59 protein-coding genes (2 of these 59 running past the window's edge) are annotated in these 56,351 nt (G+C 63.4%); 3 read left to right on the top strand and 56 right to left on the bottom strand.

Going from position 1 to position 56,351, the window contains the following annotated elements:
* From LJX93_RS18750 to ccmA, 15 genes are all read right to left on the bottom strand, one after another.
* Positions 1-243, bottom strand: partial view of a D-amino acid dehydrogenase gene (locus LJX93_RS18750; RefSeq protein WP_095063715.1) — the start only. It extends 948 nt beyond the left edge of the window; the window shows 243 of its 1,191 coding nt (coding positions 1-243); it begins with the start codon at positions 241-243; its stop codon lies beyond the left edge, outside the window.
* Between the two features lie 48 nt (positions 244-291).
* On the bottom strand, positions 292-954 hold the full coding sequence (locus LJX93_RS18755; protein WP_033699417.1) for a hypothetical protein: 663 nt from the start codon (positions 952-954) through the stop codon (positions 292-294).
* A gap of 275 nt (positions 955-1,229) precedes the next feature.
* A complete protein-coding gene (locus LJX93_RS18760) occupies positions 1,230-1,568 on the bottom strand; it encodes an FKBP-type peptidyl-prolyl cis-trans isomerase (protein ID WP_033699418.1) in 339 nt (112 codons plus the stop codon).
* Positions 1,569-2,017: 449 nt separating this feature from the next.
* Positions 2,018-2,806, bottom strand: a complete 789-nt coding sequence (locus tag LJX93_RS18765; protein WP_047583654.1) for a PhzF family phenazine biosynthesis protein — start codon at positions 2,804-2,806, stop codon at positions 2,018-2,020.
* A 51-nt stretch (positions 2,807-2,857) separates the two neighbouring features.
* On the bottom strand, positions 2,858-3,796 hold the full coding sequence (locus LJX93_RS18770) for a 2-hydroxyacid dehydrogenase (RefSeq protein ID WP_033699420.1): 939 nt from the start codon (positions 3,794-3,796) through the stop codon (positions 2,858-2,860).
* A 108-nt stretch (positions 3,797-3,904) separates the two neighbouring features.
* Positions 3,905-4,324: a hypothetical protein gene (locus LJX93_RS18775; RefSeq protein WP_033699422.1), complete on the bottom strand. Its 420-nt coding sequence runs from the start codon at positions 4,322-4,324 to the stop codon at positions 3,905-3,907.
* A 12-nt stretch (positions 4,325-4,336) separates the two neighbouring features.
* Positions 4,337-5,527 carry a c-type cytochrome biogenesis protein CcmI gene (gene ccmI, locus LJX93_RS18780; RefSeq protein WP_047583655.1) on the bottom strand — a complete coding sequence of 397 codons (1,191 nt, stop codon included), beginning with the start codon at positions 5,525-5,527 and terminating at the stop codon, positions 4,337-4,339.
* Positions 5,520-6,008, bottom strand: a complete 489-nt coding sequence (locus tag LJX93_RS18785; RefSeq protein WP_033699425.1) for a cytochrome c-type biogenesis protein — start codon at positions 6,006-6,008, stop codon at positions 5,520-5,522. Before LJX93_RS18785 ends, ccmI begins: the two co-directional genes overlap by 8 nt.
* On the bottom strand, positions 6,005-6,541 hold the full coding sequence (locus LJX93_RS18790) for a DsbE family thiol:disulfide interchange protein (protein WP_095063717.1): 537 nt from the start codon (positions 6,539-6,541) through the stop codon (positions 6,005-6,007). Before LJX93_RS18790 ends, LJX93_RS18785 begins: the two co-directional genes overlap by 4 nt.
* Positions 6,538-8,511: a heme lyase CcmF/NrfE family subunit gene (locus LJX93_RS18795; RefSeq protein WP_177326510.1), complete on the bottom strand. Its 1,974-nt coding sequence runs from the start codon at positions 8,509-8,511 to the stop codon at positions 6,538-6,540. Before LJX93_RS18795 ends, LJX93_RS18790 begins: the two co-directional genes overlap by 4 nt.
* Before the next feature lie 11 nt (positions 8,512-8,522).
* The gene (gene ccmE, locus LJX93_RS18800) at positions 8,523-8,978 is read right to left on the bottom strand and encodes a cytochrome c maturation protein CcmE (RefSeq protein ID WP_047583656.1); all 456 of its coding nucleotides are present in this window, start codon (positions 8,976-8,978) and stop codon (positions 8,523-8,525) included.
* Positions 8,975-9,151 (bottom strand): heme exporter protein CcmD, encoded by a 177-nt coding sequence (gene ccmD, locus LJX93_RS18805; RefSeq protein ID WP_033699430.1) that lies wholly within the window; start codon positions 9,149-9,151, stop codon positions 8,975-8,977. The genes ccmE and ccmD overlap by 4 nt, the downstream gene beginning before the upstream one ends.
* Positions 9,148-9,915, bottom strand: a complete 768-nt coding sequence (locus LJX93_RS18810; RefSeq protein ID WP_033699432.1) for a heme ABC transporter permease — start codon at positions 9,913-9,915, stop codon at positions 9,148-9,150. The genes ccmD and LJX93_RS18810 overlap by 4 nt, the downstream gene beginning before the upstream one ends.
* Before the next feature lie 46 nt (positions 9,916-9,961).
* A complete protein-coding gene (ccmB, locus tag LJX93_RS18815; RefSeq protein WP_027592998.1) occupies positions 9,962-10,630 on the bottom strand; it encodes a heme exporter protein CcmB in 669 nt (222 codons plus the stop codon).
* The gene (ccmA, locus tag LJX93_RS18820; RefSeq protein ID WP_033699433.1) at positions 10,627-11,259 is read right to left on the bottom strand and encodes a cytochrome c biogenesis heme-transporting ATPase CcmA; all 633 of its coding nucleotides are present in this window, start codon (positions 11,257-11,259) and stop codon (positions 10,627-10,629) included. Before ccmA ends, ccmB begins: the two co-directional genes overlap by 4 nt.
* A 132-nt stretch (positions 11,260-11,391) precedes the next feature.
* On the opposite strand from ccmA, the gene LJX93_RS18825 reads away from it, so the two are divergent.
* The 3 genes from LJX93_RS18825 (at position 11,392) to LJX93_RS18835 (ending at position 16,149) form a co-directional block, all read left to right on the top strand.
* A complete protein-coding gene (locus LJX93_RS18825; protein ID WP_095063718.1) occupies positions 11,392-12,948 on the top strand; it encodes a flagellar hook-length control protein FliK in 1,557 nt (518 codons plus the stop codon).
* Entirely contained in the window at positions 12,945-13,289 is a 345-nt protein-coding gene (locus tag LJX93_RS18830) for an EscU/YscU/HrcU family type III secretion system export apparatus switch protein (protein ID WP_033699435.1), read from the top strand. Before LJX93_RS18825 ends, LJX93_RS18830 begins: the two co-directional genes overlap by 4 nt.
* Before the next feature lie 127 nt (positions 13,290-13,416).
* Positions 13,417-16,149: a dermonecrotic toxin domain-containing protein gene (locus LJX93_RS18835; RefSeq protein WP_227696284.1), complete on the top strand. Its 2,733-nt coding sequence runs from the start codon at positions 13,417-13,419 to the stop codon at positions 16,147-16,149.
* A gap of 33 nt (positions 16,150-16,182) precedes the next feature.
* On the opposite strand, the gene LJX93_RS18840 is transcribed toward LJX93_RS18835, so the two are convergent.
* The 41 genes from LJX93_RS18840 to LJX93_RS19040 form a co-directional block, all read right to left on the bottom strand.
* Positions 16,183-16,578 carry a DUF2802 domain-containing protein gene (locus LJX93_RS18840; protein ID WP_033699438.1) on the bottom strand — a complete coding sequence of 132 codons (396 nt, stop codon included), beginning with the start codon at positions 16,576-16,578 and terminating at the stop codon, positions 16,183-16,185.
* Position 16,579: 1 nt separating this feature from the next.
* A complete protein-coding gene (locus LJX93_RS18845) occupies positions 16,580-17,059 on the bottom strand; it encodes a chemotaxis protein CheW (protein ID WP_003254393.1) in 480 nt (159 codons plus the stop codon).
* 42 nt (positions 17,060-17,101) lie between these two features.
* Complete coding sequence (locus LJX93_RS18850; protein ID WP_186664004.1) at positions 17,102-17,968, bottom strand: CheW domain-containing protein; 867 nt, start codon at positions 17,966-17,968, stop codon at positions 17,102-17,104.
* Positions 17,968-18,756, bottom strand: coding sequence for a ParA family protein (locus LJX93_RS18855; RefSeq protein WP_033699440.1), 789 nt, complete (start codon positions 18,754-18,756; stop codon positions 17,968-17,970). The genes LJX93_RS18850 and LJX93_RS18855 overlap by 1 nt, the downstream gene beginning before the upstream one ends.
* A 77-nt stretch (positions 18,757-18,833) precedes the next feature.
* Positions 18,834-19,691 carry a flagellar motor protein MotD gene (gene motD / locus LJX93_RS18860; protein ID WP_033699441.1) on the bottom strand — a complete coding sequence of 286 codons (858 nt, stop codon included), beginning with the start codon at positions 19,689-19,691 and terminating at the stop codon, positions 18,834-18,836.
* Positions 19,692-19,694: 3 nt separating this feature from the next.
* On the bottom strand, positions 19,695-20,435 hold the full coding sequence (locus LJX93_RS18865; protein ID WP_033699443.1) for a flagellar motor protein: 741 nt from the start codon (positions 20,433-20,435) through the stop codon (positions 19,695-19,697).
* The gene (locus LJX93_RS18870; protein WP_033699445.1) at positions 20,435-21,556 is read right to left on the bottom strand and encodes a protein-glutamate methylesterase/protein-glutamine glutaminase; all 1,122 of its coding nucleotides are present in this window, start codon (positions 21,554-21,556) and stop codon (positions 20,435-20,437) included. The genes LJX93_RS18865 and LJX93_RS18870 overlap by 1 nt, the downstream gene beginning before the upstream one ends.
* Before the next feature lie 46 nt (positions 21,557-21,602).
* Entirely contained in the window at positions 21,603-23,798 is a 2,196-nt protein-coding gene (locus LJX93_RS18875) for a chemotaxis protein CheA (protein WP_186656340.1), read from the bottom strand.
* Positions 23,799-23,810: 12 nt separating this feature from the next.
* Positions 23,811-24,599 (bottom strand): protein phosphatase CheZ, encoded by a 789-nt coding sequence (locus LJX93_RS18880; RefSeq protein WP_033699448.1) that lies wholly within the window; start codon positions 24,597-24,599, stop codon positions 23,811-23,813.
* Between the two features lie 20 nt (positions 24,600-24,619).
* A complete protein-coding gene (locus tag LJX93_RS18885; protein WP_077068541.1) occupies positions 24,620-24,994 on the bottom strand; it encodes a chemotaxis response regulator CheY in 375 nt (124 codons plus the stop codon).
* Between the two features lie 119 nt (positions 24,995-25,113).
* Entirely contained in the window at positions 25,114-25,854 is a 741-nt protein-coding gene (gene fliA, locus LJX93_RS18890; protein WP_033699449.1) for an RNA polymerase sigma factor FliA, read from the bottom strand.
* Positions 25,851-26,684 (bottom strand): flagellar synthesis regulator FleN, encoded by an 834-nt coding sequence (gene fleN, locus LJX93_RS18895; RefSeq protein ID WP_027593013.1) that lies wholly within the window; start codon positions 26,682-26,684, stop codon positions 25,851-25,853. Before fleN ends, fliA begins: the two co-directional genes overlap by 4 nt.
* Before the next feature lie 93 nt (positions 26,685-26,777).
* Entirely contained in the window at positions 26,778-28,085 is a 1,308-nt protein-coding gene (flhF, locus tag LJX93_RS18900) for a flagellar biosynthesis protein FlhF (protein WP_033699450.1), read from the bottom strand.
* Positions 28,086-28,096: 11 nt separating this feature from the next.
* Positions 28,097-30,226, bottom strand: a complete 2,130-nt coding sequence (flhA, locus tag LJX93_RS18905; protein WP_227696285.1) for a flagellar biosynthesis protein FlhA — start codon at positions 30,224-30,226, stop codon at positions 28,097-28,099.
* A gap of 391 nt (positions 30,227-30,617) precedes the next feature.
* Complete coding sequence (gene flhB, locus LJX93_RS18910; protein ID WP_033699452.1) at positions 30,618-31,760, bottom strand: flagellar biosynthesis protein FlhB; 1,143 nt, start codon at positions 31,758-31,760, stop codon at positions 30,618-30,620.
* A gap of 2 nt (positions 31,761-31,762) precedes the next feature.
* Positions 31,763-32,539, bottom strand: a complete 777-nt coding sequence (gene fliR, locus LJX93_RS18915) for a flagellar biosynthetic protein FliR (RefSeq protein ID WP_033699454.1) — start codon at positions 32,537-32,539, stop codon at positions 31,763-31,765.
* A gap of 7 nt (positions 32,540-32,546) precedes the next feature.
* Positions 32,547-32,816: a flagellar biosynthesis protein FliQ gene (fliQ, locus tag LJX93_RS18920; protein WP_033699456.1), complete on the bottom strand. Its 270-nt coding sequence runs from the start codon at positions 32,814-32,816 to the stop codon at positions 32,547-32,549.
* Between the two features lie 21 nt (positions 32,817-32,837).
* On the bottom strand, positions 32,838-33,593 hold the full coding sequence (gene fliP, locus LJX93_RS18925; protein ID WP_077068491.1) for a flagellar type III secretion system pore protein FliP: 756 nt from the start codon (positions 33,591-33,593) through the stop codon (positions 32,838-32,840).
* The gene (gene fliO, locus LJX93_RS18930; protein ID WP_047583666.1) at positions 33,593-34,027 is read right to left on the bottom strand and encodes a flagellar biosynthetic protein FliO; all 435 of its coding nucleotides are present in this window, start codon (positions 34,025-34,027) and stop codon (positions 33,593-33,595) included. Before fliO ends, fliP begins: the two co-directional genes overlap by 1 nt.
* Before the next feature lie 12 nt (positions 34,028-34,039).
* Positions 34,040-34,504, bottom strand: a complete 465-nt coding sequence (gene fliN, locus LJX93_RS18935; protein ID WP_027593021.1) for a flagellar motor switch protein FliN — start codon at positions 34,502-34,504, stop codon at positions 34,040-34,042.
* Between the two features lie 47 nt (positions 34,505-34,551).
* Positions 34,552-35,520 (bottom strand): flagellar motor switch protein FliM, encoded by a 969-nt coding sequence (gene fliM / locus LJX93_RS18940; protein WP_027593022.1) that lies wholly within the window; start codon positions 35,518-35,520, stop codon positions 34,552-34,554.
* A gap of 9 nt (positions 35,521-35,529) precedes the next feature.
* Complete coding sequence (fliL, locus tag LJX93_RS18945) at positions 35,530-36,027, bottom strand: flagellar basal body-associated protein FliL (RefSeq protein WP_033699458.1); 498 nt, start codon at positions 36,025-36,027, stop codon at positions 35,530-35,532.
* 417 nt (positions 36,028-36,444) lie between these two features.
* Entirely contained in the window at positions 36,445-37,695 is a 1,251-nt protein-coding gene (locus tag LJX93_RS18950; RefSeq protein WP_227696286.1) for a flagellar hook-length control protein FliK, read from the bottom strand.
* Positions 37,696-37,766: 71 nt separating this feature from the next.
* Positions 37,767-38,114 carry an Hpt domain-containing protein gene (locus LJX93_RS18955; RefSeq protein WP_033699462.1) on the bottom strand — a complete coding sequence of 116 codons (348 nt, stop codon included), beginning with the start codon at positions 38,112-38,114 and terminating at the stop codon, positions 37,767-37,769.
* A gap of 76 nt (positions 38,115-38,190) precedes the next feature.
* A complete protein-coding gene (locus LJX93_RS18960) occupies positions 38,191-39,882 on the bottom strand; it encodes a fused response regulator/phosphatase (protein ID WP_156311008.1) in 1,692 nt (563 codons plus the stop codon).
* Positions 39,883-39,890: 8 nt separating this feature from the next.
* Complete coding sequence (locus tag LJX93_RS18965) at positions 39,891-40,196, bottom strand: STAS domain-containing protein (protein ID WP_047583663.1); 306 nt, start codon at positions 40,194-40,196, stop codon at positions 39,891-39,893.
* Between the two features lie 108 nt (positions 40,197-40,304).
* Complete coding sequence (fliJ, locus tag LJX93_RS18970) at positions 40,305-40,757, bottom strand: flagellar export protein FliJ (RefSeq protein ID WP_095063721.1); 453 nt, start codon at positions 40,755-40,757, stop codon at positions 40,305-40,307.
* Between the two features lie 6 nt (positions 40,758-40,763).
* Positions 40,764-42,122, bottom strand: coding sequence for a flagellar protein export ATPase FliI (fliI, locus tag LJX93_RS18975; protein ID WP_033699466.1), 1,359 nt, complete (start codon positions 42,120-42,122; stop codon positions 40,764-40,766).
* Positions 42,112-42,882 carry a flagellar assembly protein FliH gene (fliH, locus tag LJX93_RS18980; protein ID WP_047583665.1) on the bottom strand — a complete coding sequence of 257 codons (771 nt, stop codon included), beginning with the start codon at positions 42,880-42,882 and terminating at the stop codon, positions 42,112-42,114. The genes fliI and fliH overlap by 11 nt, the downstream gene beginning before the upstream one ends.
* Positions 42,883-43,052: 170 nt before the next feature.
* The gene (gene fliG, locus LJX93_RS18985; protein WP_027593031.1) at positions 43,053-44,072 is read right to left on the bottom strand and encodes a flagellar motor switch protein FliG; all 1,020 of its coding nucleotides are present in this window, start codon (positions 44,070-44,072) and stop codon (positions 43,053-43,055) included.
* Positions 44,065-45,843 (bottom strand): flagellar basal-body MS-ring/collar protein FliF, encoded by a 1,779-nt coding sequence (gene fliF, locus LJX93_RS18990; RefSeq protein WP_033699468.1) that lies wholly within the window; start codon positions 45,841-45,843, stop codon positions 44,065-44,067. The genes fliG and fliF overlap by 8 nt, the downstream gene beginning before the upstream one ends.
* 15 nt (positions 45,844-45,858) lie before the next feature.
* Positions 45,859-46,191 (bottom strand): flagellar hook-basal body complex protein FliE, encoded by a 333-nt coding sequence (fliE, locus tag LJX93_RS18995; protein WP_033699469.1) that lies wholly within the window; start codon positions 46,189-46,191, stop codon positions 45,859-45,861.
* Positions 46,192-46,449: 258 nt separating this feature from the next.
* Complete coding sequence (locus LJX93_RS19000; RefSeq protein WP_033699471.1) at positions 46,450-47,814, bottom strand: sigma-54-dependent transcriptional regulator; 1,365 nt, start codon at positions 47,812-47,814, stop codon at positions 46,450-46,452.
* Positions 47,811-49,031, bottom strand: a complete 1,221-nt coding sequence (locus LJX93_RS19005) for a sensor histidine kinase (protein WP_227696287.1) — start codon at positions 49,029-49,031, stop codon at positions 47,811-47,813. Before LJX93_RS19005 ends, LJX93_RS19000 begins: the two co-directional genes overlap by 4 nt.
* 242 nt (positions 49,032-49,273) lie before the next feature.
* Positions 49,274-50,749, bottom strand: coding sequence for a transcriptional regulator FleQ (fleQ, locus tag LJX93_RS19010; protein WP_047583427.1), 1,476 nt, complete (start codon positions 50,747-50,749; stop codon positions 49,274-49,276).
* A gap of 168 nt (positions 50,750-50,917) precedes the next feature.
* Entirely contained in the window at positions 50,918-51,211 is a 294-nt protein-coding gene (locus LJX93_RS19015) for a hypothetical protein (RefSeq protein ID WP_047583428.1), read from the bottom strand.
* Between the two features lie 16 nt (positions 51,212-51,227).
* The gene (fliS, locus tag LJX93_RS19020; RefSeq protein WP_047583429.1) at positions 51,228-51,623 is read right to left on the bottom strand and encodes a flagellar export chaperone FliS; all 396 of its coding nucleotides are present in this window, start codon (positions 51,621-51,623) and stop codon (positions 51,228-51,230) included.
* Between the two features lie 78 nt (positions 51,624-51,701).
* Complete coding sequence (gene fliD / locus LJX93_RS19025) at positions 51,702-53,057, bottom strand: flagellar filament capping protein FliD (protein ID WP_047583430.1); 1,356 nt, start codon at positions 53,055-53,057, stop codon at positions 51,702-51,704.
* Positions 53,058-53,137: 80 nt separating this feature from the next.
* Positions 53,138-53,488 carry a flagellar protein FlaG gene (locus LJX93_RS19030; RefSeq protein WP_047583431.1) on the bottom strand — a complete coding sequence of 117 codons (351 nt, stop codon included), beginning with the start codon at positions 53,486-53,488 and terminating at the stop codon, positions 53,138-53,140.
* A 76-nt stretch (positions 53,489-53,564) separates the two neighbouring features.
* The gene (locus tag LJX93_RS19035) at positions 53,565-55,256 is read right to left on the bottom strand and encodes a flagellin (RefSeq protein ID WP_047583432.1); all 1,692 of its coding nucleotides are present in this window, start codon (positions 55,254-55,256) and stop codon (positions 53,565-53,567) included.
* Between the two features lie 448 nt (positions 55,257-55,704).
* A protein-coding gene (locus LJX93_RS19040) for a ketoacyl-ACP synthase III (RefSeq protein WP_047583433.1) crosses the window boundary here: on the bottom strand, positions 55,705-56,351 show its 3' portion. 283 nt of this gene lie beyond the right edge of the window; the window shows 647 of its 930 coding nt (coding positions 284-930); the start codon falls outside the window, past its right edge — the gene reads right to left on this strand; it ends in the stop codon at positions 55,705-55,707.

A 56,351-nucleotide genomic window follows, 5' to 3' on the forward strand; every position in this document is an offset into this window, starting at 1 on the left:
GCGCAACCGCAAGCGCAGCGGCGAGTCCCCCTGCAGCATCCAGCCCAACGCCTGCCAGAGCACACCGGCGTCGGCCAATGGCGCCACATAGCGGTAAGACAGCTGCCCGCCGTTGGCGAAACTGGTGGCAAACGCCAGGCGGTCCCGCGCCTCGATCAGGTCCACAGCCAGCCCCTCGCGCACCAGCGCATAGGCTGTCGCCAGGCCAATCACCCCGCCGCCAATGATCGTGACTTTTTGCATCTTGCAGTGCCCCTGCTTCGGCTTCCCTGCCAAGACAGTAACAGCGGATCAGGTCGGGCAGCTATGCGCGCCGTCGTTGAGGCCTTGGCGCACGTTGCGGCTGAGCAGGCTGGCCTTGCCGTCGTGCCAGGTCAGGGTCAGCACGTACAGCGTGTCGAAATCATCGCCGTTCCAGTCCTCGGTGATCACCCGCTCTTCACCCAGGGCCTTGCCGGCCACGGTATTGATGAGTTCGGGGAGGTAGCCGTGGGACCAGGCCGTGTAGACCGTCGCGTTGCGGTATTTGTCGCTCAGCAGTTCTTCGGCCAGCTCGTCGGTATCGTTGGCGCCGTAGTCGATGTTCACCGGCAGGCCCAGGCGGATGGCGCTGGGGGTGATGGTCATCAATGGGCGGATATAACTGTAGCTCTCGTCCTTGCTGCCTTCCTCGACATGCCGCGACGGGTTGGCGGCGAATACGTAGTCGGCATTGCCGAAACGCTCCGGCAGCAACGTGGCCAGGTCCAGTGCACGGTTGAGGCCTTGGCAGTTCAGTTGCCCCAGCCCTTCGCCGGGTTTCTCGGCATGGCGCAGAAACACCAGGGTCTGCGTGCCATCAGCCGGCTGGGCGCGGCTTTCGACAGCTTCCAACGCCAGCGGTATGGCTACAGCTGTGAGCACTAGGCTTAGCAGCAGGTGGCGACGACGGCGGAGAAACGTTGGCAACTTCATCAAGGCAGGCTCATGTGGCAGAGAGAATCGAGTTGACCCGCCACCTTGCCCGGCGCCGCAGCCGCGAGGCGTCCTTGTAGTGAGTGCCATCCTTGGCAACGAGTGAGAGTCAGAGTGCCTTCAACCCGTTTGGTTCCTCCCTGGCGTGTGATTGCCGATCCTTGAGCAAGGCTTAGGTTAGGGGATGGGTGTTGCTGAAATATGTATTCCTTGCGCAATTTTCGGGGGTGGTGTGCATGCCTTGAGGTTTGCACACCGAAAACCACATCAATCACTCAATCATCCCGCGTCAGCACTTCCAGCAGTTCGATCTCAAACGTCAGGTCCGAATGCGGCGGAATCGCCCCCACACTGCGCTCGCCATAGCCCAACTGCGCAGGCACCTGCAATTTGCGCTTGCCGCCAACGCGCATGCCCATCAGGCCTTGGTCCCACCCTTTGATCACCCGACCGGTACCGATCACGCACTGGAAGGGCTTGCCGCGCGACCAGGACGAATCGAACTCGCTGCCGTCGGCCAACCAGCCGGTGTACTGAGTGGTGATCAGGGCGCCTTTGACGGCGGCCTTGCCGTCGCCGTCGACGAGGTCGATGATCTGCAGTTCGCTGCTCATGGCATGCTCCAACGCTGAAAAATCAAAGCCGCCCTTTTCTCAGGAATGCACAGGTTTGGCAAGCGCAGTCGGTGTTTCATGCTGGCGCATTGACCGCAGATTCGCCCGAGAGACAATGACTGGGGATGGCTTTGGGGTTTATAGGTGCATGTCTGGGGTTTTGCAGCGCCTATGAAATCGAGCGCCGCCCGCGCGGCGCATCGCGACGCAAGGCCGCTCCTACATCTGTTTCGGGCCAGTGAGGCCTGTGCCATTGGCGCGCGACCGCCTTGTTTGTACGACGCGATATCGAGGTGGGCACCAAGAGGCCGCGCGCCATTACCCCAGGAATAACTGGCCCGAAACACATGTAGGAGCGGCCTTGCGTCGCGATGCGCCGCGCGGGCGGCGCTCGATTTCATAGGCGCTGCAAACCCCAAGGCCTACACCTTTAAACCCACACACCCAACTCAGATAAACACACTCCCCCGCAGGTACAACGCCCCCCGCCCGCTAATGATCACCCGGCCATTGCCCGGCACTTCGCAACGCAGCTGCCCCTTGCGCGCCCCACCCTGCTCACAGCTCAAAACACCCTTGCCCAACCGTTCGGCCCACAACGGCGCCAGCGAGGTATGCGCCGACCCCGTGACCGGGTCCTCATTCACACCAACCCGCGGACCAAACCAACGGGTGACAAAATCATACCCGCGGCCCGGCGCAGTCACGGCGATACCGCGCACAGCAAAAGCCGACAGCGCAACGAAGTCCGGCTTCAGCGGGTCAAGCAGCGAGGCGTCATCGATCACCACCACATAGTCGTCGGACTGGTACACCGCCCGCGCACCGCTCAAGCCCAGCGCCTCCAGCAAGCCTGCCGGCACCTCCACCGCCACCGGCTGCTTGGCCGGAAAATCCATCGCCAAAAGCCCATCAACACCTCGGCTGACGCGCAATTCGCCACTGCGGGTATTGAAACGCAGCACTGGCGCCTGTTCACCCAACTGCTCGAACAGCACATACGCCGAGGCCAGGGTGGCATGGCCACACAGGTCGACTTCGACCGTCGGGGTGAACCAACGCAGGTCGTAACCCTCGCCGTTGCGCACGAAATAGGCGGTTTCGGACAAGTTGTTCTCTTCGGCGATACGTTGCAGCACATCGTCTGGCAACCAGCTTTCCAGCGGGATCACCGCCGCCGGGTTGCCACCGAAGGGTTCAGCGGAAAACGCATCGACCTGGAAGATCTCGAGTTGCATGCACACACTCCTTGTTGGCCGGGCCGCTGCCGGGCACCTGAATGAAAAGGGTCAGTCGCGTACCGGGGTCAGCACCGGCTCGCCGGCGAAGAACGCCTGCAGATTGCCCAGCACCAACATCACCGTGTCCCGCGCAGCCTCTGGCGACTGGCCAGCCACGTGCGGGGTCAATACGGTGTTGCCGAGGGCCTTGAGGGCATCGGGCACCTCGGGTTCGTCATCGAACACGTCCAGCGCAGCGCCGGCAAGCTGCCCGCCCGCCAGCGCCACCACCAGGGCCTGGGTGTCCACCACGCTGGCACGGGCGATATTCACCAGGTAACCCTCGGCACCCAGGGCTTCAAGCACCGCAGCATCGACCAGATGACGAGTAGTGGCGCCGCCAGGCGTGGCCACCACCAGGATGTCGACGGCATCGGCCAGGTGCAGCGGGCTGTCGTACCAGGTGTAAGGCACGCTCTGACGAGGGGTGCGGCTGTGGTAGCTGATGCTCATGTCGAAGCCGAGGTTGGCACGTTTGGCGATCGCCAGCCCCACTGCGCCCAGGCCGAGAATGCCCAGGCGCTTGCCGCTCACCGAAGGGCTGATTACCCGGTTCCACTCGCCGCGGCGGGTACTGGCGTCGGCACGGGGAATGTCGCGCAGCAGCGCCAGCAGCATGGCCAGGGTATGGTCGGCGACTGCGCTGGCATTGGCCCCGGCGCCGTTGGTGACGGTAATACCACGGGCGGCGGCGGCGGCCAGGTCGACCTGCTCGTAGCCGGCCCCGATCACGCAGATGATCTGCAATGCGGGCAGCGCATCGATCTCTGCGGCAGTCAGGCCCAGCGGGCCACGGGTGAGCACAGCATCGATTTCATGGGCGTGGCGCTGGATGGCATCGGCACGCAGTTGCGGCGAGGGGGCGCGAATCAGCCGATAACCCGCCTGTTCCAGCAAGGGCAGGTAATCGTCGACGGTTTCTACCAACACCAGGACTGTCTTGCTCATGCCACCTCCGCGTCTGATCGAAGGGGCATTATGCGGAGTCAGCGGTCGGTACAGTCAATCGGTAATTGAGCAGGCAACTGTACTGTACCGGGAGGGCATCTCTGATGCCTATTGGGCGAAGGCACGCCCGAGGCCACCTGGCACACCGCTGCTGTCGGTGCCCTGCCATGGGCCATCCGGGCTCAGCGACCAGCTCCAGCCGCCGTCGTAGCGGTAATAGGTGCGCTGGCGATAGAAGGTGTTGGGCTTTTTCTCCAGCACGTATACGCCCAGTTTCGGGTCCCAGTGGCTGGCACCCCCTGGCGGCGGGGCGAAGCTGGCAGAGGTGCGTGGCATCGGCTTGGGGGTGGCCGCAGGTTTGCTTGGCGAGGTCGAAGGCTGCCCGCCCGGCAGCGGCTTGACCACCGGCCCCTGGTGCGGCGGCACCCGCTCGATCGGCGGCGCCGGCTGCTCGTAAGGCTCATGCACCGTACACGCGGACAAACCCAGGGCAAGGGTGATCAGGGTCAGGCGGACGGTGCTGTGCATGGCAATGCTCTCTTACGGGTCAGGGCTGTCGATGGTGAGGTGCTGCGTGGCCTGGGTGGCAGTGGCCAATGGCGAACCCTGGCCGATCCACTCGCCGTGGGTCGGTTGGCCGGCACGCGAGACACGGGCAACCAGTTGGACTTCGGTAAAGTCCGACAGTTTCATCTGCGGCATCATCGCGTCGGCATCGGACAACTCCACCTCGATCGGCAACTGCGCCACGGTCACCCGCTTGGCCGCCAGCGGCATCGGCGGGCCGTTACTGGCACGGGCGAAGATGAACACCGTGTCGTCAGGCTTGACCTTGTCCTTGAGCGCCGCAGCCAGCTCCACCCGCACCGTCAGGCGAGCAACCACCGGCGCCACGGCCGGGCCAGGCTCACTTCCCAGGCGCTCGGCAGCACGGTCGATACCCCCCTGCAAGGCGGCACGCGATGCATCGCCTTCGGGCAGTTGCGCCAGCAGGCGCTTCCAGTAGTCGATGGCTTCCTGGTAGCGCTCCCCCTCGAACGCGGCAATACCGCGCAGCCCCAGGCTGGTCACTTCGTTGGGGTCGGCCTTGAGGGCTTCGTCGGTCAGTGCCTGCAGCTGCGGGTTCCATTGCTTGTCGGCAGCGAAGTACTGCGCCTGGGCCCACTGCCCGAGCAACTCGGGCTGGCGCCCGGCCAAGGCCACCGCACGCTCGAACGTACGCGCCGCATCGGCGGGACGCTGCTCAGCCATGTACGCACGGCCCAGGAAATACAGGGCCTCGGCCGAATCTGGCTGGGCCTTCACGACCCGTTCAAGGCGTGTGGTCATCTCCTCCATGGTCTTCGGCGCCTGGGCAAACTCCTGGGTCAGCTCAACCTTGTCGGCCGCGCCAAAATGCAGGTACAGCCCCAATGCCATCAGTGGCACCAGCACCGCCGCCAACAGCGGCAGGGTTTTGCCCAGATGGCCCTGGCGTGGGGGCTCGCTGCCTTCGGTGTCGGCCAGCAGCTCGCGGGCCGCCTCGTCACGGCCCTTGGCCAGTTGCGCCTCGTCGAGCACGCCAGCGGCCTGCTGGGCCGCCAGTTCGGCAACGCGTTCCTGGTACAGGGCAACGTTCAGGGCGGTGCGGTCTTCCTCTTGCTGACGGCGACGGCCACGCAGGATCGGGATCAGCAGAAAGCTGAGGGCAGCGAGCAGCAGGAGGCCCGCGCTAAGCCAGAATTCAATCATGGGTCTGTTCTTTTTCCAGCAGTTTGGCGAGACGCTCGCGTTCTTCGACGGACAGCTCATTGGCACCGTGGGCCACCGTGGCGCGGCGGCGACGCACAATCACCGCCAGCACCACGAAGCCGCCGGCCAGCAAGACCCCCGGGCCGAACCACAACAGCCAGGTACGCGCGCTGAGCGCCGGCTTGTACCGCACGAAATCGCCGTAGCGGTCGACCATGAAGTCGACGATCTGCGCGTTGTTCTTGCCTTCGCCCAGCATGCGGAAGATCTCGCGGCGCAGGTCGGCGGCAATAGGCGCGTTGGAATCGGCAATGTCCTGGTTCTGGCACTTGGGGCAGCGCAGTTCCTTGGTCAGTTGCTGGTAACGCTCACGTTCGGCGTCGTCGCGGAACTGGTAGGTATCGATGGCCGCCCTGGCCACACCGGCCAGGCCCAGGCCAAGGGCCAACCCCAGCACCACGGCTGCCAGCCCCCGCCTCATGGCTTGGCCTCATCGACCAGGCCCTGGTACAGCGGCGCCAGCTGTTCGCGCCAGACGCTGGCATCGACGATACCCACGTGCTTGTAGCGGATGATGCCCTTGGCGTCGATCAGGAAGGTTTCCGGCGCGCCGTACACGCCCAGGTCCAGGCCCAGGGTGCCCTGCTCGTCGCGGATGTCCAGCTGGTACGGGTTGTGGTATTCGGCCAACCACTTCAACGCGGCACCATTGTCGTCCTTGTAGTTGACCCCATGAATCACCACGCCTTGCTCGGCCAGCTGGTTCAGGTACGGGTGCTCGACCTTGCACGACGGGCACCAGGTGCCCCACACATTGACCAACGCCGGGCGGCCCAGCAGGTCGGCCTGGGTCAGGTTGCGGTCACCCTGCACCGAGGCCAGGGCAAATGCCGGGAAGGGCTTGCCGATCATCGCCGAGGGCAGCTCGTCGGGCTTGAGGAACAGCCCCTTGTAGAGGAAAACCGCCACCAGCAGAAACACCGCCAGTGGCACCACCATGATCCAACGCTTCATGCAGCTGCTCCAGACACGCCCAGGACATCACGCACCCGGGTCTTGACCTTGACGCGGTAACGCCGGTCGAGGGCCGCCAGCAACCCGCCCAGGCCGGTCAGCAGACCGCCCAGCCAGATCCAGCGGACGTATGGCTTGATATGCACGCGCACCGCCCAGGCACCGTTTTCCAGCGGCTCGCCCAGGGCGACGTACAGGTCGCGGGTGAAACCTGCGTCGATGCCGGCTTCGGTCATCATCGACTGCTGCACGGTGTACAGCCGCTTCTCGGGGTGCAGCGTGGTCACTTCACGGCCATCGCGGGACACCACCACGGTGCCTTTGTCGGAGATGAAGTTCGGCCCCTCGAAGTGCTTGGCGCCCTGGAACAGGAAGTGATAACCACCCAGCTCGACACTTTCGCCCGGCGCCATGCGCAGGTCGCGCTCGGCACTGTTGTTGCTCGACAGCACCACGCCCAGTGCGCACACTGCCAGGCCAAAGTGCGCCAGCTGCATGCCCCAGTAGCTGCGGGTGAGGCCGCGCATGCCCCTGGCCAGGCCCTTGTGACGGGTTTTTTCGAGCACATCACGCAGCCCGCTGAGCACCACCCAGGCCGCGAGGGCAAAGGCGGTCAGCGTAGGCCAGTCGAAGTCGTCGACGATAAAACCGGCGACCGGGGCCAGTACCGCACTGCCGATCAGCACCGGGGTCATCATGTTCGCCAGCCACTTGCCGGGGGTGTCCTTCCAGCGCACCACCACACCGAAGCCGAGCACGACCATCAACAGTGCCATCAGCGGCAGGAACAACGCATCGAAGTACGGCGGGCCGACCGACAGCTTGGCCCCGGTCAGGGCATCGAGCACCAGCGGGTACAGGGTGCCGAGCAGAATCATCGACGCCGCCACCACCAGCACCAGGTTGTTGGCCAGCAACAGCGTCTCGCGCGACCACAGGGCAAAGCCGACCTGGCTCTTGACCACCGGCGCGCGCAGGGCGAACAGGGTCAGCGAGCCGCCCACCACAAACAGCAGGAAGATAAGGATGAACACGCCGCGTGACGGGTCGGCGGCGAACGCGTGCACCGAGGTCAGCACCCCGGAACGCACCAGGAAGGTGCCCAACAGGCTCAACGAGAAGGCTGCGATCGCCAGCAGCACGGTCCAGCTCTTGAACACCCCACGTTTCTCGGTCACCGCCAGCGAGTGGATCAATGCGGTGCCCACCAGCCAAGGCATGAACGAGGCGTTTTCCACCGGGTCCCAGAACCACCAGCCCCCCCAGCCCAGCTCGTAGTAAGCCCACCAGGAGCCCAGGGTGATGCCCACACCGAGGAAGGCCCAGGCGACGATGGTCCACGGCCGCGACCAGCGCGCCCAGGCCGCATCAAGGCGCCCGCCGAGCAAGGCGGCGATGGCGAAGGCGAAGGCCACCGAAAAACCGACATAGCCCATGTACAGCATCGGCGGGTGGACGATCAGGCCGATGTCCTGCAGCAGCGGATTGAGGTCGCGACCGTCGGTCGGCACTTGCGGCAGCAGGCGCTGGAAGGGGTTGGAGGTGATGATCAGGAAGCTCAGGAAGCCCACGCTGATCATGCCCATCACCGCCAGCACACGGGCCAGCATCACTTGCGGCAGCTGGCGCGAGAACACCGACACGGCGAAGGTCCAGCCCCCCAGGATCAACGCCCAGAGCAGCAGCGAGCCCTCGTGCGCGCCCCACACGGCACTGAACTTGAAGTACCAGGGCAAGGCGCTGTTGGAGTTGCTGGCCACATAGGCGACCGAGAAGTTGTCGGTCATGAAGGCATGGGTGAGGCAGGCGAAGGCAAAGCTGAGGAAGGCAAATTGCCCCCAGGCCGCCGGCCGCGCCAGGCTCATCCACAGGCTGTCACCGCGCCACGCGCCGAGCAGCGGCACGCTGGCCTGCACGGCGGCAAAACAGATGGCCAGGATCATCGCCAACTGGCCGAGTTCGGGAATCACCAGCGCCGCGTTCATGGCTTGGCCTCCGCGCCCGCGGCGGCCTGGCCGCTTTCCTTCAGGGCCTTGGTAACCTCGGGCGGCATGTACTTCTCGTCGTGCTTGGCCAGCACTTCATCGGCCACCACCACACCTTCACCATTGAGCTTGCCCAGGGCAACGATGCCCTGCCCTTCACGGAACAGGTCGGGGAGGATGCCGCGGTAGGTGATCGGCACCGACTTGTTGAAGTCAGTGACCACGAAGCGCACGTCGAGCGAGTCAGCCGAGCGCTGCACCGAACCTTTTTCGACCATGCCGCCAGCCCGAATACGGGTATCCAGGGGGGCTTCGCCATTGGCGATCTGAGTCGGCGTGTAGAACAGGTTGATGTTCTGCTGCAATGCGCTCAGGGCAAAGCCGACGGCAACCCCGACACCGACCAGCAGGCCGGCGATGAGCAAAAGGCGTTTCTTGCGCTGCGGATTCACTGGTTGTTCTCCCGGCGCAAGCGGCGCGCCTCATCTTGCAGGTAGCGACGGCGGGCCAGCAGTGGGGTGGCGACGTTCAGCGCCAATACCGCCAGGCAAATGCCATAGGCCGTCCACACGTACAGGCCGTGGTGGCCCATGGCGAGGAAATCACCGAACGAGGCGAAACTCATTGCGCGGCCCTCCGCCCCAGGCTGTTCAACACTTCCTCCTTGACCCAGCTGGCGCGTGCCTCGCGCTTGAGCACCTCAAGGCGCATGCGCAACAACAGCACCACGCCGAAGAAGCAGTAGAAGCCCAGTGCCGTGCACAGCAGCGGCAGCCACATCTCGGCGGGCATCGCAGGCTTTTCGGTGAGGGTGAAGGTGGCGCCCTGGTGCAGGGTGTTCCACCACTCCACCGAGTACTTGATGATCGGTATGTTGATCACCCCGACGATGGCCAGCACCGCGCAGGCCTTGGCCGCGCTGTCACGATTACTGATTGCCTGGCCCAGCGCAATAATGCCGAAGTACAAGAACAGCAGGATCAGCATCGACGTCAGCCGCGCATCCCACACCCACCAGCTACCCCAGGTCGGCTTGCCCCAGATGGCGCCGGTGACCAGCGCCACGGCGGTCATCCAGGCGCCGATGGGCGCGGCGCATTGCAGGGCGACGTCGGCCAGTTTCATCTTCCACACCAGGCCCACCACCCCGGCCACCGCCAGCAGCACGTAGCACGATTGCGCCAGCATCGCCGCCGGCACATGGATGTAGATGATGCGGAAACTATTGCCCTGTTGGTAATCCTGGGGCGCGAACGCCAGGCCCCAGGTGACGCCCACCAGCAACAGCACGATGGCGCAGACCGTCAGCCATGGCAGCATGCGGCCGCTGATGGCATAGAACCATTTGGGAGAACCGAGTTTGTGGAACCACGTCCAACTCATTTTCATCAGGGTACATCCAGGGTATTAGCCGGGCTTGAGAGCCCAGGACTCGTTATTCGCCGACGCTGATCTTCAGGCCGGCCGCTATCGCAAAGGGTGCCAGTGTCACCGCCAGGGCCGTGAGGCTGGCAAGCCAGAGCAGGTGGCCAGTGGCGGGCATATTCTGCAACGCCGCCTGCAACGCACCACTGCCCAGGATCAATACAGGGATATACAACGGCAGAATCAGCAACGCCAGCAGCAACCCACCACGTTTGAGACCGACCGTCAGCGCCGCACCCACTGCACCCAACAGGCTCAGTACCGGCGTGCCCAGCAGCAAGGAGGCGAGCAGCACCGGCAGGCAATGGCTCGGCAACCCCAGCATCAGCGCCAGCAGTGGCGCCAACAATACCAGCGCCAGGCCGGAAAAGATCCAGTGCGCCAGCACCTTGGCCAGCACCAGCAACGCCAGTGGATGCGGCGACAGCACCCATTGCTCCAGCGAGCCATCCTCGAAATCGCTGCGGAACAGGCCGTCCAGCGATAACAGCACGGCCAGCAAGGCCGCAACCCACACCAGGCCAGGTGACAAGGTTTGCAACAATTGGCTTTCAGGGCCGACCGCCAGCGGGAACAGGGCAACGACGATGGCGAAGAACACCAGCGGGTTGGCCAGTTCTGCGGGGCGGCGGAACAACAGACGCGCTTCGCGGCGCAGCAACAGGATGAATACGCTCATGCTGCCCATTGCCCCAGGTTCAGTTCACGGTAGCCCGACGGCTTGCGTTCAAGGCTGTGGTGGGTGGTCAGCACCACCGTGCCACCCTGCTCGCAATGCGCCGCCAAGTGCGCTTCGAGCTGCGCCACACCTTGCTTGTCGAGGGCGGTGAACGGTTCGTCGAGAATCCACAAGGGCGGGCTGTCCAGGTACAGCCGGGCCAGGGCTACACGGCGCTGCTGGCCGGCCGACAAGGTATGGCACGGCACGTCTTCGAAGCCGCTCAGGCCGACTGCCGCCAGCGCCGCCCAGATGCGCTCGGCGCTGGCGGGCTGGTGCAGGGCACAGAGCCAGGTGAGGTTCTCCTCGGCGGTGAGCAGGTCTTTGATGCCCGCAGCGTGGCCGATCCACAGCAGGATGCTGGCCAAGGCATGGCGCTGCTCGGCCAACGGCTTGCCGCCCAGCAGGATCTGCCCGGCGGTCGGCTGCATCAACCCAGCCAACAGGCGCAGCAAGCTGGTCTTGCCGCTGCCGTTGGGGCCGCTGATCTGCAGCATGTCGCCGGGCCGCAGCTCGAAATCGAGCTGCTCGAACAGCAGGCGCCAGTCGCGCTCGCAGGCCAGGCCTGCGGCTTGGAGATGAAGGGTCACGGTTTCGCCTTATCCAGTTTACGGCTCAAGTCGCCCCCCTCGCTGCCGTTATACTGGCAGTGGCGGGCGGGCGGCATTATTACATGCACGGCCTCGCTGCCAAGAGGCGGGTTCGACAGGTTGTATACAATCATGACTGAAATCAATAGTCTCGGCGCACAAACCGCGATCAGCGCCCAGGCCATCAAGGCGGGCATGACCGGCGAACTGCTGCGCCTGACCCAAGCACAGCCCGGCTTGCTCGCCCCTGGCGAAACGGCGCAAGCCGAGGTCGTGTCGCTACGCCAGCTGGGCCGGGAGTTCCAGGTCGTGCTGCGGCTGATCCAGGCCAACGGCGCCCAGACCCAATTGCAGGCCAGCGCCAGCCAGCCGTTACCCCCCGGTAGCCAAGTCACCGTCAGCCAGACCGAGGGCAATCGCCTGGCGATCATGCTGCAACAGGCCAGCGCCAGCAACATCGCCACCCTCACCCGCCTGGACACGGCCAAGGTGCCGGTCGGTACCCTGCTGCAAGGCAAGGTCCTGACCAACCAGCCCATCCTACAAGCGCCGGGCCAGACAGCCGGTTACCGGGCACTGGTGAGCCTGCTCAACAGCGCGCAGGCCGGTGCCACCCTGACCATCGACAGCCCGCGCCCGCTGCCCGTAGGCAGCCTGCTCAGCGCGCGGGTGCAAGGCGACCAGTCGCTGCAATTCGTGCCGCTCAGCGGCCGGCAAGACCAGCTCAGCATCGCCCAGCAACTGCTCACCCAGCAAAATCGCCAGGCCTCGTTAACCGGCCTGCTCAGTGCATTGCAGCGGGTCGCCCGCGACCCCGGCGCCGACGGTAGCCTGCGCAGCAGTGCCGAGCGTTTGCTGGCCGGGCTGCCGGACGTGCGCCAGCTCGGCGATGCCAAAGCCGTCGCCCAGGCCCTGAGCAACAGCGGTACCTTCCTCGAAGCGAAGCTGCTGGGGGGCTTCCCCGCCAGCGTGGCCACTGATCTCAAGGCCCACCTGCTCAGGTTGATCACCCAGGCCTCGGTCACCGCGCCCGGTGCACCGGCCCTGATGCCAAGCACCTTGGCCCTGACCCTGCCGGCCCTCGCCCGTGGCGCCCTGGGCATGCTCGACCGGGTCAGCCCGAAACCACAGCCAGGGGCGTTTCCGCTGCCTTCGCGGCTACTCAAGGCCATGGAAGACGAAGGCGACCTGCAACAGTTGCTGCGCCTGGCCGCGGCGGCCGTTTCACGCCTGCAGAGCCATGCCATGAGCAGCCTGCAGCAGAGCGGCAACCTTGAAAACGGCAACCTGCAGACCACTTGGCAGACTGAAGTGCCGATCCGCCATGGCCAGGAGTTCATCCCGCTGCAGGTCAAGCTGCAACGCGAAGAAACGCCGCAACAGCAAGCTGACCGCCAGCACCAAGAGCATGACCCGCTACAAGCGCTGTGGCGTATCGAGTTGGCCTTCGACCTCGCTCCGCTTGGCCCTTTGCAAGTGCAGGCACAACTGAGCCAGGGCCGCCTGAACGGGCAACTGTGGGCAGAACAGGAACAGACCGCGCGGCTGATCGACAGCCAGCTCGGCACCCTGCGCGAGCGCCTGCTGGCCAGGGGCCTGGACGTCGGCGACCTGGAATGCCACCCCGGCACCCCACCCCAAGGCCCCCGCACGCGGGTCGAACAACGCTGGGTGGACGAAAACGCATGAGTGGCAAAACACCGCGCCAGGCCATTGCCCTGAGCTACGACGGCCAACAGGCCCCCACGCTCAGCGCCAAGGGCGACGATGCCCTGGCCGAAGCCATTCTTGAACTTGCCCGCCAACACGAGGTGCCGATCTACGAAAACGCCGAGCTGGTAAGCCTGCTGGCACGGCTGGAGCTGGGCGAGCAGATACCCGAGGCGCTGTACCTGACCATTGCCGAAATCATTGCCTTTGCCTGGCAGTTGCGCGGCAAGGTGCCCGTTGGGTTCAGCGACGTACCGGCCGGCGAACGGGACATCACCCCCAACCCCGCTCGCCTGCCGTTTGGCAACAGCATCGAGTAACGCAGCAGCAGCTACCACCACCTGCCAGGCGAGGTGCCAGCCTCGCCACGCCAGCCATAGCACTATGTAGCCCCCACACGCACAACCCATCGCCATCCTGCGCTTCTCATTCCCCCAGGAACACAGCATGCACCCCATCCCCCTTTCCAACCTCAGCCTGGTGCGTCAGGCACTGCAGGACTTCCCTCGCCCCGATACCCTGGCCGTGGAACTGCTGAGCGGTTGGCTGCGCCAACACGGCATCACCGATTCGCCACTACTGATCGATGTGGTGACCCTTCACTACCAGGCTGCGCCTCGCGCCGACAGCCACACTGGCGCTGCGGACAATGCCGTCATTACCCAAAGAATGAACCTGGTCGAGGCATTGCTGGCCAACTGGCAAGGTGAAACCGCAGCCGGCTATGGCGGTTTCCATTACGGCAACTGGGCAGGGCTGCCACCGGCTGGTCAAGTGATATTGGTCGACCGCCTGGTACCGCTGAGTATGTTGTCCAATGCCGCGCCCTACCTTGTCTTCAACGGCCTCTACCGACGCACCCAACCCAGCCGCTACGCACCGGACAACTGCCTGCCGATTCGCGCCGAGCATTTCCAGAGCTTTCTGTGGAACCTGCATTTTCACAACAGTTTCAAGGCCCGCCTGGATACCTATTGGGACAAGCGACAAGGGCACTATCAGCGCGCACTGAAGATTGCCTTCATCGCCGCCTGCAACAAGCAGGTGTTGCTCAACAGCCTGTCCGGGCCTGGCCGCCAACTGCTGTGGGAGGCGGCGCAGTTGATCGCCCGCAGCAACGCGCGGTTAAGCATGCTCAATATCTACGGCTACATTTCCACTAGCATCGTGCAGATCCGTCACGCCAGCCAGCCGTTGGTAGTGCTGTACTTGCCTGGCAATGCTTCGCCTTTCCATGAGTTCGCCGACTCTTCGGCGATGAAGCGCTGGCTGGCCAGGCAATGCCAGGACGTCGCCAAACGCGATGCACTGATGGCCTGTTTCGCTCGTACCGACTGGCCGGACGGCCTCGATTTCAGCGGCCTGCGCACCGCACTGACAGGCCTGGGCCTTTACCCCAAAGCGCACCGCCTGAGCCATGACCATCCAGGCTTTGCCACCAGTGGCTTCTGGGACCCGCAATACATTATCGATTTTCGCCCCGACAAATACGACAGCACCCTGGAGGGCGACCTGTTCACCCACCTGACCTTGCTGCAAAAGCGCCGTGCCTACGCCGATGCCGATAGCCAGATCACCAGCAACCATGCCGTCAACAAGGCCAAATGGGCCAACTACCTGAACCTTGCCACCAACCTGCTGCTACCCCTGATGGTGGTACTGCCCGAACTGGCCCCGTTGCTGGTAGCTGGCGGCCTGGCGCAGTTCAGCCTGGGCCTGGATGCCGCCATCAATGGCAAGACCCCCGAGGCAAAGGCACAAGGCGTGACAGACCAGGTGTTCGGCCTGTTCAATGCCCTACCCACCGGCACTGGCCAGGCGGTCAGGTACGCCGAGGTATTTCGCACGACCCGCCCAGGCTTCTTCCGTTCCCAACTGTTGGACACCTTGCTCAATGCCCGCGTCGGTGCGGCACCGCTGCTGGAGCAAACGGCACTGGAGCCCGCTGAACTGGCGTTCCGCGAGCCGTCGGTACAGGCGTCGACCCATGCCGCCGTGGTGACCACGGTCGAGGAAAACCTTCGGCACCGTTTCGCCGCCTGGCTCAGCACCCGACAAGGCCTGGTCAACGAATGGGTTCAATACGAATTCGCCACCAACTGCTTCATCCGCACCCGGGATGCAAAGTTGATCAGCCCGCCGCGCTGGGCGCTGGGCACCGAAGGCGACCCTGCTTTGGTGCTGTCATCAAGCCAGAGCAGGGCCACACCCACCCACCCCCAGCGCATGGCCACGCTGCGCGCCTTGGGCATCAATATCGAGCTGCCGATCGACTACGAGCCTTACAACGGCCTGCAGCGCATGCCGCTGCCCAAGGTAGTCAGCAGTATCTGGGTGGGCGACCAGCCCTTGCAGGGCGAATACCTCGAGGCGCTGGTGCATAACGCACAGGTGATACGCAGCAGCGGCTATCGCTTCCAGATCCTGCTGTCGCGGCAAAACAACGCAGCCTACCTGCACAATCTGAAAACCCTGCGCGCGCGGAGTGAAAGCGCCCTGCTCATGCCCCTCGAAGACCAAGAGTTTTACCAGCATTTCACCCTGTCGCCCTACTACCCACAGTATCGCGCCGCCCTTGACGGCAACCAGGGTCAGGGGCGCAACTTTGCCTCGGCCTGCGACATCCTGCGCTACCGACTGCTCGAACACTACGGTGGCCTGTACCTGGATGCCGATGACCGCTTGCTGGCGGCGAGCGGCGCGGATGGCACCGCGCCGCTGGCCAGGCTCCAACTCAAGACCACAAGGGATGGCCTGCTGTTGTCACCGCCTGTTTCCAACGACCAGTTGGGCATGTACATCCAGTTCAACAGCAGCATGATCGGCAGCCACCCAGGCAATCCAAACCTGAGTGCCATCTCGGACGAAATCCTTCGCCGCTACCAGCTGGTGCCCGACTTCTATGCCAGCCGGCCGGACGCGCGCCTGGCGCCGCTACCTTTCCAGGCCTATGCAAGGCGGCTCAACCTGTTGACCGGCCCAGGCGTGCTCAACCATGTAATCGACGAGCGCCTGCCCTGGCTCAAGCAACTGCGCGAGCTCTGCACCCTGATGGTATCGCCGCTGTACGACCTCCATGCGACCCTGGAGTTGAGCGAGCTTCATCGGGTCATCCGTGACCATGTACCGCTGGATCAGGTAGCCGAGATGGGCCACGCCCACAGTTGGCAAGGCCCGTAAACTGGCCAATCACCGGGGCAGTGCAGCGCCGTACTACTCGCTGCGGTGCAGCTTGCTCATCAACTCCGCCTCGGCCCGGGTCAGGCCGCAGGTTTCAGTCAGCTCCGACACACTTGCGCCCATGCCGACCAGCTTGGCCGCCTGGCTGAAGGTGACGCTGCTGGGGTCGCGCTGCTCCAGGCGTTCCAGCCGGTCAGGCAGGGTGGCCAGGGTTTCGCGCAGGTCATGGATGGCCTCACCCATGCGCACCGTACCGTTCTGGTAGTCGTCCAGGCGCTTGCTCAGGTCTTTGATGCGTTGATCGCGCAGGGCATCGCCCTCGGCCTGTTGCGCGGCCAGCTCGCGCTGGCGCTTGCTGTGGTTGAGGAACATCCACAAGCTGAGCGCCCACAGCAGCGCCAGGAAGATGACAGCAACCTCGAAGATCAACTCAGATGTTCTCAAGCTCGGACCACTCTTCCTCGGTCATCATCTTGTCCAGCTCGACCAGTATCAGCAGTTCGCCGTTCTTGTTGCACACGCCCTGGATGAACTTGGCCGACTCTTCGTTACCCACGTTCGGCGCCGTCTCGATCTCGGACTGACGCAGGTAGACCACCTCGGCGACGCTATCGACCAGGATGCCGACCACTTGCTTGTCCGCCTCGATGATGACGATACGGGTGTTGTCGGTCACCTCGGTCGGCATCAGGCCAAAACGCTGGCGGGTGTCGATCACTGTCACCACGTTGCCGCGCAGGTTGATGATGCCCAGCACATAGCTCGGTGCGCCCGGTACCGGGGCGATCTCGGTGTAGCGCAGCACTTCCTGCACCTGCATGACATTGATCCCGTAGGACTCGTTGTCCAGACGGAAGGTTACCCACTGCAGAATCGGATCTTCGGAACCTTGTGCAGACGACTTTTTCATTCCCCTACCCCTTAAAGTCCGCCATAGGCGGTGTGTGCGGTGTCATTTGTGTTTGGCGTGCATCTGCTTGACCGCGCCACTGGCGATCAGCTCGGCCAGTTCGGCGACGTCGAGCAGGGCACACATGTGTTCGATCACCGTGCCGGCCAGCCACGGGCGTTGGCCACGCTGGCTGCGCCACTTGATCTCGGACGGGTCCAGGCGCAATGAGCGGCTGACCTGGTGCACGGCCAGCCCCCATTCGTAGCCCTGCACGGAAATCACATACTGCAGGCCCTGGCGGAAGTCGTCACGGTAGCGGTCGGGCATCACCCAGCGCGCGGTGTCGAGGACTTTGAGGTTGCCGGCCTGGCAGGTCAGGATGCCGAGAAACCAGTCAGGTTGGCCGAACAGCGGCGTCAGTTCCTGGCCGGCCAGGTTGTAAATCGAGCCCAGGCATACCAAGGGCACCGCCAGGGTCAAGCCGGCGACATCGAACAGCAGGCACTCGAACGGCTCCGCCGCCCAGGCCGGGCGGCCGTCGATGCTTGCCGGGGGCACCGGCAGGTTCGGCGCGGGCAGGTGCACATCCACCAACGGCACTGCCGGTTCCACGCTCTGTTCTTCGGTCAGGACCGGGACGCTGGCCTCGGCCAGCACTTCGCTCTCGACTACCGTGACCACCGGTTCTTCCACCGGCAGCACGCTGGGCAACACCTTCAGCCGCGGCTCGGCAAAGGGCCGCTGCGCGACAGCGGCGGGCTGCGCTGGCTGGCGTGCTTCAGGTGCCTGTTCCACGCGCACCGCATCGGCGACGTCTGCCGCCGGCTCGATCAGATCGTCGGCCTCAGTGGCCTCCTGCAACAGGCCATCGAGGTAGGATTGCAGGGCCATCTGCGGCCGCGTGCCGGTTTGCCGGGTCTGGGTCATCAGGCCACCTGCACTGCGTTTTTGTAAGTGAGCAAGTGCTTGAGCAGCGCCCGGTAGGCAATCAGGCCACGGCTCTTGCCATCGAACTGCGACGGCGTGACGCCCTTGCGGCTGGCATCGCGCAAGCGGGTATCGACCGGGATGTAACCCTGCCAGACATTCTGCTCATAGGTGTCGCGCAATAGTTTGAGCGTGCCCAGGGAAGCCTGAGTACGGCGGTCGAACAGGGTCGGCACGATCTGGTAAGGCAAGGCCTGTTTACGCGAACGGTTGACCATGGCCAAGGTCCCAACCATGCGCTCCAGGCCCTTCACCGCCAGGAACTCGGTCTGTACCGGTATCACCAACTGCTGGCTCGCGGCCAGGGCATTGACCATCAGCACGCCCAGCAAGGGTGGGCTGTCGATCAAGGCGAAGTCGAAGTCCTGCCACAGCTGCGCCAGACTCTTGGCGATCACCAGGCCCAGGCCGTTCTTGCCCGGCGACTGGCGCTCCAGCACCGCCAGCGCGGTGCTCGAAGGCAGCAGCGAGATACGCTCATCACTGGTCGGCAACAGCAACTGCCCAGGCAAACCCTCCGGCACGCTGCCCTGGTGCAGGAACAGGTCATAGCAGCTGTGCTCCAGCGCATCGGGGTTGTGCCCGAAGTAACTGGTCATCGAACCGTGCGGGTCGAGGTCGACGACGACCACGCGCTTGCCCGCCTCAGCCAGCAGCCCAGCCAGGGCGATGGTCGTGGTGGTCTTGCCGACGCCACCTTTTTGATTGGCTACTGCCCAGACTCTCATCGTTCGTTGCTTCCTCCCGGTGTGGCCGCCTGCCCTGCCGGGAACGGTATGGTATTTGGTGACGGAGAATTGACGAGTTACTGCCCCGCCGCCATTGCTGGCGTAGCCGGTGCACTTTGTGTGCCAGCCCGGCGCAACGCAGCATCTGGCGTGGCATTGGCGCTGCCAGAGCCGGTCAGGCTGCGGCGCACTTCGAGGTTACGGGAAATCACCAGTACCACACGACGGTTGCGGGCACGGCCTTCGGCACTGTCGTTGCTGGCGACCGGCTGGTACTCGCCATAGCCCACCGATGCCATGCGCGCCGGGTTCACCCCCTCCATGGCCAGCAACCGGACGATGCTGGCCGCCCGTGCCGACGACAACTCCCAGTTGGTCGGGTACTGCGCGGTGCGAATCGGCAGGTTGTCGGTAAAACCTTCGACATGCACCGGGTTGGCGAACGGCTTGAGGATGTTCGCCACCTTCTCGATGATCGCGAAGGCCTTGTCGCTAGGCATGGCATCGCCGCTGCCGAACAGCAGCGAGGAGTTGAGCTCGATTTCGATCCACAGCTCATTGCCGCGTACGGTCATCTGGTCGGTCTTGATCAGGTCGCCAAAGGCGTCGCGCACATCGTCACTGATGGTCTTCAGCGGGTCGACATTGGTTTGCGCAAGACCCGCCTCGGTCTGCTCGCTTTCCCTCACCAAAGGCTCGGCCGGGCGCACGCTCAGGGGTTGCTCATCCCCGACCGGGATCGGCTTCATGCTCCGTTCAGGGTCGTTGAACACCCCGATCAAGGCCTGCGAGATGACCTTGTACTTGCCCTCGTTGATCGAGGAAATCGAATACATGACCACGAAAAACGCGAACAGCAAGGTGATGAAGTCGGCGTACGACACCAGCCAGCGTTCGTGATTCTCGTGTTCCTCGGTATGACGACGGCGACGCATGGGTTACTCCATGAAGCCTTGCAGCTTCAGTTCGATCGAGCGCGGGTTCTCACCCTCGGCAATCGACAACAGGCCTTCGAGCAGCATCTCGCGGTAGCGCGACTGGCGCATGACGATGGCCTTCAGCTTGTTGGCGATCGGCAACAGGATCAGGTTGGCGCTGGCCACACCGTAGATGGTGGCGACGAACGCCACGGCGATGCCGTTACCCAACTGCGACGGGTCGGCCAGGTTGCCCATGACATGGATCAGGCCCATGACCGCACCGATGATGCCGATGGTTGGCGCATAGCCGCCCATGCTCTCGAACACCTTGGCAGCCTGGATATCACGGCCCTCCTGGGTCAGGAAGTCGACTTCAAGGATGCTGCGGATGGCTTCTGGCTCGGCGCCGTCGACCAGCAGTTGCAAGCCCTTGCGCGCATACGGGTCGGGCTCGGCATCGGCCACCCCTTCCAGGCCCAGCAGGCCTTCCTTGCGCGCCGTCAGGCTCCAGCTGACCACCCGATCGATACCACCGGCCAAGTCGACGCGGGGCGGAAAGAGGATCCAGCGCAGGATCTGCAAGGCCCGCTTGAAAGCCGGCAATGGCGACTGCAGCAAGGCCGCCGCCAAGGTACCGCCCAACACGATCAAACCCGCCGGGCCGTTGATCAGCGCGCCGACATGCCCGCCTTCGAGGAAGTTGCCGCCGACAATCGCGACGAACGCCAGGATCAGGCCAATCAGGCTTAGCACATCCATCAGACGCAGGCCTCGACCAGGTGCTTGCCGATCTCGTCCAGGCTGTACACCGCGTCGGCCAGGTTAGCCTTGACGATGGCCATGGGCATGCCATAGATCACGCAGCTGGCTTCATCCTGGGCCCACACGGTACTGCCACCCTGCTTGAGCAGGCGCGCGCCTTCACGACCATCGGCGCCCATGCCGGTCAGCACCACCGACAGCACCTTGTCGCCGTACGACTTGGCCGCCGAGCCGAAAGTGATGTCCACGCACGGCTTGTAGTTCAGGCGCTCGTCGCCGGGCAGGATCTTCACCGTGCCGCGGCCATCGATCATCATCTGCTTGCCACCTGGGGCCAGCAGCGCCAGGCCTGGGCGCAGCACGTCACCGTCCTCGGCTTCCTTCACGCTGATCTTGCACAGCTTGTCCAGGCGCTCGGCAAAGGCCTTGGTAAAGGCCGCCGGCATGTGCTGGATCAGCACGATCGGCGCCGGGAAGTTGGCAGGCAGTTGCGTCAGTACCCGCTGCAGCGCCACCGGGCCACCCGTGGAGGTACCGATGGCCACCAGTTTGTAGGGTTTGCGCTTGGGTGCCGGGGCATGTGCCGCTGGCGCTGCCGCCGCGCGCACCGGCGCGGCAGTGCGCACCGGTGCGGGGCTGGCGAAGCTGCTGGTTGGCGCAGCGCTGCTCGCGGCGGCCGGTGCGGCGGCTGGCGCGGGGCTGTAGCTGCCGAAACGGCGGTTGCTGCGCGACAGGGTGTGCACCTTCTCGCACAGCAGTTGCTTGACCTTCTCCGGGTTGCGCGAGATGTCCTCGAAGTTCTTCGGCAGGTAATCCACCGCACCGGCATCCAGTGCGTCCAGGGTCACCCGGGCACCTTCGTGGGTCAGCGAAGAGAACATCAGTACCGGCGTCGGGCAGCGCTGCATGATGTGCCGCACCGCCGTGATGCCATCCATCATGGGCATCTCGTAGTCCATGGTGATGACATCGGGCTTGAGCGCCAGCGCCTGGTCGATTGCTTCCTTGCCATTGGTCGCGGTACCCACTACCTGGATCGTCGGGTCCGCCGAGAGGATTTCCGAGACGCGGCGGCGGAAGAAACCGGAATCATCCACCACCAGGACCTTGACTGCCATAAACACTCCATTAGGCGGCGCAACCCGCCAGGGTGCGCCACCGAAATCAAATACGCCGCGCGGCGTAACGCTTGAGCATGCTCGGGACGTCGAGGATCAACGCGATGCGACCGTCGCCGGTGATAGTGGCCCCGGACATGCCCGGCGTGCCCTGCAGCATCTTGCCCAGCGGCTTGATTACCACTTCTTCCTGGCCCACCAGTTGATCGACGACAAAGCCAATGCGTTGGGTACCAACCGAGAGGATCACCACGTGGCCCTCATGCTGCTCTTCGTGCACCTGGCCCTGCACCAGCCAGCGCTTGAGGTAGAACAGTGGCAGCGCCTTGTCGCGCACGATCACCACTTCCTGGCCATCGACCACATTGGTGCGCGACAGGTCGAGGTGGAAGATCTCGTTGACGTTGACCAGCGGGAAGGCGAAGGCCTGGTTGGCCAGCATCACCATCAGGGTCGGCATGATCGCCAGGGTCAGCGGCACCTTGATGACGATCTTCGAACCCTGGCCCTTGGCCGAGTAGATGTTGATCGAGCCATTGAGCTGGGAAATCTTGGTCTTCACCACATCCATGCCGACACCACGGCCGGACACGTCGGAAATCTCGGTCTTGGTCGAGAAGCCCGGGGCGAAGATCAGGTTGTAGCAGTCCGACTCGCTCAGACGCTCAGCGGCGTCCTTGTCCATCAGGCCCTTCTCCACGGCCTTGGCGCGCAGGATGTTGGGGTCCATGCCCTTGCCGTCATCGGAGATCGACAGCAGGATATGGTCGCCTTCCTGCTCGGCTGACAACACCACCCGGCCGGTCCGCGCCTTGCCGGACGCTTCACGCTCGTCGGGCATTTCCACGCCATGGTCGACCGCGTTGCGCACCAAGTGCACCAGCGGGTCAGCCAGGGCCTCGACGAGGTTCTTGTCGAGGTCGGTCTCTTCACCGACCAGCTCCAGGTTGATCTCTTTCTTGAGTTGGCGGGCCAGGTCGCGAACCAGACGCGGGAAGCGGCCGAAGACTTTCTTGATCGGCTGCATGCGGGTCTTCATGACCGCGGTCTGCAGGTCGGCAGTGACCACGTCGAGGTTCGACACGGCCTTGGACATGGCCTCGTCGCCGCTGTTCAGGCCCAGGCGGACCAAGCGGTTACGCACCAGCACCAGTTCGCCGACCATGTTCATGATCTCGTCCAGGCGCGCGGTGTCGACGCGCACGGTGGTTTCTGCCTCGCTGACGGCATGCTTTTCTGCCGCAGGGGCCGGTGCCCGTGGTGCAGGCGCAGGCTTGCTGACAGGCGCCGGTGCGGGCTTGGCCACTGGCTTGCTTTCGACCTTGGCAGCGACAGGCGCTTCGACCGCGACGGCGTCGCCAGAGAACTTGCCCTTGCCGTGCAACTGGTCGAGCAAGGCTTCGAATTCGTGCTCGCTGATAGCGTCACTGGCCGTGGCGGCCGGTGCAGTGCTCACGGGCGCAACTGCAGCGGCGGCGGGCAAGGCGTCGGCCTGGAACGTGCCCTTGCCATGCAGTTGATCGAGCAACGACTCGAACTCTTCATCGGTGATTTCGTCGCTGACCGGCGCCGGGGCGCTGGCCACTGGCTCAGCGACGACTTCGGCGCTGAACTGGCCTTTGCCATGCAACTGGTCGAGCAGCGATTCGAACTCGGCGTCGGTGATCTCGTCACTGGCACCGCTGATGCTCTCGCCTTGCAACTGCTCATCGGCAGCGGCCTGGGCCTTGACCGCGTCGAGCGAGTCGAGCAGCTGCTCGAATTCGCTGTCGGTGATGTCCGGCTCTTCGGCAGGCGCTGCGGCCAGCGGTTCAGCGGCCGCAGGCTCGGCAGCGGCGACTTCGTCAGCAGCGGCAGGCTCGGCCAGGCGCGACAACGCGGCCAGCAGCTCCGGGGTGGCCGGGATGACTTCGCTGCGCTCGCGGACTTGGCCAAACATGTTGTTGACCGTGTCCAGCGCTTCAAGCACCACGTCCATCAACTCGGCGTCGACCCGGCGCTCACCTTTGCGCAGGATGTCGAACACGTTCTCGGCGATATGGCAGCACTCCACCAGCTCGTTGAGCTGGAGGAAGCCGGCGCCCCCTTTTACAGTGTGGAAACCGCGAAAAATGGCATTGAGCAGGTCGGCATCATCCGGTCGGCTTTCCAGCTCGACCAATTGCTCGGACAGTTGCTCAAGAATTTCGCCGGCTTCTACCAGGAAATCCTGAAGGATTTCTTCATCGGCGCCGAAGCTCATTAAACGTGCTCCTTAAAAACCCAGACTGGACAGCAGATCATCGACATCGTCCTGACCGGACACGACGTCTTCACGCTTATCGGCATGAATCTGCGGACCTTCACCCCGAGTCGGATGTTTTTCTTGATCTTTTTCAGCGCGAAGCTGCTGGTGGTCATGTTCGATGCCGGCAAAACGGTCGACCTGACTGGCCATCAGCACGAGCTTGAGCAGGTTGCTTTCCACCTCGGTGACCAACGCGGTGACCCGCTTGATCACCTGGCCGGTCAGGTCTTGGTAGTCCTGAGCCAGCAGAATGTCGTTGAGGTGGCCGGAAACCTTGCGGTTGCCTTCGGCACTGTGCGTCAGGAAACTGTCGACCCGCTTGACCAGGTCACGGAATTCTGGCGCAGCGACTTCGCGGCGCATGAAGCGCTGCCAGTCCACGCTCAGTGCCTTGGCCTCACCTGCCAGGTCGTTGAGCACCGGCGTGCTTTCCTCGACCAGGTCCATGGTGCGGTTGGCCGCACCCTCGGTCAGCTTGACCACATAGGACAGGCGCTCGGTGGCGTCGGTGATCTGCGAGACTTCCTCGGCCTGCGGCATGTTCGGGTCGATCTGGAAGCTGACGATGGCGCTGTGCAGCTCTCGGGTCAGCTTGCCGACTTCCTGGTACAGGCCACGGTCGCGGGTCTGGTTCAGCTGATGAATCAGCTGCACCGCCTCGCCGAAGCGACCCCGCTCCAGGCTCTCGACCAATTCCTGGGCATGTTTCTTCAGGGTCGTTTCGAACTCCCCCAAAGACGTTTGTGATGAATCCATGGCGCGCCCCCTGACGTGACTCAGCCGTTGACGCGTTCGAAGATCTTCTCGATCTTTTCTTTGAGCACCTGAGCGGTGAACGGCTTGACCACGTAACCATTGACGCCGGCCTGGGCCGCTTCGATGATCTGGTCGCGCTTGGCTTCGGCGGTCACCATCAGTACCGGCATGGTTTTCAGCTTCTCGCTGGCGCGGACTTTACGCAGCAGGTCGATACCGGACATGCCCGGCATGTTCCAGTCGGTCACCAGGAAGTCGTAGTGGCCGTTTTCCAGCATCGGCAACGCCGTGGTGCCGTCATCGGCTTCGTCGGTATTGGTGAAGCCCAGATCACGTAGCAGGTTCTTGATGATCCGCCGCATCGTCGAAAAGTCGTCAACGATGAGGATTTTCATGTTCTTGTCCAATTAGACCTCCAAGCAGTCTCAAACGCGCTCGGCCCCCGAGCACGCATTCATTCAATTCGGCACAACGTGAAACGACTGCAGCGTCTTCAACGGCGAACGGTTGGCACTCAGCGCGCCCGCCATTCACCCAGACGGCTGCGCAAACGTGCGGCGCACTGGCTGTGCAGCTGGCTTACGCGCGACTCGCTGACCCCCAGCACCTCACCGATTTCCTTGAGGTTCAGCTCTTCGTCGTAGTACAGCGCCAGCACCAGCCGCTCGCGCTCTGGCAGGTTGGCAATGGCATCGGTCAGGGCAGCCTGGAAGCGCTCGTCTTCAAGATCGCGCGACGGCTCGACCTGGCCACTGGCGCCGTCCTCGTGCAGCCCTTCGTGCTCGCCGTCCTGCAACAGGTCGTCGAAGCTGAACAGCCGGCTGCCTAAGGTATCGTTCAAAATCCCGTAGTAATCGTCGAGACTCAATTGGAGTTCGGCCGCAACTTCGTGATCTTTAGCGTCGCGACCGGTTCTTGCTTCAACAGCGCGCATTGCGTCACTGACCATGCGTGTGTTGCGGTGCACCGAACGCGGTGCCCAATCGCCTTTGCGCACCTCATCGAGCATCGCGCCGCGGATGCGGATACCGGCGTAGGTTTCGAAGCTGGCGCCCTTGCTGGCGTCGTACTTGTTGGCCACTTCCAGCAGGCCGATCATGCCGGCCTGGATCAGGTCTTCGACTTGGACGTTGGCCGGCAGCCGCGCCAGCAGGTGGTAGGCAATGCGCTTGACCAGCGGGGCGTAGCGTTCGATCAGCTCGTACTGGGCGTCTTTCGACGCCCTGCTGTACATCTTGAAGCCGCTCGCACTCATAGTACCGGTCCTGCGCTGGTGGGCTGCACCAGACGCTCGACGAAGAACTCCAGGTGCCCGCGCGGGTTGGCCGGCAACGGCCAGCTGTCGACCTTCTGCGCAATGGCCTTGAAGGCCAGCGCGCACTTGGAGCGCGGGAACGCTTCGTAAACTGCCCGCTGCTTCTGCACCGCCTTGCGCACGCACTCGTCGTACGGCACGGCGCCGACATACTGCAGGGCCACGTCGAGGAAGCGGTCGGTGACCTTGGTCAACTTGGCGAAGAGGTTGCGCCCTTCCTGCGGGCTCTGGGCCATGTTGGCCAGCACGCGGAAGCGGTTCATGCCGTAATCGCGGTTGAGCAGCTTGATCAGCGCATAGGCGTCGGTGATCGAGGTGGGCTCGTCGCAGACCACCAGCAGCACTTCCTGGGCCGCGCGAACGAAGCTGACCACCGAGTCACCAATACCTGCAGCGGTGTCGATCACCAGCACGTCGAGGTTGTCGCCGACATCGCTGAAGGCCTGGATCAGGCCGGCGTGCTGGGCCGGCGCCAGGTGCACCATACTCTGGGTGCCGGAGGCCGCCGGCACGATGCGCACTCCGCCCGGCCCCTGCAGCATCACATCGCGCAGCTCGCAGCGCCCTTCGATGACATCGGCCAGGGTGCGTTTGGGGGTAAGCCCAAGCAATACGTCGACATTGGCCAGGCCCAGGTCGGCGTCCAGCAACATGACCCTGCGGCCAAGCTCGGCCAGCGCCAGAGACAGGTTCACTGAAACGTTAGTTTTGCCGACGCCACCTTTGCCACCGGTCACGGCGATCACCTGTACGGGATGCATGCTACCCATGTCTGTTCTTTACCTTGTCTCGCTGGGACTCAGGCCACACGTGAGGCAATTCTGCGTGCCCCTTGGCATAGCTACTTTGCACACGCTTCATCATCAACCCGCTCGCCGTGGGTTGTGGTAGAGATCAGCGAACATGTCGGCCATGGCCTCTTCGCTGGGCTCATCCTGCTGTTGCACATTGACCGCGCGCGTTACCAGTTGGTGCGCCCGTGGCAAGTGCAAATCGTCAGGAATACGTGGCCCATCGGTCAGGTAGGCCACCGGCAATTCATGACTGATGGCAAGGCTCAGCACATCGCCGAGGCTTGCCGTTTCATCGAGTTTGGTCAGGATGCAACCGGCCAGGCCACACCGCTTGTAGCTGTGGTAGGCGGCCGTCAGCACCTGCTTCTGGCTGGTGGTTGCCAGCACCAGGTAGTTCTTCGAGGCGATGCCGCGGCTCGCCAGGGTTTCGAGCTGCATGCGCAAGGCCGGGTCGCTGGCCTGCAGGCCGGCGGTATCGATCAGCACCACGCGTTTGCGCAGCAGCGGCTCCAGCGCTTGGGCCAGCGACTGGCCCGGGTCGACATAGGTCACCGGCACGTTGAGGATACGCCCCAGGGTCTTGAGCTGCTCCTGGGCACCGATGCGGAAGCTGTCCATGCTCACCAACGCCAGCTGCGGGGCGCCGTACTTGAGCACGTAACGCGCGGCCAGCTTGGCCAGGGTGGTGGTCTTGCCCATGCCGGCCGGGCCGACCATGGCGATCACACCGCCCTCTTCGATCGGCTCGACCTCGGGAATCTCGATCATCCGCGCCAGGTGCGCCAGCAGCATGCGCCAGGCCTGGCGCGGCTCTTCGATCTCGGTGGTGAGTTCAAGCAGCTCACGGGCAATCGGGCCGGACAGGCCGATGCGCTGCAGGCGGCGCCAGAGGTTGGCTTGCTGGGGCTTGCTGCCTTGCAGCTGGCTCCAGGCCAGCGAGCCGAGTTGCACTTCCAGCAGCTCGCGCAGGCCCGACAGCTCCGAGCGCATGGCATCGAACAGCCGTGGGTCGACCGGCGCCGGGCTGGGCGCAGCGGCAGGCGCCGGTGCATCCACGTGCGGCTCGACCAAGGGTTCCGAGGCGGTCAGCGACTGCCCGGCGAACAATTGGCGGTTGTTGTCGCTGCTGTCGCTGCGCTGATCCAGTTCGGCCTGGGCCGTGGCGATACGCGTGTGGGTCTTGCGCAGCTCTTCTTCAAGCTCGGCGTTGGGTACGCGCGGGGCCAGTGCGGACAGCTTGTAGTCCAGCGCCGCCGTCAATTCGACACCACCGGCAATGCGGCGGTTACCGATGATGGCGGCATCGGAGCCAAGCTCATCCCGGACCAGCTTCATGGCCTGACGCATATCGGCGGCGAAAAATCGCTTAACTTGCATTATCCACTACCTCAGCCGTTAGGGCCCACGGTGGCAACGATGGTGACTTGCTTGTTGTCAGGTATTTCCTGATACGCCAGAACATGCAAATTCGGTACAGCCAGGCGACCGAAGCGCGACAGCATGGCGCGGATCGGGCCGGCGACCAGAAGAATGGCCGGCTGGCCCTGCATCTCTTGGCGCTGGGCCGCGTCAATCAGCGAACGCTGCAGCTTTTCGGCCATGCTCGGTTCCAGAAGAACACCGTCTTCCTGACCCTGCCCGGCCCTTTGCAGACTATTGAGCAAAATCTGTTCCAACCTTGGCTCCAGGGTAATCACCGGCAGCTCCGACTCAACGCCGACAATGCTTTGCACGATGGCGCGACACAATCCGACGCGCACCGCCGCGACCAGCGCGGCGGTATCTTGACTCTTGCCGGCGTTGTTGGCGATAGCCTCGGCGATGCTGCGGATGTCGCGCACCGGTACCTGCTCGGACAACAACGCCTGCAAGACCTTGAGCAAGCCCGACAAGGAAATGACACCCGGCACCAGCTCTTCTGCAAGTTTAGGCGAAGCCTTGCCCAGCACCTGCAGCAGTTGCTGGACCTCTTCGTGGCCGATCAGCTCGTGACAGTGCTTTTGCAGGATCTGGTTGAGGTGGGTGGCCACCACGGTACTGGCGTCCACCACGGTGTAGCCCAGCGACTGCGCCTGGGAGCGCTGGCCAACGTCGATCCACACCGCCTCCAGGCCAAACGCCGGGTCGCGCGCGGCAATGCCGTTGAGGGTGCCAAATACCTGGCCTGGGTTGATCGCCAGCTCGCGGTCCGGGTAGATCTCCGCTTCGGCCAGAATCACCCCCATCAAGGTCAGGCGGTAGGCACTGGGCTGCAGGTCGAGGTTGTCGCGAATGTGCACGGTGGGCATGAGGAAGCCCAGGTCCTGGGACAGCTTCTTGCGCACGCCCTTGATCCGCGCCAGCAACTGGCCACCTTGGTTGCGGTCGACCAGCGGGATCAGCCGATAGCCCACTTCCAGGCCGATCATGTCGATCGGGGTAACGTCGTCCCAGCCCAGCTCCTTGGTTTCCAGCGCACGCTGCGGCGAGGGCAGCAGGTCCTGCTGGCGCTGCACCTCTGCCTGGGCCTTGGCCTTGACCTGCTGCTGTTTCTTCCACACCAGGTAGGCGCCGCCGCAGGCAATCAGGCCGAGGCTGAGGAAGGCCACGTGCGGCATGCCCGGCACCAGGCCCATGACGATCATCAGGCCGCCGGACACCGCCAGCGCCTTTGGCGAATCGAACATCTGCCGGTTGATCAGCTTGCCCATGTCTTCCGAGCCCGAGGCGCGGGTGACCATGATGGCTGCGGCGGTGGACAACAGCAGTGATGGCAATTGCGCCACCAAACCGTCACCGATGGTCAGCAGGGCATACACCTTGCCGGCTTCGCTGAACGGCATGCCGTGCTGGAGCATGCCGATGAGCATGCCGCCGATGAGGTTGATGAACAGGATCAACAGGCCGGCGATGGCATCGCCGCGCACGAACTTGCTGGCACCGTCCATCGAGCCGTAGAACTCGGCCTCCTGGGCCACCTCGGTACGGCGCGCCTTGGCCTGGGCCTGGTCGATCAGGCCAGCGTTGAGGTCGGCGTCGATGGCCATCTGTTTGCCCGGCATCGCATCGAGGGTAAAGCGTGCGCTTACCTCGGAAATACGCCCGGCGCCCTTGGTGACCACCACGAAGTTGATGATCATGAGGATGGCAAACACCACCGCACCGACCACGTAATTGCCGCCGATGACCACTTCACCGAAGGCCTGGATCACCTTGCCTGCGGCGCCGTGGCCCTCCTGACCATGGAGCATGACCACCCGCGTGGACGCCACGTTCAGCGCCAGGCGCAGCAAGGTCGCCACCAGCAGGATGGTGGGGAATGCGGCGAAGTCGAGCGGGCGCAGGGCGTACACGCAGACCAGCAGCACCACGATCGACAGGGCGATGTTGAAGGTGAAGAACACGTCGAGCAAGAACGGCGGTATCGGCAACATCATCATTGCCAACATCACCAGCAGCAACAGCGGCACGCCCAGGTTGCCCCGACCGAGACCGGCCAGGTTGTGGCGGGCGTTGCTGATTAACTGAGTGCGATCCACCGCGAGTCCTCTTGATGCAAAACTTTGACGCCCAGGGGGCGCCTGGGCGTGGCTCTGCAAGAAGCCTTCCAACTTTGCTATTTGGATGTACGCCGGGGATTTGGATGTACGCCGTGGGATTTTCGAATGCAGTTAGATCGAGCGCCGCCCGCGCGGCGCATCGCGACGCAAGGCCGCTCCTACATTTGTTTCGGGCCAGTTATTCCTGGGGTATTGGCGTGCGGCCCTTTGGCGCCCGCCTAAATATCGCGTCGTACTAACAAGGCGGTCGCGCGCAAATGCCACAGACCTCACTGGCCCGAAACAAACGTAGGAGCGGCCTTGCGTCGCGATGCGCCGCGCGGGCGGCGCTCGATCTCACAGGCGCCAAAACCCCATCGCCTGGCGCCTGTCAGCCATCACGCCGCAAATCCGGCGGAATCGGCAGATCGTCTTTCAAAGGCTCCGGCCGCTTGCCCTTGCCCGACCGGTACTGACGTATCTGGAACACATACGCCAGCACCTGCGCCACCGCCAGGTACAACCCCGCCGGGATCTCATGCTCAAGCTCGGTGGAGTAATAGATCGCCCGCGCCAGCGCCGGCGACTCAAGAATCTGCACCTTGTGCGCAACGCCGATTTCGCGAATTTTCAGTGCCATGAAATCAGTACCCTTGGCCAGCAACAGCGGCGCCGCCCCGCCCTTCTCCGGGTCGTATTGCAGCGCCACCGCATAGTGCGTCGGGTTCGTGATGATCACGTCCGCCTGCGGCACCGCGGCCATCATGCGCCGTTGCGATGCTTCGCGCTGCAACTGGCGAATACGCTGCTTGACCTCAGGCTTGCCCTCCGAGTCCTTGTACTCGTCACGCACTTCCTGCTTGGTCATCTTCATTTTCTTGTGCGTCTGCCACAGCTGGAACGGCACGTCCGCTGCCGCGATCAACAGCAACCCCGCCGACATCCACAACGCACTCCAACCCACCACCTGCAAACTGTGGATGATCGCCTGCTCCAGCGGCTCGTTGGCAATCGACAACAACGCCTGGCGGTCACTGACCAGCACCACCACCGCCACGATCAGGATCGCGAAGAACTTGACCAGTGCCTTGAGCAATTCGGTCAGGGAATTCATCGAGAACATCCGTTTGATCCCCGACAGCGGGCTCATGCGGCTGAATTTCGGCTGTAGCAGGCTGCCGGAAAATACAAAACCGCCCAGCGCGATAGGGGCAACGAACGAGATCACGAACAGCAAGATCAGCACCGGCTGCACCGCCCAGATCGCCATCTTGCCGGAGGCCAGCAGGAATGCGCCCATCGACCGCTCGTCGACGATGATCTCGCGGGTCAGGCTGAAGTTCATGCGCATCAGGTTCAGCAGCGTCTCGGCCAGGTGCCCGCCAAACATCAGCAGGCCACCGGCACCGGCCAGGGTCACCGCCACGGTGTTCAGCTCCTTGGAGCGGGCAACCTCGCCTTTTTCACGCGCGTCGCGTTTGCGCTTTTCGGTGGGGTCTTCTGTTTTGTCCTGACCGCTCTCGCTTTCAGCCATGCTCAGCGTGCCCTCGCCAGATCACGCAGCCATTGCAGCGCATCGCTGGCCAATGCCTGGTAGTGGGAAAGAATATCGGCCAGGCCTATCCAGAAAATCCCCATGCCCATGACCAGGGTCAGCGGGAAGCCGATAGAGAAGATGTTCAACTGCGGCGCCGCACGCGTCATCACGCCAAAGGCGATGTTCACCACCAGCAAGGCTGCGATCACCGGCAAGATCAGCAATAGCCCGGCGCCAAACACCCAGCCCAGGCGCCCGGCCATTTCCCAGAACTGATTGACCACCAGCGCGTTGCCTACCGGCAAGGTGGTGAAGCTTTCGGTGAGCACCTCGAACACCACCAGGTGCCCGTTCATCAACAGGAACAGCACGCTGATCAGCATGGTCATGAACTGGCTGATCACCGTGACGTTGACACCGTTGGCCGGGTCGACCATCGAGGCGAAGGCCATGCCCATCTGCACCGCGACGATCTGGCCGGCGATGACGAAGGCCTGGAACAGCAACTGCAACGAGAAACCGAACAACGCCCCGACGATGACCTGCTCACCACACAGCAGCAGCCCCTGCAGGCTCAACGGGTCGAATTCGGGCAACGGCGGCAGCGCCGGCACGATCACCACGGTGATGGCCACCGCCACGTACAGGCGCACCCGCGCCGGCAGCATGCGCGTGCCAAAGATCGGCATGGTCATCAGCACCGCCGTCACCCGGAACAACGGCAGGATGAAGGTGGCGACCCAGGTGCCGATCTGCGCGTCGGTCAGCTCCAGCATGGCCGTATCAACCGATCAGCTGCGGAATGCTGGTGTAGAGGGTGGTGATGTATTCCATGAACTTCTGCACCAGCCATGGCCCGGCGACGATCAGCGTAACCAGCATCACCAGCAGGCGCGGCAGAAAGCTCAGGGTCTGTTCGTTGATCTGCGTGGCAGCCTGGAACATCGCCACCATCAGGCCCACCAGCAGGCTCGGCACCACCAGGATGGCGACCATCAGCGTGGTCATCCAGAGGGCATCGCGGAACAGGTCGACAGCAACTTCAGGGGTCATGCGTGGCTCTCCTTGGCAGCGTCAGACGCCGCCGAAACTACTGGCCAGGGTGCCCATGATCAGCGCCCAGCCATCGACCAGGACGAACAGCATGATCTTGAACGGCAGCGAAATGATCAGCGGTGACAGCATCATCATACCCATCGCCATCAGCACGCTGGCGACCACCATGTCGATGATCAGGAACGGGATGAAGATCATGAAACCGATCTGGAACGCGGTCTTGAGCTCGGAGGTGACGAAGGCCGGTACCAGGATGGTCAGCGGCACCTGGTCGGGGCCGGCGATGTCGGTGCGCTTGGACAGGCGCATGAACAGGTCCAGGTCGCTCTGCCGGGTTTGTGCCAGCATGAAGTCCTTGAGTGGCCCCTGGGCTTTGTCGATGGCCTGCTGGGCGGTCATCTGTTCCTTCAGGTACGGCTGCAGGGCATCCTGGTTCACCCGGTCGAACACCGGCGCCATGATGAACATGGTCAAGAACAGCGCCATGCCGGTCAGGATCTGGTTCGAAGGCGTCTGCTGCAAACCCAGGGCCTGACGCAAAATCGAGAAGACGATGATGATGCGGGTGAAGCTGGTCATCAGGATGACGAACGCCGGGATGAAACTCAGCGCCGTCATGATCAGCAGGATCTGCAGGCTGACCGAATACTCCTGCTGCCCGTCCGCCCCATTGGACAGGGTAATGGCCGGGATCGACAGCGGGTCGGCGGCCAGGGCCAACGGCGCGGCCAGCAGCAGCGCCAGAGTCAACATCATGCGCAGCACGCCGATCATCACTTGTTGTCCTTAGGGTCCTTGCCCATCAGCTCCATCAGCCGCTGGGCGAACTCCGGCGTCGCCTGACGAGCAGTGGCGGGCACTTCCACGGGTTCGGCCAGCACATGCAAAGCCTCGATACTGCCTGGGGTATGGCCGATCAGGATCTGCTCCTTGCCGACCTGCACCAGCAACAGCCGGTCACGCGGGCCGATGGCCCGGCTGCCGACGATCTCGATCACCTGCCCACCCTTGACCGCCGTGCCTTGCATACGGCGCAACAACCAGGCCAGGAAGAAGATCAGGCCCACCACCAGCAGCAGGCCAAAGACCATCTGCGCCAGTTGCCCACTCAGGCTGCCGGGTGCGGCGGCGGTGGTCGCCGCAGGGCTGGCCGCCGCACAGGCCAACTGGCTGGCGAACAGCCCGGCAAAGGCGGCGCTGGCGCGCATCGAGCCCTTCACTCAGCGCAGCTTCTTGATACGTTCGCTGGGGCTGATCACGTCGGTCAGGCGGATGCCGAACTTCTCGTTGACCACCACCACTTCGCCATGGGCGATCAAGGTGCCGTTGACCAGCACGTCGAGCGGCTCACCGGCCAGGCGATCGAGTTCGATCACCGAACCCTGGTTGAGCTGCAGCAGGTTGCGGATGTTGATCTCGGTACTGCCCACTTCCATGGAAATGTTCACCGGGATATCCAGGATCACGTCCAGGTTGGGGCCTTCCAGGCTGACATTTTCGTTCGGCCGCGGCGAGCTGGCGAACTCTTCCATCGGCAGGCGGCCCGCGCCGCTGTTGCCGGTGTCGCCGCCCAGCAGCGCATCGATATCGGCTTGGCCGGCGTCACCGGTTTCCTCCAGCGCCGCAGCCCATTCGTCGGCCAGGGCCTGATCCTCTGGGGAGGTGATCTCGTTTTCGTTAGCCATGATTTCCTCGACAGGCATTCAATTCGTAGTGAGCGACCGGCACGCCGTCAGCGGCGTTCGATCGGGTCGATGATCTGCAGCGCCAGGTTGCCCTTGTGCGAGCCCAGGCGCGCCTTGAACGACGGCACGCCGTTGGCGCGCAACACCAGGTGTTCGGGCAGCTCCACCGGGATCACATCGCCCGGCTGCATGTGCAGGATGTCGCGCAGCTTCAGCTGGCGGCGGGCGACGGTGGCGGTCAAGGGCACGGCAACGTCCAGCACGTCCTCGCGCAGGGCCTTGACCCAGCGCTCGTCCTGGTCGTCCAGGTCAGACTGGAAGCCGGCATCCAGCATCTCGCGCACCGGCTCGATCATCGAGTACGGCATGGTCACGTGCAGGTCGCCGCCACCGCCGTCCAGCTCGATGTGGAAGGTCGACACCACCACCGCCTCACTGGGACCGACGATGTTGGCCATGGCCGGGTTGACCTCGGAGTTCATGTACTCGAAGTTGACCGGCATGATCGCCTGCCAGGCTTCCTTGAGGTCGACGAAGCACTGGTCAAGGACCATACGCACCACCCGCAGCTCGGTCGGGGTGAACTCACGGCCTTCGATCTTGGCGTGACGGCCGTCACCCCCGAAGAAGTTGTCCACCAGCTTGAACACCAGCTTGGCGTCGAGGATGAACAGCGAAGTGCCACGCAGCGGCTTGATCTTGACCAGGTTGAGGCTGGTCGGCACATACAGCGAATGCACGTACTCGCCGAACTTCATCACCTGCACGCCGCCCACCGCCACGTCGGCGGAGCGGCGCAGCAGGTTGAACATGCTGATGCGGGTGTAGCGGGCAAAGCGCTCGTTGATCATTTCCAGGGTCGGCATGCGACCGCGCACGATCCGATCCTGGCTGGTCAGGTCGTAGCTTTTGATACTGCCTGGCTCGGAAGCGCTTTCGGTCTGCACCAGACCGTCGTCGACACCGTGCAACAGCGCATCGATTTCATCCTGGGACAGCAGGTCCTGTACGGCCATTGCGGACTCCTACTGCAATACGAAATTGGTGAACAGCAACTGGTCGATGACCGGCTTGCCGACTTCCTTCTGTGCGACTTCCTGGACCACGGCGGTGGCTTTCTGACGCAGCATTTCCTGCCCGACCGGGCTGCTGGCCAAGGTATCGAAGCCTTGCCCGGAGAACATCATCACCAGGTTGTTGCGAATCACCGGCATGTGCACCTTGAGGGCGTCCAGGTCGGCCTGGTTGCGGCCTTGCAAGGTGATGCTCAGTTGCATGTAGCGCTGGCGACCGTTCTGGTTGAAATTGACCACGAAGGCTGGGGTGAGGGCTTCGTAGAGGGCCGCGGGCTTGGCGTTGGCAGCGGCCGGGTCGGCTGCGGGGGCCGGCTCGCTCTTGTGCATGATGAACCAGGTGGCGCCCACCGAAAGGCCGATTGCCAGTACCAGGCCCAGCACCAACAGCAGGATCAGCTTGAGTTTGCCTTTTGTGGCGGGGTCTTTTACTGCTTCGGTTTTCGCCATGCCAATAATCCGTCGTCCATCGGGGGTTCACAGGAGGATGACGTGGCTTGAGCAAGTGTTATGCCAGGTTTTGGGGAGGGGGATGGAATGAGGTTCGGAGGGGTTTGTCGTTGGGCTTGTCGTTGGATGTGCAGCGCCTGTGAGATCGAGCGCCGCCCGCGCGGCGCTTCGCGGGGCAAGCCCGCTCCCACATCTGTTTCGGGCCAGTTATTCCTGAGGCATTGGCGCGCGGCCCCTTGATGTTCGCCTCAGTATCGCGTCGGACAAACAAGGCGGTCGCGCGCAAATGTCACAGACCTCACTGGCCCGAAACAGATGTGGGAGCGGCGGTGCGGCGATCCGACTTGCCCCGCGAAGCGCCGCGCGGGCGGCGCTCGATCTCAAAGGCGCTAAAACCTAACGACATGCACCCTGCCATCACGCGTAATAATCAACCGCACTGTCGCCAATCACCACCTGCTGCTCAACTGCGCCAGCGCTCTCGCCCTGTTCTACGCCGCCCTGCCCGGCCCCCTGCCGTGCCGCAACCCCAGACAGATTACTGCCCTGCTCCTGCGCCTGCTGGTGTTGCTGCTGCCCCCGCGACTGGTCAGCAACGTTGACATCCGGCTGCGCCAAGCCCTGCTGGGCAAACAACTCCCGCAGCCGGTGCAGCTGGCTGTCGAGCGCATCACGCACGCCAGCGTGGCCGCTGATGAACGTCACCTGGGTCGACTGGTCCGTCGCTACATTGACGCGAATGTCCAGCCGCCCCAACTCCGCCGGCTCCAACTGGATATCCGCCGATTTGAGGTTCTGGCTGGACAAGTACATGACCCGATTGACCAGGCCCTCGGTCCAGGCGCTCTGGTTCATCGGCAGCGGCTGGTGCAATGGGCTGGCATTCGCCGGCACGGCATTGGCGGTCTTCGCCGTGGCCGCCTGGGTCAGGCTGGCCAGGCGATCGGCGAAATCGTCGATGCGCGTGTCGCTGCTGGCAGCCTTGGTGTCTTTCAAGCCATCTTCGAGCAGCGCGCCAAAGGCCTTGCCACCCGGCTCACCCGCCTCACCCTCGGCGTTGTCGATCAGGTTCGCCAAGGTATTGACGCTAGCCTCGTCGCCCTGGGCCTGCGAAGGGTCCACAGCGTGTGCCGAGGTGGTGCCCTTGGCCTGAGCGCTCTGCTCCAGCGCCAGGCGCAAGGTCGGCAGGTTGGCCAAGGGGTCGGCGTCAGGGTCGAAGGCTTCTTCGGCGGGCGCCTCTTCTGGCAGCGCGGCGCTCGCCAGCGACTGCGCAGCGGCAGCTTGCAGCACCGGGGCGACCGCCTCGGCCTGGGCTTGAATCAATTGCGCACCGGGTTGCGCATCGGTGACCTGGCCGGCCACCAGGTTGGCGTCGCTCAGCCCCGTATCGGCCTGATCATCGCTTGGCAATTTGTTGCCGTCATCGGCAACCGCTGGCTTGTCGGCAGCCTCTTTTTTGCCGCCTTGCGCCGGCTCTGGCTTGTCCTTGGGCTTGGCCTGGGCGACCTTGTCGTCCTGCCCGAAGGTTTTCTGTTTGGCCATGACCTGATCGAAGCCGCCGCCCGCGCCGCCCAGCGCCTGTAACGGCTTGTCCGTCATCGAGCTGGCCGCTCGCGACGACTTGCCTACGGCGTTTGCTTGCAACAAAGGATTGGGTGCGACAGGCATTGAGCGGTCTCCGCGCCAGAAACTGAGTAATCATCCGGGCAAAGACAGGCAAGACTCAGGCCAAGTGTGCATCAGCCTGCCGAGATGCGGTGTTCCTCACCGCGGTAGAAGCGCCGAACCTCCATATATTCAAGGTCGATGCGGTTGATCAGGTCCTCGATGCCATACAAGGGTGGCTGCCGTACGCGGTCTTCCAGTTGCTGACACAAGCCGGCCAGGGCGACAGCCCCCATGTTGCTGCTGCTGCCCTTGAAACTATGCGCGGCCGAACCCAGCTCGTCGGCACTCTTGGCGGCGTGCAATTCGCTCAGGCGACGCTCGGAGTCATCCAGGAATGTCTGCACCAGATGCAGGTAGCCATCCTCCATGACCTCACGCAGATCACTGAGCACCTTGTGGTCGATATGAATCTCAGTCACTTGTTCACTCCTTGATCAAGCCAGATTATGCCCGAGCCAGGGCGTGGCCCTCTACAAAAGCGCTCACCCCAAGCACTCACCAGACAAACTCGACCCGCGCACAGCGGCCACCTTCGCACCACTGAGCGTCGCTGCCGAGCCGCCGCACCAGGTTCACACCCCGGCCACTCAAACACTGCTCCTGCGCTGGCCGCGACAATACCTGCTGCACATCGAACCCTGCGCCACTGTCACGCACCTCGATCATCAGACGCCCGCCCTGGGCATGGGGTTCAACCTTGAGGTCGATGCGCACGAAGCCGTCAGCCAAAGCCCCCAATCGCCGGGCACGCTCTCGATAGTAGTCGGCAAAGCCCTCAACATCGCGCTTGAGCCGCGAATCCAAGCCCAGCACCCCATGCTCCAGGGCATTGGAAAACAGCTCGCTGAGCACACTGTGCAGGCTGCCGGTGCGCGAGCGCAGCGGGTGGATCTCCTGCAACAGTTGCACCAGGTACGGCACCGGGTTGAACCGCCTCAGGCTATCGCCGCGCAGTTCGAAGCCGAGCGACCAGTCGAGCGGGCTGGGCCGGCCGCGTTCAGCGTAGATCATTGGCGCCGGCACCCGCTCATCCGCCGTGAACATGCGGATGTCACACAAGCTGATGTCGTCCCGAGGCCGCCCACCGAAACGCTCAAGGGCCTGCATCACCTCATCGAACAGGCGCACCGAGTCTCGGTTGCCGGCCAACACCTCATGCAGGCGCTCGACGCCGAACAAGCGTTCTTGGTCATCGGCCGTGTCGAGCACCCCGTCCGACAACAACAGCAAGCGCTCCCCTGCCGCCAACGGCAGCACTTCGGTGCTGTCATCGAAGCGCTCGGGCGCAAGAACGCCCAGCGGCAGATGGCGCGAGACCAACGCCGACAGCACCTCACCGCCCGCCGACAAGCGATAGCCGTCAGGCATGCCGCCGTTCCACACCTCCACCGAACCGCGCTGCACGCTGAGGTTGAGCATCAACGCACAGCAGAACATGTCCACCGGCAGGATGCGCTTAAGCTTGGCGTTCATCTCGCGCAGCGTCTGCGCCAGGCCGTAGCCCTTGGCCGTCATGCCGTAGAACACCTCGGCCAGGGGCATGGCGCCGACGGCGGCAGGCAGGCCGTGGCCGGTGAAATCGCCCAGTAGCACCTGCATGTCCCCAGACGGCGTGAACGCTGCCAGCAGCAGGTCACCGTTGAACAGCGCATAGGGCGATTGCAGGTAGCGGATATTGGGCGCGGCCAGGCAACCGGCATGGGCCACCTTGTCGAACACGGCCTTGGCCACCCGCTGCTCGTTGAGCAAGTAGTGATGGTGGCGAGTGATCTCGTCGCGCTGGGCCAGCACGGTCGCCTGCAACCGGCGCAGGCGGTCCATGGCGCGTATCTTGGCGCCGAGGATCACCGCACGGTAAGGCTTGGCCATGAAATCATCGCCGCCAGCCTCCAGGCAGCGCACCAGGGCGTCTTCCTCGTTCAGCGAGGTCAGGAAGATGATCGGCACCAGCGCCTCGCCGGCCAGGGCCTTGATCTGCCGAGCCGCCTCGAACCCGTCCATCACCGGCATCAACGCATCGAGCAGTACCAGTTGCGGCCGCCGCTCGACAAACAGCGCCACCGCCTGCTCGCCGTTTTCGGCCGTGAACACCTGGTGCCCTTGGCGCCGGACGATCTGCGCAAGCAACAGGCGGTCGGCCGCCCCGTCTTCGGCAACCAGCACGGTCAATGCCTGTTCGGCAGCCATCACACGGCTCAACTGATATCGAACAGTTTGTCGAAATTGGAGATGGCGAGGATCTTGCGAACGTCGGAGCTGGCATGAATGACGCGCACGTCGGCCTCGTCGCCGCCTGCATGGTCACGCAATAGCAACAGCATGCCGAGCGCGGAGCTATCGAGGTAGGTGGCGTCCTTCAGGTCGACCACCACCGAGTCAGGCTGGTCGTTCTGGCGCTCGTAGGCATCACGAAACTCCTGATGCTTGCCGAAATCGAAGCGCCCTGTGATCTTGATCGTCAGCTTTTTCCCGTCCTGCGAAAAATCAGTTTCGACTGCCATGCTAGCGATTCCTTCGATGATGGCGGATGCAACTCTTTTAAGGTTTAGCAGGCGATGGCATGGGTGGCAAGCACACGGCCCCGCCTGCGGCGCGCAGGCCGGTGCAAGTTAAAAGTGGCTTTGCCGCGGCAGGCGCTGGGACAGTTCGTCGAGCAGTCGCTGTTCGCGCTTGTCTTCGGCCCGCCGTGCTTCGTCCAGGTAACGTTGCACCAACTTGCGCAACCCCTCCACTCGGGCATAGGCCTGTTGCCAGGTGCCGCGGGCGTTGTTCAGGTTGTTCTGGTGCCAGGTAAGGCTCTGGCGCTGCTGGGTCATGGCCGTTTCCAATTGCCCGAGGAAGCGCTGGTAGTTGACCAGCCAGTTGCCATCGACGCCCTGCCCGCCGCGGCTGATCCACTGCAGTTGGTAGTCTTCACGAAAGCGCTCGAGCTCGGCCAGCTTCACCTGCGCCTGGGCCACCTGCTGCTGGAAGTGCCCAAGGCGCTGGGCAGCCTTGCGCTCGGCCTCTTCGGCCATGGTCACCACCGGCGCCAGGCGCGCAGCACGTCCAGGCAGCGCCATGGCCTATCAGCCCGCCGCCGGAGGCGTGAAGATCGCCCCCAGCTGCTCGCGGCTCTGCGCCATGCCGACGTTCTCGTCCAGGCCTTGGCGTAAAAAGTCCACCAGCCGCGATTGCAGGGCGATGGCCAGGTCCGTCTCCGGGTCGCCACCCGGCACATAGGCACCCACGCTGATCAGGTCGCGGCTCTGCGACAGGCGCGACCACAGTTGCTTGAATTTTTGCGCCTGGCGCAAATGGTCGCTATCGACCACCTGGGGCATGACCCGGCTGATCGAGGCTTCGATGTCGATCGCCGGGTAGTGGCCTTCCTCGGCCAGGCGGCGCGACAGCACGAAGTGGCCGTCGAGCACACCCCGCGCCGAGTCGGCGATTGGGTCCTGCTGGTCATCGCCTTCCGACAAGACCGTGTAGAACGCGGTGATCGAGCCGCCACCGGCCTCGCCATTACCGGCGCGCTCCACCAGCTTGGGCAGCTTGGCGAACACCGACGGCGGGTAACCGCGGGTGGCCGGCGGCTCACCGATGGCCAGGGCGATTTCACGCTGGGCCTGGGCAAAACGGGTCAGCGAATCCATCAACAACAGCACATTCTTGCCCTTGTCGCGGAAGTACTCGGCGATACGCGTGCAATACATGGCAGCGCGCAGGCGCATCAGCGGCGCATCATCGGCAGGCGATGCGACCACCACCGAGCGCTTGAGGCCTTCTTCACCGAGAATATGCTCGATGAATTCCTTCACCTCGCGGCCCCGCTCGCCGATCAGCCCGACGACGATGATCTCGGCTTCGGTGAAGCGCGTCATCATGCCCAGCAACACCGACTTACCCACGCCGGTACCGGCGAACAGGCCCAGGCGCTGGCCGCGACCGACGGTGAGCAGGCCATTGATGCTGCGAATGCCCACATCCAGCGGCACGCTGATGGGGTCGCGGTTGAGCGGGTTGATGACCGGGCCGTCCATCGGCACCCAGTCTTCGGCCTTCATGCCGCCCTTGCCATCGAGGGCGCGCCCGGCGCCGTCCAGCACCCGCCCGAGCATGCTCATGCCCATCGGCAGGCGGCCGCCGTCATCCAGCGGCACCACCCGTGCGCCGGGGGCGATACCGACGATGCTGCCAACCGGCATGAGGAACACCTTGGTGCCGGAAAAGCCCATGACTTCAGCTTCTACCTGCACCGGGTGGTAGCTGTCGTCGTTGATCACCAGGCAGCGGCTGCCCACTGCGGCGCGCAGGCCTTCGGCCTCCAGGGTGAGGCCGACCATGCGCAGCAGGCGGCCTTCGACGATGGGTTGCGCCGGCAGTTCGATCGCCTCGGCGTAACTGCCCAGGCGCTTGCCGAAACTGGTGCGATCAAGGCGCATCGGGGTGGTCCAGGTCGATGGACATATCCGCTGGCGCCGGGTGCAGGGAATGGTCGTGAAGCTGGTCGAACAACTGCGCCACGGCCTTCTCGATACGCGTCTCCATGCTGGCGTCGATGCGGCTGTGCGCCGTCTCGATGCGGCAGCCACCCGGCAGCAGGGCTTCGTCTTCAAGCAGGCGCCAGTTTTCTTCATGGCGTTCGCGCAAGGCCTTGGCCAGTTCGAAATCCTGGGGGTTGAGATGGATGCGGATGTTGTCGGCGCCCATCGGCAGCAGCTTGAGGGCTTCGCGCAGCACCTGGGTGATCTGGCTGGAGTCATTGCGCAACTCGCGGCCGATCACCTGGCGGGTCATGTGCGCGACCAGGTGCACCAGGGTTTTCTCGATGTGCGTGTCCTGTTCGGCAATGGGCTCCATCAGGTTCGCCATCAACTGCTCGAGGCTGCCCAGCTTGGCTGCCAGGGCCTGTTCGGCCTCCTGGCGCACCTTCAGCTGGGTGCTGTGAAAGCCCTCGCGCTCACCGGTGGCGAAGCCTTCGTTGTAGGCCTCCTGGCGAATCGCTTCGAGCTCTTCGAGGGTCAGCGGCTGGACTTCTTCCAGCGGTACCTCCTCGACTTCTTCCTCGATGGCTACCGGTTCCGGCTCAGGCTCGGGTTGCGGCTCAGGCTGCGGGTCGAAGCTGGGAAGCGCCCAGACGTCGACGCCCTCGAGGTCGCGGGCGCGAATCAGGTCGCTGGGGTGGTGCTCTTTGCTGGACATGTTCTCAGGTACTCAAAAACCATCTGCAAGCAACGCGGCCCCGTGTAGGAGCGGCCTTGCGTCGCGAAAGGGCTGCGAAGCGGCCCCTGGATTTCAGCGTCGCAACCTATATCGCCGGGTCCGCTCTGCGGCCCTTTCGCGACGCAAGGCCGCTCCTACACGAGGATGGATCAGATCATTTCCTCGGCGCCCTTGCCACCGAGCACGATCTCGCCAGCCTCGGCCATGCGGCGAGCGATGGTGAGGATTTCCTTCTGCGCCGTTTCCACGTCGCTGACCCGCACCGGCCCCTTGGCCTCCAGGTCGTCGCGCAGCAGTTCCGAGGCACGCTTGGACATGTTCTTGAAGATCTTGTCCTTGACCCGCTCGTCGGCGCCCTTGAGCGACACCACCAGTACGTCGGAGGACACCTCGCGCAACAGCGCCTGGATACCGCGGTCGTCGACATCGGCCAGGTTGTTGAAGACGAACATCAGGTCTTCGATCTGCTCCGACAGGTCGTTGTCGACCTCGCGGATCGAGTCCATCAGCGCACCTTCCACCGAGCTGTCGAGGAAGTTCATGATGTCAGCGGCACGCTTGATACCACCCAAGGTGGTCCGCGCGGCATTGGAGTTGCCCGAGAACTGCTTCTCGAGAATCTGGTTCAGCTCCTTGAGCGCTGCCGGTTGCACGGTGTTGAGCGAAGATACGCGCAGGATGATATCCAACCGCACCTTGTGGTCGAAGTTGCTCAGCACTTCACCGGCCTGGTCAGGGTCCAGGTAGGCGACCACGATGGCCTGGATCTGCGGGTGCTCGTAGCGGATCACATCGGCCACGGCACGCGGCTCCATCCACTTGAGGCTGTCCAGGCCGCTGGTGTTGCCGCCCAGCAGGATGCGGTCGATCAGGCCGTTGGCCTTGTCTTCGCCCAGGGCCTGGTTGAGCATCTTGCGGATATAACCGTCGGAGCCCACGCCCAGGCTGGTCTGGTCGCCAACGATGTCGACGAACTCGCTCATCACCTGCTCGACCTGGTCGCGGTGCACGTTGCCCATCTGCGCCATGGCCACACCCACCCGCTGCACTTCCTTGGGCCCCATGTGCCGCAGAACCTGGGCAGCATCAGTTTCGCCCAGCGAGAGCAGGAGGATCGCCGCTTTGTCGACACGGCTCAGCTTGGCGGTAACGGCTCGGTTATCACTCATCGGCGTTGATCCAGTCTTTCACGACCTGGGCCACGCGGCCCGGGTCTTCGGCCACCAGGCCTTTGATTGCGTTGAGCTGTGCCTCGTAACCCTCGCTCGGGCTTGGCAACAGAATGCTTGTCGGGCCACCCAGACTGACGCGGTCGTTGGCCAGTTCGCCATCCAGACCGATCATGCCGCCCAGCTCCATGTCGCTATCCGAGGCAGCCTGCTTGCCGCCCCCGGTGATGTTGTTGAGCACCGGCCGCAGTACGCCGAACACCAGCACCAGGATGAACACTACGCCCAGCACTTGCTTGACGATGTCCCAGAACCACGGCTGCTGATAGAAGGCGATGTCGGCGATTTCTTCGCCACGGTCGGCGGCGAACGGCACGTTGATTACCGTCACGCTGTCGCCGCGGCTGGCATCGAAGCCGACCGCGTCCTGCACCAGGCGGGTAAAGCGCGCCAAGTCCTCGGCGCCCCACGGCGCACGGGTGGCTTCGCCGCTAGCAGGGTCGACCTTGAGCTGGTCGTCGACCACCACCGCTACCGACAGGCGGGTCATGCGGCCCTGCTGCTGACGGGTGTGGCTGATGGAGCGGTCCAGCTCGAAGTTCTTGGTGCTCTGCTGACGCTTGTCCGACGGGTACGGCGCGAGCATTGGCTGGCCGGTGGCCGGGTCCATGATCTGCTGGCCGTTGGCATCCACCAGCGGTTGGCCAGGCTGGATGGCAGGGGCCGGGGTGGCGGCTGCGGCGGTGGTTTGCGGCGCGGAGGCAGCACCCGGTGGCTGGTTGCTCAGTGCACCCGGCACGCCTTGTGGGCCCTGGCTGCTGGCGCGCTGCTCGTCGACCGACTGCTCGCTGCGCAGCGCCGGCTGGTCCGGGTTGAACTGCTCGGACGTCGATTCCACCGCACTGAAGTCCAGGTCGGCGGACACTTCGGCCTTGTAGCGGTCATTGCCCAACACCGGCTGCAGGATATTGTGCACGCGCTGGGTGAGCATGCTTTCCATGCGGCGGCTGTAGTCGAACTGCTTGCCCGCCATGGTCAGGGCGGTGTCCTGCAACTGCTCGGACAGCAGGTTGCCCTTCTGGTCGACGACGGTGACCTGCGACTTGTCCAGCTCTGGCACGCTGGTGGCGACCAGGTTGACGATCGCCATCACCTGCCCGGCTTCCAGCGCGCGGCCTGGGTACAATTCGACCAGTACCGAGGCGCTGGGCTTGCGTTCGTCACGCACGAACACCGAGCTTTTCGGGATCGCCAGGTGCACGCGTGCGCCCTTGACGTTGTTCAGGCTGGACACTGTGCGCGCCAGTTCACCTTCGAGGCTGCGGCGATAGCGGGTGGCCTCCATGAACTGGCTGGTGCCCAGGCCCTGCTCCTTGTCGAGCAGTTCGAAACCGACATTGCCATCGCTCGGTGCCACGCCTGCGGCCGCCAGTTTCAGGCGCGCACGGGAGAGGTCGTCGGCCTTGACCAGCAGAGCGCCGGAATTGGGCTCGACGTTGTAGGGAATGTCTGCAGCGGCCAGGGTTTCCATGACCTGCTTGGTGTCCATGCCCGACAGGCTGCCGTACAGCGGCCGGTAGTCGGGCTGTTGCGACCACAGCACCACGGCAAAGCCGATGGCCACGCTCGCGGCCAAGCCGACCATGAGGCCGACCTGACGCAGCATGGGCATCTGCGAGATGTTTTCCAGAAACGCCATACCGAACAGCGGCGGCTTGGACGCTGGCTGGCCGCTCTTGGCGGGGGCGTTGTCGACGACTGCTTCAGCCATGGGTTACGTCCGTCCTCAAACCGGCATCTGCATGATGTCCTGGTACGCCTGGACCAGCTTGTTGCGCACCTGGGTCATCGCCTGCATGGAAACGCTGGCCTTTTGCGAAGCGATCATCACGTCGGTCAGGTCGACGCCGCTCTTGCCAATCTCGAAGGCGTTGGCCAGCTGGGTGGAGGCCTGCTGGGTCTCATGCACCTTGCCGATGGCCTGGCCGAGCATGTCGGCAAAGCTGCTCTGGCCCGGCGCCAGCTCAGGCGCGGCGGACACCTTGGGCAACGACATGGCGTCGGCCTGCATGGCCCGCATGTCCAGCATCAGACGATTGAATTCAACACCTTGGCTCATGACCTTCTCTCTCCGGCGGCCGCATTTTTTTGACACTCATGCGGCGGATAGCTCGTGTAAAGCAACAAAGGTGCCAGCCTTGCCACCCTTCTGATTTAACGCGCCGTTGTAGGAGCGGCCTTGTGTCGCGAATGGGGCGCGCAGCGGCCCCAGGTTCTGTTGCGCAGCAAAAATCGCCGGGGCCGCTACGCGCCCCATTCGCGACACAAGGCCGCTCCTACAAAGGCCGCACCCGACATAACCCGCACCTGCGGCTTATCAGCCAAAAAGGCTGGCCTCGACGTCAAACCCGGCATCGCGCATTTGTGCCAGCTTGTAACGCAAGGTGCGCGGGCTGATACCCAGCCGCTCGGCGGCCTCCTTGCGGCGGCCACGCTCGGCGCGCAAGGTGTCGATGATGGTCTGGTACTCATGGCGGCGCAGGTCATCACCCAGGCCACCCACCTCGACCGCCACTTCGGGCAATGAAGGCGCCGCGCCCGCCGACAATGGAATGGCGCCGGCCAGACAAAAATCCGCCGCCTCGATCACCCCGCCCTGCTGCAGGATCAACGCCCGCTGCAAGGCGTTGTCCAGTTCGCGCACGTTACCCGGCCAGGCATACGCCTGCAGGCAGGCCCGCGCTTCGGCAGACAAGCGCACCGGCGCATGCTTCATCTTGCCGACATGGCGGGCCAGCAGGCGTTCGGCCAGTTGCAGGATGTCGCCCTTGCGCTCGCGCAACGGGCACCAGGCCAGGGGGAACACCGACAATCGGTAATACAGGTCTTCACGGAACCGCCCCGCTGCCACTTCGCCCGCCAGATCGCGGTTGGTGGTGGCCAGCACGCGGATGTCCAGGCTGATCGGCTTGCGCCCGCCTACCCGCTCCACCTCACGCTCCTGCAACACCCGCAACAGCTTGGCCTGCAACGTCAGCGGCATCTCGGAGATTTCGTCGAGCAGCAAGGTGCCGCCCTCGGCCTGCTCGAACTTGCCGGCCTGGGCCGCGATGGCGCCGGTGAAAGCGCCCTTCTCATGGCCAAACAAGGTGGCTTCGAGCATGTTGTCGGGGATCGCCGCGCAGTTGATCGCCACGAAGGGCTGGGCTGCCCGCGGGGACTGCTGGTGAATGAAGCGTGCCAGCACTTCCTTGCCGGTACCCGACTCACCCGAGATCAGCACCGTCGAGTCGCTGCGCGCCACGCGCGCGGCCAGCTCCAGCAATTGTCGGCTGGCCGGCTCACAGGCTACCGGCCCCTCCTCGTCCACCGCACTCACGCGCCCGGCAGCATGGCGCTGCACCAAACACAGCAGCGCCTTGGGCTCGAACGGCTTGACCAGGTAATCGGCTGCGCCCTGGCGCATCGCTTCCACGGCACGTTCCACCGCAGCATGCGCGGTCATCAGCAACACCGGCAGTTGCGGCTGCTGGCGGCGCAACTGCGCCAGCAACTGATGCCCATCCATACCCGGCATGTTCACGTCACTGACCACCAGGCTGAAGGCCTCGCTCAGCACAGCCTCCAGTGCCTCTTCGGCACTGCCCACGGCGCGGTAGGCGAAACCGCCGATTTCCAGGGTATCGCCGAGCGCCTGGCGTAACACGCGGTCATCCTCGACCAGCAGCACCTTGATGGTCATCCGTGCGCCTCCGCCAGTTGCCCATCGATCAACGGCAGCTCGACTCGCACGCAGGTGCCGCGCCCGACCTTGGAACGCACGCTGAGCGTACCCTGGTGCGCCCGCACCACGGCCTTGACCACGGCCAGGCCCAGGCCGGTGCCGGTGGCCTTGGTGGTCAGGAACGGCTCGCCCAGGCGGCCCAGCACGTCGGCGTCGATACCGCTGCCGGCGTCACTCACGCACAGGTGCAACACCTGCTGGCGACGGAACACGTGCACCTTGAGCCGCGCCGACGCCTCGCTCGCTTGCAGGGCATTCTCGATCAGGTTGAGCATGGCGCCGACCAAGGTGTCGCGGTTGCACAGCAGCTCGCCCAGGTGGCTGTCGCACTGCCAACGCACGGCATGCCCTTGCACGTGCGACTGCGCGGCCTGCTGCAAGGCCTGGAACAGCCCTTTGGGGCTCACCCGATCGCCGAGCGGCAGCTCGCCACGGGCGAACACCAACATGTCGCGCACCTGATGCTCCAGCTCGTGCAGGCGCTCCTTCAAGCTACCGGCGAAGCGCTGGCGGGTTTCCACGCTCAGGTCTTGCTCGCTATCGGCCAGGTGGCTGGCGTAGAGCATGGCTGCCGACAGGGGCGTGCGGATCTGATGGGCCAGCGAGGCGACCATGCGCCCCAGCGACGACAAGCGCTCGTGGCGAGCCAACTGGTCTTGCAGGCGACGGGTTTCTGTCAGGTCGTTGAGCAGCACCAACTGGCCGGGCTCGGCATCCAGCGAGCGGGTGGCGATGGACAGGCGGCGGCCGTCGCGCAGCGAGACTTCATGGCCGTCGTCCTTGCGCGGGGCGAAGCTGCGGGCAATCACCTGGCGCCACAGCTCGCCGATCAGCGGCTCGCCGAGCAGTTCGCAGGCGGCCGGGTTGGCTTCGCGCACCAGGCCGTGGCCATCGATCACGATCACCCCGCCGGGCAGCAGGTCCAGCAGGTTCTGCAGGCGGTTGGCCAGGCGTTCCTTTTCGCTGAGTTCGGCGATGCGCTGGGCGCTGACCACCGCCAGCTCGCCCTTCAGTTCGCTGACCCGCGCTTCAAGCAGGCTGTAGGACTGGCTCAGCTGGCTGGAGACCTGGTTGAACAGGGCGAAGGCTTGCTCGACACCCTGTCGGCTTTCCTGCTCGATCAGGGCATGCCCCTGCGGATCGGGGGCTCGGGAAACGTGGGCGGCCTGGGGCATCGTGCTCTCTCGCGTGGCTGACCGTCATAAAAACGGTATGTTGCCAGCGGTGTAGCAATAGCCGTGCCGGAGATAGGGTTTTAACGCACTGTGATGCCTATCGCGCGACCTGCGTAGGAGCAGCCTAGTGCTGCGAAGAGGCCGGCGCATGCCCAGACCCTTCCTGTGCTGCCACCGGCCTCTTCGCAACAAGGCTGCTCCTACACGGGTTTACCGACTGCCTGAAACAGGCGCAAAGGGGGTCAATCCTCCGCCTGCTCCTCGCCACCCTGCCGGCTCATGCCGTACTTGCGCATCTTCTCGACCAGCGTGGTACGGCGGATACGCAAACGTTCAGCCGCGCGTGCAACGATACCGTTGGCATCGTCCAGCGCCTGCTGGATCAGGCCCTGCTCCAGGCTGCCCAGGTAGTCCTTGAGGTCAAGGCCTTCGGGCGGCAGCATCGCGGGGTTGGCGAAGTTCGGTGCATGGCCGTTGATGGCCACGCGCTCTTCGAGATCACTGCGCAGGTGGTCGACCATCTGCTCGTCTTCATCATCGACGTAGCGGAATTTTTTCGGCAGTTCGGACACGCCGATCACCCCGTACGGGTGCATGATCGCCATGCGCTCGACCAGGTTGGCCAGCTCGCGCACGTTGCCCGGCCAGCCGTGGCGGCACAGCGACATGATCGAAGCGGAATTGAAGCGAATGGAACCGCGCTTTTCATGCTCCATGCGCGAAATCAGCTCGTTCATCAGCAACGGGATGTCTTCTACCCGCTCACGCAGCGGCGCCATCTCGATGGGGAACACGTTCAACCGGTAGTACAGGTCTTCGCGGAAGGTACCGTCCTCGATCATGCTCTCGAGGTTTTTGTGCGTCGCGGCGATGATGCGTACGTCGATGCTCTGGGTCTTGTTGCTACCCACGCGCTCGAACGTACGCTCCTGCAGCACCCGCAGCAGCTTGACTTGCATCGGCAACGGCATGTCGCCAATTTCGTCGAGGAACAGGGTACCGCCGTTGGCCAGCTCGAAACGCCCGGCACGGCTGGTGATTGCCCCGGTAAAGGCGCCCTTCTCGTGGCCGAACAGTTCGCTTTCGAGCAGCTCGGCCGGGATCGCGCCACAGTTGACCGGCACGAACGGCGCTTCGCGGCGCTTGGAGTGGTAGTGCAGGTTGCGCGCCACCACTTCCTTGCCGGTGCCGGACTCACCCAGAATCAGCACGCTGGCGTCGGTATCGGCCACTTGCTGCATCATCTGCCGCACGTGCTGGATGGCACGGCTGGTGCCGACCAGGCTGCGGAACAGGTTGGGTTCGCGCTGGCGGCCACGCTCGCGGGCCTGGTCGTACATCTCGCGATAGACCTGGGCACGGTGCAGCGAATCGAGCAACTGGCTGTAGCTCGGCGGCATTTCGAGGTTGGAGAGGACCCGACGGCGAAACTCTTCCGGCAACTCTGCAGAAGAAATTTCACCTAAAAGCAGCACCGGAAGGAACTCATCCCACCCAGCCACTGTCTTAACGAGCCCAAGGAGATTGCCCGGAGCATTCACGGCACCGACAAGCACGCACAGCACTTCCCGACTCGAAGACAACGCCCCCACCGCCTGCTGCCAGTCCTGGCTCGAGCACGCGAGGTTTTCTTCGCCTAGAAAATTCAGGACCACCGCCAGATCGCGGCGGCGGGCGCTGTCGTCATCGATCAGAAGAATCTTGGTTTCACGCCACATGCAATAGCAACTTCCCTAGTCATATCGGCGCCCAGTTGGGCGTGCTCGACATCATTCCGACTGAATGGTCAGTGTTAGGACGTCTGAAATTCGAAAACAGCCACTAGTAAAGTCAAAAACTTAGAAGCAGTCAAATTTATGGCGCCGAGCTTTGCGTTCTGCTCAGCATCAGCTGAACAGATGGTATACCTTTGTGGCCTGTTTCGCTTGATTGATGTTGGTCATTTGCTCGACCAACGATTGACGTTCGTCACTTGCAACGTGGATTAGCTGGCGATAAACGTCCATCAACGCCTCCAGGTTCACCCGAACCGCTGCTTCATCCTCCACCGCACCATGCAACAGCTCGTCCATCTGCGCCCGGCAGGCCAGGTCGAGCTCGCCAATGGCGCCCCAATCGCGCGCTTGCAGTGCCTCGTTCAGGGCCTGACGGGTGTCTTCGATCCGCTGCAATGCGTTCATGTGGCCTCCTGGCGTATCACTGCTGGGCTGTGGCGATGGCATCCCAACCGCTTTTGACGGTGATCATCAGCTGGGCGACTTCGTCGATGATGGCGGGGTCGCTGTCCAGGTTGGCCTGGATCAAGCGGGTGGCCATATAGGCATACAGGCTGTCGAGACGGTCCAGTTCGTCTGGGTTATCGGTCTTGTCTTTGTCCAGCCCTTCACGCAGGCCACCGATGATGTCGATGGCCTTGCCCAGCATCACACCCTTCTGCGCCACGTCGCCACGGCTGATCGCGCCCTTGGCCTGGGCCATACGGTCAAGCGAACCTTCCATCAGCATCTGCACCAGGCGGTGCGGGGTCGCTTCGGAGATTTGGGCGTGGGAATTGACCTTCTGGTACTGGCGAAGGGCTCTCATCGGGTGCATGGGGGATCCTCAGTGAACAGGGCAGAACAGTGGCCGCATACCTAGGTAATCGGCCCTGGCCTGGGTTTCTTTAGGCGATCAATCGTCGCTGTTGGATTTGTTCAGCGCGTTTAGGGTGGCCATCACGCTGTCGCTACTGGCTTTGAGCTGAGCCACCAACGCATCCATGGCATTGTACTTTTTGGTCAGGGTATCGGTCAGCGACTCGATGCGCCGATCCAGGGCAACCTGCGACTCTTCCAGCTGCTTGAGCTGCGTGGTCAGGCTAGCCTGGCGCGACGCGAGGATACCATCGGTCTTGACGTATTCGTCAGTGGCAGCCGTCATGCGGCTGAGCAAGCCTTCCTTACCGGTGAACAGGCCGCTGATGTCAGCACCCATCGTTTTGACGGCGGCATCCCACTTATCGTTGTTAAGTTCAAGCAACCCCGTCTTCTGTACGGTGTTGATACCCAGCTGCGACAGCGTGCGCAGGCCGCCAGTACCGACACTGCGCGTGAGCTCGCTACGGATCGAGCTGACCAGCGAACGCATGGTCGCATCCCCTGTCAGCGATGCGCCCGAGGCACTGCTGTCGTCGGCGCCGGTGGTGACCTTGGTCTGGCTATTGATAGAGGTCATCAAGGCGTTGTAAGCGGTGACAAACGATTGCACCGAAGTTTTCAGTGTGTCGTTGTTGCTCGCCACCACCAGGCTCGACTTGCCTTCTTTGGCCAGAGTGATATCCACGCCACTGACCGCACCTGTTACGGTATTGGAGGCCGATTCCAGCTCCAGGCCGTCGAGCTTGTACTTGGCATTCTGCGGTTCGGCGATGGTCGTCACGCCGGTGGCCATGTCGGAAGTGCCACCCAAGGTCAGCTCGGTGCCATCGCCCATTTTGGTCGACGAGAAGATCAGCCGCGAACCACTGGCGTCAGTGACGATGTTGGCAGTGATGCCCTTGGACTGCAGCTGATCGTTGATCGAGTCGCGCGCCTGCTGCAGCGTTGCGCCCGTTGCGATCGAGACGTTGTGCGTGGCGTTGCCCTGGCTGATGGTCAGGGTTTGCGACTCACCCGAATCATTGACGATGGTCGAGGTGTTTTTGTAGACCTGAGTCGAAATCTTGGACGCGGTCGCCAGCTGGGTCACTTCAAGCGAATACGTGCCTGACGACGCGCCATCGCCCAGCTTGATCTTGGCGATAGCCTCGTCAGACGACGAACCGGACAAGCCATTGAAGCTCGCTGCGGTATTAAGCTTGGTCAGTGCCGCGCGGTACGTTTCCAGCGCACTTTTGACCGTACCGATGGCCGACAAGGTGGTGGTGGCGGTGGCGGTCTGCTTATTGATCTGGCTTTGCTTGGGCGCCTTCTCGGCATCAGCCAGTGCCTTGACCAACTCGCCAATCTTTAGACCCGAACCCAGTCCGGTAATAGTAGAACTCGCCATCTTCACACTCCTTATCCGGTGACCGTCGAAAATCCGACGAAAACGCGTCCGTGCGGCTTAACAACAAAAGCCGTGCCAACTTAAGCCTTCAGATCAAACAGCAGGCTGTTGGCATCCTTCAGGTTTTCCGCCAGTTTCAGTGCCACTTCGGAGGGCAGCTGGCGGATGACTTCGCCGCTCTGGCGGGCGATGACCTTGACTACCACCTGGCCGGTGGAGTCATCGATCGAAAAATCGAGTTGTCGCTCTGAAGCCTTGACGAAGTCCTGGATGGCATTGACTGCGGTTTCCAGGGTTTCTCGGGCTACAGGCTGGGATTCTGGCTTGGCAGGCTCGTTGGCCGCCAGCTCGTTCTCTTGCCGCTTGCTCGCTGTTGCTTCGGGAGCAGCGGAGGCGGGATAGGACAGGCCCAGTTTCACGCTCATATCCATTTCTGACACCTCTTCTTCTCGGAAAGACGAAAGGGTACGTCACCGTACCCTTCGTCAAACTACTTAGCGATCAGGATCAGCCCAGCAGTTTCAGTACCGACGACGGCAGCTGGTTAGCCTGGGACAGGATCGCGGTGGACGCCTGTTGCAGGGTTTGCTGCTTGGTCAGCTCGGCGGTTTCCGAAGCGAAGTCGGCGTCCTGCACACGGCTGCGGGCAGCGGTGGAGTTTTCCGAGATGCTGTTCAGGTTGGCAACGGTGCTGTCGAAGCGGTTTTGCACAGCACCCAGCTGAGCGCGCTGGCTGTCGATTTGGGCGATAGCGGCATCCAGCGCCTGGATGGCTTTCTGCGAATCGGCAGCACTGGTGATGCTCAGGTTGGAAACGGTGGTTTCCTGGGTGATGGCTACGGTGCTGTTGGTGGTAGCCAGGCCCAGAGCGGCCAGACCGGTACCTTGGCTGCCGTCGGCAACAGTGATGTTTTCTTTCGAGAACAGCTTCAGGGTGTTGTCGGCGTTCTTGCTGGCAGTAACGCCGGTGCTCGCGGTGTTGATGGCCGAGATGATGCCGTCCAGGGTGTCGCCCTTGGTGAACTTGACTTCAGTGCCGTTCAGGGAAATAGAGGTGTCGGCGACCAGTTTGGCTTCGGTAGTACCGGCAGCCAGACCAACCTTGGCCAGCGCGCCCTGGCCAGCGGCACCTGTGCCGTTGGTGAGGTTAATGGCTTTGCCATCAGCGGAACTCAGTTGCAGACGGCCTTCGGAGCTCAGGGTTGCAGTGACGCCAGTCGTAGCGGTTTCAGCATTGATGGCGCCGAGCACATCACTCATATCCTGACCAGCAGTAGCACCGATTGCGGTGCCATTGATGTTGAAGGAAATGTCGCTGTCGAAACCGGCTGCCACTGTCGCTGTGGCTGCGAAGCCAGCAGTACCGCCGCCAGTAGTGGCTGCAGTTGCAGTGAAGGTTGCAGACGAACTCATGACGATGTCGCCGTTGCCATCGATAGCTGCGGTAACGCCAGTATTGGAGGCGGTGTTAGCAGCGTTGATTTTGCCGACAGTGGAAGCCGCAGTGTCAGTGTCATCGAGCGCAACAGCAGTGCCATTCAGGGTCAGCGTAACAGTTTCACCAGCGCCAACTGGAGCAAAGGTTACAGGGTCGGCACGGAAGGTCGAGGCGCTGGTGGCGACTGCACCCGTTACAACGGCAGACAGGTCAGTAGCAACACCATCAGTCTTAGCTTCGCTGAACGAACCTTTCAGGCCAGTCGAGCTGATGTCGGTCATGCCGAACGAGATAGTTTCGTTAGCGCTGGAACCGATCTGGAAGCTGACGTTCTGGAACGAACCGTCGAGAATTTTACGACCACCGAAGGTGGTGGTGTTGGCGATACGGGTCAATTCGCCCGACAGCGCGGTGAATTCTTGCTGCAGGGAAGTACGGTCGTCATCGCTGTTCGAGCCGTTGGCGGACTGCAGGGACAGTTCGCGCATACGCTGCAGGATGCTGGTCGATTCTTGCATCGCGCCTTCAGCGGTCTGGGCGATGGAGATGCCGTCGTTGGCGTTTTTCACGGCAACGCTCAGGCCTTTGATTTGGCTGGTCAGACGGTTGCCGATCTGCAGGCCGGCGGCGTCGTCTTTGGCGCTGTTGATTTTCAGGCCGGAGGACAGGCGGGACATCGAAGTACCCAGCGCGTCGGAAGCACGGTTCAGGTTCTTCTGAACGCCCAAGGAGGTGATGTTAGTGTTAACGGTCAAAGCCATGACGAATTCCTCGTTGAATGGATACAGCGGCTTCCGGCCCTGGCAACCGCCGGGTGTGGCCTAGAGAACCTTCGTAATGGTTATCGTCGGGTGCGCGGGTTGCTTGAGGGGTTTTTCAAAAAAAAAATGGTGGCACGCTGCCAGCCCAATGAAATCAAGGCGTTAAGGGCGAATTATTGACGTCAAAATCTTTGCAGAAAAATACCTAATAGCACTGCCAAACCGTGGGAGCGGGCTTGCCCCGCGAAACAGGCAACGCGGTGGATGGCACCGGCTTTGCCGGTGTTCGCGGGGCAAGCCCGCTCCCACAAAGATTGTGCAGGCTTCAAAAAATTGGACCCACAGCTGGACCTACAAGGATTTTGAGTCATCCATGGATCCACACCAGGCAGGCACAAAAAAAGCGCCGGGCGTTGGCCGCCGGGCGCTTTTTTGAGGCTACTGAAGGTCAGTCGCGATAGAGAATCGCCGAGCCCCACGACAGGCCCACACCAAACCCGCTGATTGCCACACGCTTCCAGTTACCGTCGAGCATGTGCTTCTGCAACAGCAACGGCACGCTGGACGACACGGTATTGCCGGTCTCCAGCATGTCCTTGACGAACTTCTCCGGGCTTTCTTCCTCGAAACGGCGTGCCACGGCATCGACAATCGCCGCACTGCCCTGGTGAATGCAGAACGCATCGATATCCGCCGAGGTCAGCCCGCTGGCATCGAGCAGCTCATGCAGGTGCGCTGGCACTTTGATCAGGGCGAAGTTGAATACCTGGCGGCCGTTCATGAAGAACTTGCCGTCATTGACTTTGAGGTGCTCGGCGCCGGAACCATCGGTGCCGAAACGCGCCTGGCCCAGGTTCCACACTGCATTTTCGCCCATCCAGGTGGCCGTGGCGGCATCACCGAACAACATGGTGGTGTTGCGGTCTTCCGGGTCGACGATTTTCGAGTACGGGTCGGCAGTGATCAGCAGGCCATTCTTCAGCCCCGCCGCCTCCATGAAGCCCTTGATGGCATACAGGCCATACACGTAACCGGAGCAGCCCAGCGACACGTCGAACGCCGCCACGCGGGTCGACAGGCCGAGTTTGCTCTGGA

It is taken from the genome of Pseudomonas sp. HN2-3, assembly GCF_020691745.1.
GTDB classification, from domain to species: Bacteria; Pseudomonadota; Gammaproteobacteria; order Pseudomonadales; family Pseudomonadaceae; genus Aquipseudomonas; species Aquipseudomonas capeferrum.

Excerpts from the sequence above, each read along its gene's own strand:
- LJX93_RS18755 (WP_033699417.1), bottom strand. The coding sequence starts at position 954 with ATGAAGTTGCCAACGTTTCTCCGCCGTCGTCGCCACCTGCTGCTAAGC.
- LJX93_RS18760 (WP_033699418.1), bottom strand. The coding sequence starts at position 1,568 with ATGAGCAGCGAACTGCAGATCATCGACCTCGTCGACGGCGACGGCAAG.
- LJX93_RS18765 (WP_047583654.1), bottom strand. The coding sequence starts at position 2,806 with ATGCAACTCGAGATCTTCCAGGTCGATGCGTTTTCCGCTGAACCCTTC.
- LJX93_RS18770 (WP_033699420.1), bottom strand. The coding sequence starts at position 3,796 with ATGAGCAAGACAGTCCTGGTGTTGGTAGAAACCGTCGACGATTACCTG.
- LJX93_RS18775 (WP_033699422.1), bottom strand. The coding sequence starts at position 4,324 with ATGCACAGCACCGTCCGCCTGACCCTGATCACCCTTGCCCTGGGTTTG.
- ccmI (WP_047583655.1), bottom strand. The coding sequence starts at position 5,527 with ATGATTGAATTCTGGCTTAGCGCGGGCCTCCTGCTGCTCGCTGCCCTC.
- LJX93_RS18785 (WP_033699425.1), bottom strand. The coding sequence starts at position 6,008 with ATGAGGCGGGGGCTGGCAGCCGTGGTGCTGGGGTTGGCCCTTGGCCTG.
- LJX93_RS18790 (WP_095063717.1), bottom strand. The coding sequence starts at position 6,541 with ATGAAGCGTTGGATCATGGTGGTGCCACTGGCGGTGTTTCTGCTGGTG.
- ccmD (WP_033699430.1), bottom strand. The coding sequence starts at position 9,151 with ATGAGTTTCGCCTCGTTCGGTGATTTCCTCGCCATGGGCCACCACGGC.
- LJX93_RS18810 (WP_033699432.1), bottom strand. The coding sequence starts at position 9,915 with ATGAAAATGAGTTGGACGTGGTTCCACAAACTCGGTTCTCCCAAATGG.
- ccmB (WP_027592998.1), bottom strand. The coding sequence starts at position 10,630 with ATGAGCGTATTCATCCTGTTGCTGCGCCGCGAAGCGCGTCTGTTGTTC.
- LJX93_RS18825 (WP_095063718.1), top strand. The coding sequence starts at position 11,392 with ATGACTGAAATCAATAGTCTCGGCGCACAAACCGCGATCAGCGCCCAG.
- LJX93_RS18830 (WP_033699435.1), top strand. The coding sequence starts at position 12,945 with ATGAGTGGCAAAACACCGCGCCAGGCCATTGCCCTGAGCTACGACGGC.
- LJX93_RS18835 (WP_227696284.1), top strand. The coding sequence starts at position 13,417 with ATGCACCCCATCCCCCTTTCCAACCTCAGCCTGGTGCGTCAGGCACTG.
- LJX93_RS18845 (WP_003254393.1), bottom strand. The coding sequence starts at position 17,059 with ATGAAAAAGTCGTCTGCACAAGGTTCCGAAGATCCGATTCTGCAGTGG.
- LJX93_RS18850 (WP_186664004.1), bottom strand. The coding sequence starts at position 17,968 with ATGACCCAGACCCGGCAAACCGGCACGCGGCCGCAGATGGCCCTGCAA.
- LJX93_RS18855 (WP_033699440.1), bottom strand. The coding sequence starts at position 18,756 with ATGAGAGTCTGGGCAGTAGCCAATCAAAAAGGTGGCGTCGGCAAGACC.
- motD (WP_033699441.1), bottom strand. The coding sequence starts at position 19,691 with ATGCGTCGCCGTCGTCATACCGAGGAACACGAGAATCACGAACGCTGG.
- LJX93_RS18865 (WP_033699443.1), bottom strand. The coding sequence starts at position 20,435 with ATGGATGTGCTAAGCCTGATTGGCCTGATCCTGGCGTTCGTCGCGATT.
- LJX93_RS18870 (WP_033699445.1), bottom strand. The coding sequence starts at position 21,556 with ATGGCAGTCAAGGTCCTGGTGGTGGATGATTCCGGTTTCTTCCGCCGC.
- LJX93_RS18875 (WP_186656340.1), bottom strand. The coding sequence starts at position 23,798 with ATGAGCTTCGGCGCCGATGAAGAAATCCTTCAGGATTTCCTGGTAGAA.
- LJX93_RS18880 (WP_033699448.1), bottom strand. The coding sequence starts at position 24,599 with ATGGATTCATCACAAACGTCTTTGGGGGAGTTCGAAACGACCCTGAAG.
- LJX93_RS18885 (WP_077068541.1), bottom strand. The coding sequence starts at position 24,994 with ATGAAAATCCTCATCGTTGACGACTTTTCGACGATGCGGCGGATCATC.
- fliA (WP_033699449.1), bottom strand. The coding sequence starts at position 25,854 with ATGAGTGCGAGCGGCTTCAAGATGTACAGCAGGGCGTCGAAAGACGCC.
- fleN (WP_027593013.1), bottom strand. The coding sequence starts at position 26,684 with ATGGGTAGCATGCATCCCGTACAGGTGATCGCCGTGACCGGTGGCAAA.
- flhF (WP_033699450.1), bottom strand. The coding sequence starts at position 28,085 with ATGCAAGTTAAGCGATTTTTCGCCGCCGATATGCGTCAGGCCATGAAG.
- flhB (WP_033699452.1), bottom strand. The coding sequence starts at position 31,760 with ATGGCTGAAAGCGAGAGCGGTCAGGACAAAACAGAAGACCCCACCGAA.
- fliR (WP_033699454.1), bottom strand. The coding sequence starts at position 32,539 with ATGCTGGAGCTGACCGACGCGCAGATCGGCACCTGGGTCGCCACCTTC.
- fliQ (WP_033699456.1), bottom strand. The coding sequence starts at position 32,816 with ATGACCCCTGAAGTTGCTGTCGACCTGTTCCGCGATGCCCTCTGGATG.
- fliP (WP_077068491.1), bottom strand. The coding sequence starts at position 33,593 with ATGATCGGCGTGCTGCGCATGATGTTGACTCTGGCGCTGCTGCTGGCC.
- fliO (WP_047583666.1), bottom strand. The coding sequence starts at position 34,027 with ATGCGCGCCAGCGCCGCCTTTGCCGGGCTGTTCGCCAGCCAGTTGGCC.
- fliN (WP_027593021.1), bottom strand. The coding sequence starts at position 34,504 with ATGGCTAACGAAAACGAGATCACCTCCCCAGAGGATCAGGCCCTGGCC.
- fliM (WP_027593022.1), bottom strand. The coding sequence starts at position 35,520 with ATGGCCGTACAGGACCTGCTGTCCCAGGATGAAATCGATGCGCTGTTG.
- fliL (WP_033699458.1), bottom strand. The coding sequence starts at position 36,027 with ATGGCGAAAACCGAAGCAGTAAAAGACCCCGCCACAAAAGGCAAACTC.
- LJX93_RS18950 (WP_227696286.1), bottom strand. The coding sequence starts at position 37,695 with ATGCCTGTCGCACCCAATCCTTTGTTGCAAGCAAACGCCGTAGGCAAG.
- LJX93_RS18960 (WP_156311008.1), bottom strand. The coding sequence starts at position 39,882 with ATGGCTGCCGAACAGGCATTGACCGTGCTGGTTGCCGAAGACGGGGCG.
- LJX93_RS18965 (WP_047583663.1), bottom strand. The coding sequence starts at position 40,196 with ATGGCAGTCGAAACTGATTTTTCGCAGGACGGGAAAAAGCTGACGATC.
- fliJ (WP_095063721.1), bottom strand. The coding sequence starts at position 40,757 with ATGGCGCTGCCTGGACGTGCTGCGCGCCTGGCGCCGGTGGTGACCATG.
- fliI (WP_033699466.1), bottom strand. The coding sequence starts at position 42,122 with ATGCGCCTTGATCGCACCAGTTTCGGCAAGCGCCTGGGCAGTTACGCC.
- fliH (WP_047583665.1), bottom strand. The coding sequence starts at position 42,882 with ATGTCCAGCAAAGAGCACCACCCCAGCGACCTGATTCGCGCCCGCGAC.
- fliG (WP_027593031.1), bottom strand. The coding sequence starts at position 44,072 with ATGAGTGATAACCGAGCCGTTACCGCCAAGCTGAGCCGTGTCGACAAA.
- fliF (WP_033699468.1), bottom strand. The coding sequence starts at position 45,843 with ATGGCTGAAGCAGTCGTCGACAACGCCCCCGCCAAGAGCGGCCAGCCA.
- fliE (WP_033699469.1), bottom strand. The coding sequence starts at position 46,191 with ATGAGCCAAGGTGTTGAATTCAATCGTCTGATGCTGGACATGCGGGCC.
- LJX93_RS19000 (WP_033699471.1), bottom strand. The coding sequence starts at position 47,814 with ATGACCATCAAGGTGCTGCTGGTCGAGGATGACCGCGTGTTACGCCAG.
- LJX93_RS19005 (WP_227696287.1), bottom strand. The coding sequence starts at position 49,031 with ATGCCCCAGGCCGCCCACGTTTCCCGAGCCCCCGATCCGCAGGGGCAT.
- fleQ (WP_047583427.1), bottom strand. The coding sequence starts at position 50,749 with ATGTGGCGTGAAACCAAGATTCTTCTGATCGATGACGACAGCGCCCGC.
- LJX93_RS19015 (WP_047583428.1), bottom strand. The coding sequence starts at position 51,211 with ATGAACGCATTGCAGCGGATCGAAGACACCCGTCAGGCCCTGAACGAG.
- fliS (WP_047583429.1), bottom strand. The coding sequence starts at position 51,623 with ATGCACCCGATGAGAGCCCTTCGCCAGTACCAGAAGGTCAATTCCCAC.
- fliD (WP_047583430.1), bottom strand. The coding sequence starts at position 53,057 with ATGGCGAGTTCTACTATTACCGGACTGGGTTCGGGTCTAAAGATTGGC.
- LJX93_RS19030 (WP_047583431.1), bottom strand. The coding sequence starts at position 53,488 with ATGGATATGAGCGTGAAACTGGGCCTGTCCTATCCCGCCTCCGCTGCT.
- LJX93_RS19035 (WP_047583432.1), bottom strand. The coding sequence starts at position 55,256 with ATGGCTTTGACCGTTAACACTAACATCACCTCCTTGGGCGTTCAGAAG.